General features: G+C 60.6%; 49 protein-coding genes and 1 pseudogene (1 of these 50 running past the window's edge). 19 read left to right on the forward strand and 31 right to left on the reverse strand.

What is annotated here, in order from left to right:
- Positions 1-40: 40 nt before the first annotated feature.
- The 6 genes from AB4099_RS29575 to AB4099_RS29600 all read right to left on the reverse strand — a co-directional run bounded on the left by AB4099_RS29575 (position 41) and on the right by AB4099_RS29600 (position 6,370).
- Positions 41-910, reverse strand: coding sequence for a hypothetical protein (locus AB4099_RS29575; RefSeq protein ID WP_441480721.1), 870 nt, complete (start codon positions 908-910; stop codon positions 41-43).
- Entirely contained in the window at positions 907-1,653 is a 747-nt protein-coding gene (locus tag AB4099_RS29580; protein ID WP_441480722.1) for a PDDEXK family nuclease, read from the reverse strand. The genes AB4099_RS29575 and AB4099_RS29580 overlap by 4 nt, the downstream gene beginning before the upstream one ends.
- A 1,014-nt stretch (positions 1,654-2,667) precedes the next feature.
- Entirely contained in the window at positions 2,668-3,000 is a 333-nt protein-coding gene (locus tag AB4099_RS29585; protein ID WP_441480723.1) for a DUF6634 family protein, read from the reverse strand.
- A 78-nt stretch (positions 3,001-3,078) separates the two neighbouring features.
- Positions 3,079-3,876, reverse strand: coding sequence for a metallophosphoesterase (locus AB4099_RS29590; protein WP_441480724.1), 798 nt, complete (start codon positions 3,874-3,876; stop codon positions 3,079-3,081).
- A 245-nt stretch (positions 3,877-4,121) separates the two neighbouring features.
- Positions 4,122-6,029, reverse strand: coding sequence for an AAA family ATPase (locus AB4099_RS29595; protein WP_441480725.1), 1,908 nt, complete (start codon positions 6,027-6,029; stop codon positions 4,122-4,124).
- 104 nt (positions 6,030-6,133) lie between these two features.
- Positions 6,134-6,370, reverse strand: coding sequence for a DUF6634 family protein (locus AB4099_RS29600; protein WP_441480785.1), 237 nt, complete (start codon positions 6,368-6,370; stop codon positions 6,134-6,136).
- On the opposite strand from AB4099_RS29600, the gene AB4099_RS29605 reads away from it, so the two are divergent.
- Positions 6,257-6,502 (forward strand): hypothetical protein, encoded by a 246-nt coding sequence (locus AB4099_RS29605; RefSeq protein WP_441480791.1) that lies wholly within the window; start codon positions 6,257-6,259, stop codon positions 6,500-6,502. The genes AB4099_RS29600 and AB4099_RS29605 overlap by 114 nt on opposite strands.
- Here the strand turns inward: AB4099_RS29605 and AB4099_RS29610 are convergent.
- The 4 genes and pseudogenes from AB4099_RS29610 to AB4099_RS29625 all read right to left on the reverse strand — a co-directional run bounded on the left by AB4099_RS29610 (position 6,496) and on the right by AB4099_RS29625 (position 9,485).
- Positions 6,496-7,155 (reverse strand): hypothetical protein, encoded by a 660-nt coding sequence (locus AB4099_RS29610; RefSeq protein WP_441480726.1) that lies wholly within the window; start codon positions 7,153-7,155, stop codon positions 6,496-6,498. The two genes, AB4099_RS29605 and AB4099_RS29610, sit on opposite strands and share 7 nt — an antisense overlap.
- 218 nt (positions 7,156-7,373) lie before the next feature.
- Positions 7,374-7,700, reverse strand: coding sequence for a helix-turn-helix domain-containing protein (locus tag AB4099_RS29615; protein ID WP_441480727.1), 327 nt, complete (start codon positions 7,698-7,700; stop codon positions 7,374-7,376).
- 579 nt (positions 7,701-8,279) lie between these two features.
- Positions 8,280-8,516: pseudogene (locus AB4099_RS29620) on the reverse strand (DDE-type integrase/transposase/recombinase); the annotation flags it as partial.
- 63 nt (positions 8,517-8,579) lie between these two features.
- Complete coding sequence (locus tag AB4099_RS29625) at positions 8,580-9,485, reverse strand: LysR family transcriptional regulator (RefSeq protein ID WP_441480728.1); 906 nt, start codon at positions 9,483-9,485, stop codon at positions 8,580-8,582.
- A 173-nt stretch (positions 9,486-9,658) separates the two neighbouring features.
- On the opposite strand from AB4099_RS29625, the gene AB4099_RS29630 reads away from it, so the two are divergent.
- The 4 genes from AB4099_RS29630 to AB4099_RS29645 all read left to right on the forward strand — a co-directional run bounded on the left by AB4099_RS29630 (position 9,659) and on the right by AB4099_RS29645 (position 13,894).
- Positions 9,659-10,645, forward strand: coding sequence for an alpha/beta hydrolase (locus AB4099_RS29630; RefSeq protein ID WP_441480729.1), 987 nt, complete (start codon positions 9,659-9,661; stop codon positions 10,643-10,645).
- A 33-nt stretch (positions 10,646-10,678) separates the two neighbouring features.
- Positions 10,679-12,016, forward strand: coding sequence for an MFS transporter (locus AB4099_RS29635; RefSeq protein ID WP_441480730.1), 1,338 nt, complete (start codon positions 10,679-10,681; stop codon positions 12,014-12,016).
- 151 nt (positions 12,017-12,167) lie between these two features.
- Positions 12,168-12,908 carry an SDR family NAD(P)-dependent oxidoreductase gene (locus AB4099_RS29640; RefSeq protein WP_441480731.1) on the forward strand — a complete coding sequence of 247 codons (741 nt, stop codon included), beginning with the start codon at positions 12,168-12,170 and terminating at the stop codon, positions 12,906-12,908.
- A 173-nt stretch (positions 12,909-13,081) separates the two neighbouring features.
- Entirely contained in the window at positions 13,082-13,894 is an 813-nt protein-coding gene (locus tag AB4099_RS29645; protein ID WP_441480786.1) for an SDR family NAD(P)-dependent oxidoreductase, read from the forward strand.
- Positions 13,895-14,054: 160 nt separating this feature from the next.
- Here AB4099_RS29645 and AB4099_RS29650 read toward each other — a convergent pair whose 3' ends face one another.
- A complete protein-coding gene (locus tag AB4099_RS29650; protein WP_441480787.1) occupies positions 14,055-14,399 on the reverse strand; it encodes a winged helix-turn-helix transcriptional regulator in 345 nt (114 codons plus the stop codon).
- Between the two features lie 143 nt (positions 14,400-14,542).
- On the opposite strand from AB4099_RS29650, the gene AB4099_RS29655 reads away from it, so the two are divergent.
- From AB4099_RS29655 to AB4099_RS29670, 4 genes are all read left to right on the forward strand, one after another.
- Entirely contained in the window at positions 14,543-15,589 is a 1,047-nt protein-coding gene (locus AB4099_RS29655) for an LLM class flavin-dependent oxidoreductase (protein ID WP_441480788.1), read from the forward strand.
- Between the two features lie 11 nt (positions 15,590-15,600).
- The gene (locus tag AB4099_RS29660; RefSeq protein ID WP_441480732.1) at positions 15,601-16,257 is read left to right on the forward strand and encodes an NADPH-dependent F420 reductase; all 657 of its coding nucleotides are present in this window, start codon (positions 15,601-15,603) and stop codon (positions 16,255-16,257) included.
- A gap of 264 nt (positions 16,258-16,521) precedes the next feature.
- A complete protein-coding gene (locus tag AB4099_RS29665; RefSeq protein ID WP_441480733.1) occupies positions 16,522-17,970 on the forward strand; it encodes an alginate export family protein in 1,449 nt (482 codons plus the stop codon).
- Positions 17,971-18,054: 84 nt separating this feature from the next.
- Positions 18,055-19,188, forward strand: a complete 1,134-nt coding sequence (locus tag AB4099_RS29670) for a patatin-like phospholipase family protein (RefSeq protein ID WP_441480734.1) — start codon at positions 18,055-18,057, stop codon at positions 19,186-19,188.
- Positions 19,189-19,207: 19 nt separating this feature from the next.
- Here AB4099_RS29670 and nhaA read toward each other — a convergent pair whose 3' ends face one another.
- The gene (nhaA, locus tag AB4099_RS29675) at positions 19,208-21,049 is read right to left on the reverse strand and encodes a Na+/H+ antiporter NhaA (protein WP_441480735.1); all 1,842 of its coding nucleotides are present in this window, start codon (positions 21,047-21,049) and stop codon (positions 19,208-19,210) included.
- 163 nt (positions 21,050-21,212) lie between these two features.
- On the opposite strand from nhaA, the gene AB4099_RS29680 reads away from it, so the two are divergent.
- Complete coding sequence (locus tag AB4099_RS29680) at positions 21,213-21,767, forward strand: NADPH-dependent FMN reductase (RefSeq protein ID WP_441480736.1); 555 nt, start codon at positions 21,213-21,215, stop codon at positions 21,765-21,767.
- A 162-nt stretch (positions 21,768-21,929) separates the two neighbouring features.
- Here the strand turns inward: AB4099_RS29680 and AB4099_RS29685 are convergent, their stop codons facing one another.
- The 8 genes from AB4099_RS29685 to AB4099_RS29720 all read right to left on the reverse strand — a co-directional run bounded on the left by AB4099_RS29685 (position 21,930) and on the right by AB4099_RS29720 (position 29,380).
- Positions 21,930-22,928, reverse strand: coding sequence for a quinone oxidoreductase family protein (locus AB4099_RS29685; protein ID WP_441480737.1), 999 nt, complete (start codon positions 22,926-22,928; stop codon positions 21,930-21,932).
- Positions 22,929-22,995: 67 nt separating this feature from the next.
- Positions 22,996-23,910 (reverse strand): VOC family protein, encoded by a 915-nt coding sequence (locus AB4099_RS29690; protein ID WP_441480738.1) that lies wholly within the window; start codon positions 23,908-23,910, stop codon positions 22,996-22,998.
- 54 nt (positions 23,911-23,964) lie between these two features.
- Positions 23,965-24,774 (reverse strand): SDR family NAD(P)-dependent oxidoreductase, encoded by an 810-nt coding sequence (locus AB4099_RS29695; RefSeq protein WP_441480739.1) that lies wholly within the window; start codon positions 24,772-24,774, stop codon positions 23,965-23,967.
- Between the two features lie 43 nt (positions 24,775-24,817).
- The gene (locus AB4099_RS29700; protein WP_441480740.1) at positions 24,818-25,537 is read right to left on the reverse strand and encodes an ABC transporter ATP-binding protein; all 720 of its coding nucleotides are present in this window, start codon (positions 25,535-25,537) and stop codon (positions 24,818-24,820) included.
- Positions 25,538-25,540: 3 nt separating this feature from the next.
- Positions 25,541-26,344, reverse strand: coding sequence for an ABC transporter ATP-binding protein (locus AB4099_RS29705; protein ID WP_441480741.1), 804 nt, complete (start codon positions 26,342-26,344; stop codon positions 25,541-25,543).
- A complete protein-coding gene (locus tag AB4099_RS29710) occupies positions 26,344-27,291 on the reverse strand; it encodes a branched-chain amino acid ABC transporter permease (protein ID WP_441480742.1) in 948 nt (315 codons plus the stop codon). Before AB4099_RS29710 ends, AB4099_RS29705 begins: the two co-directional genes overlap by 1 nt.
- 4 nt (positions 27,292-27,295) lie before the next feature.
- Complete coding sequence (locus AB4099_RS29715; RefSeq protein WP_441480743.1) at positions 27,296-28,183, reverse strand: branched-chain amino acid ABC transporter permease; 888 nt, start codon at positions 28,181-28,183, stop codon at positions 27,296-27,298.
- Positions 28,184-28,234: 51 nt separating this feature from the next.
- Entirely contained in the window at positions 28,235-29,380 is a 1,146-nt protein-coding gene (locus AB4099_RS29720) for an ABC transporter substrate-binding protein (protein WP_441480744.1), read from the reverse strand.
- 245 nt (positions 29,381-29,625) lie between these two features.
- On the opposite strand from AB4099_RS29720, the gene AB4099_RS29725 reads away from it, so the two are divergent.
- The 7 genes from AB4099_RS29725 (at position 29,626) to AB4099_RS29755 (ending at position 35,269) form a co-directional block, all read left to right on the forward strand.
- On the forward strand, positions 29,626-30,285 hold the full coding sequence (locus AB4099_RS29725) for an FCD domain-containing protein (RefSeq protein WP_441480789.1): 660 nt from the start codon (positions 29,626-29,628) through the stop codon (positions 30,283-30,285).
- An 87-nt stretch (positions 30,286-30,372) separates the two neighbouring features.
- Positions 30,373-31,230 carry a fumarylacetoacetate hydrolase family protein gene (locus AB4099_RS29730; protein ID WP_441480745.1) on the forward strand — a complete coding sequence of 286 codons (858 nt, stop codon included), beginning with the start codon at positions 30,373-30,375 and terminating at the stop codon, positions 31,228-31,230.
- Between the two features lie 79 nt (positions 31,231-31,309).
- Entirely contained in the window at positions 31,310-32,233 is a 924-nt protein-coding gene (locus AB4099_RS29735) for a VOC family protein (RefSeq protein WP_441480746.1), read from the forward strand.
- Positions 32,234-32,303: 70 nt separating this feature from the next.
- Positions 32,304-33,047, forward strand: a complete 744-nt coding sequence (locus AB4099_RS29740) for an SDR family NAD(P)-dependent oxidoreductase (protein WP_441480747.1) — start codon at positions 32,304-32,306, stop codon at positions 33,045-33,047.
- 43 nt (positions 33,048-33,090) lie between these two features.
- Positions 33,091-33,465, forward strand: a complete 375-nt coding sequence (locus AB4099_RS29745) for a nuclear transport factor 2 family protein (protein WP_441480748.1) — start codon at positions 33,091-33,093, stop codon at positions 33,463-33,465.
- A gap of 173 nt (positions 33,466-33,638) precedes the next feature.
- Complete coding sequence (locus tag AB4099_RS29750; RefSeq protein ID WP_441480749.1) at positions 33,639-34,094, forward strand: RidA family protein; 456 nt, start codon at positions 33,639-33,641, stop codon at positions 34,092-34,094.
- A gap of 248 nt (positions 34,095-34,342) precedes the next feature.
- Positions 34,343-35,269 carry a LysR family transcriptional regulator gene (locus tag AB4099_RS29755; protein ID WP_441480750.1) on the forward strand — a complete coding sequence of 309 codons (927 nt, stop codon included), beginning with the start codon at positions 34,343-34,345 and terminating at the stop codon, positions 35,267-35,269.
- A 927-nt stretch (positions 35,270-36,196) separates the two neighbouring features.
- On the opposite strand, the gene AB4099_RS29760 is transcribed toward AB4099_RS29755, so the two are convergent.
- The 4 genes from AB4099_RS29760 to AB4099_RS29775 form a co-directional block, all read right to left on the reverse strand.
- On the reverse strand, positions 36,197-37,681 hold the full coding sequence (locus tag AB4099_RS29760; RefSeq protein WP_441480751.1) for a DUF1254 domain-containing protein: 1,485 nt from the start codon (positions 37,679-37,681) through the stop codon (positions 36,197-36,199).
- 237 nt (positions 37,682-37,918) lie between these two features.
- A complete protein-coding gene (locus AB4099_RS29765) occupies positions 37,919-38,359 on the reverse strand; it encodes a DoxX family protein (RefSeq protein ID WP_441480752.1) in 441 nt (146 codons plus the stop codon).
- Positions 38,360-38,515: 156 nt separating this feature from the next.
- Complete coding sequence (locus AB4099_RS29770) at positions 38,516-38,812, reverse strand: putative quinol monooxygenase (RefSeq protein WP_441480753.1); 297 nt, start codon at positions 38,810-38,812, stop codon at positions 38,516-38,518.
- Positions 38,813-39,014: 202 nt separating this feature from the next.
- On the reverse strand, positions 39,015-39,656 hold the full coding sequence (locus AB4099_RS29775) for a hydrolase (protein ID WP_441480754.1): 642 nt from the start codon (positions 39,654-39,656) through the stop codon (positions 39,015-39,017).
- A 282-nt stretch (positions 39,657-39,938) separates the two neighbouring features.
- On the opposite strand from AB4099_RS29775, the gene AB4099_RS29780 reads away from it, so the two are divergent.
- Positions 39,939-40,556: a pirin family protein gene (locus AB4099_RS29780; RefSeq protein WP_441480755.1), complete on the forward strand. Its 618-nt coding sequence runs from the start codon at positions 39,939-39,941 to the stop codon at positions 40,554-40,556.
- Positions 40,557-40,578: 22 nt separating this feature from the next.
- Here AB4099_RS29780 and AB4099_RS29785 read toward each other — a convergent pair whose 3' ends face one another.
- From AB4099_RS29785 to AB4099_RS29800, 4 genes are all read right to left on the reverse strand, one after another.
- Entirely contained in the window at positions 40,579-41,529 is a 951-nt protein-coding gene (locus tag AB4099_RS29785; RefSeq protein WP_441480756.1) for a glutathione S-transferase family protein, read from the reverse strand.
- 256 nt (positions 41,530-41,785) lie between these two features.
- Positions 41,786-42,385 carry an NAD(P)H:quinone oxidoreductase gene (gene wrbA, locus AB4099_RS29790; protein WP_441480757.1) on the reverse strand — a complete coding sequence of 200 codons (600 nt, stop codon included), beginning with the start codon at positions 42,383-42,385 and terminating at the stop codon, positions 41,786-41,788.
- Positions 42,386-42,491: 106 nt separating this feature from the next.
- On the reverse strand, positions 42,492-43,172 hold the full coding sequence (locus AB4099_RS29795; protein WP_441480758.1) for a hydrolase: 681 nt from the start codon (positions 43,170-43,172) through the stop codon (positions 42,492-42,494).
- A 100-nt stretch (positions 43,173-43,272) separates the two neighbouring features.
- Complete coding sequence (locus tag AB4099_RS29800) at positions 43,273-44,139, reverse strand: pirin family protein (protein WP_441480759.1); 867 nt, start codon at positions 44,137-44,139, stop codon at positions 43,273-43,275.
- A 121-nt stretch (positions 44,140-44,260) separates the two neighbouring features.
- Here AB4099_RS29800 and AB4099_RS29805 point away from each other — a divergent pair, with 121 nt between their 5' ends.
- Positions 44,261-45,166, forward strand: a complete 906-nt coding sequence (locus tag AB4099_RS29805; RefSeq protein ID WP_441480760.1) for a LysR family transcriptional regulator — start codon at positions 44,261-44,263, stop codon at positions 45,164-45,166.
- 472 nt (positions 45,167-45,638) lie between these two features.
- On the opposite strand, the gene AB4099_RS29810 is transcribed toward AB4099_RS29805, so the two are convergent.
- The 3 genes from AB4099_RS29810 to AB4099_RS29820 form a co-directional block, all read right to left on the reverse strand.
- A complete protein-coding gene (locus tag AB4099_RS29810; protein ID WP_441480761.1) occupies positions 45,639-47,273 on the reverse strand; it encodes an AAA family ATPase in 1,635 nt (544 codons plus the stop codon).
- Between the two features lie 5 nt (positions 47,274-47,278).
- Positions 47,279-56,122: an RNaseH domain-containing protein gene (locus AB4099_RS29815; RefSeq protein ID WP_441480762.1), complete on the reverse strand. Its 8,844-nt coding sequence runs from the start codon at positions 56,120-56,122 to the stop codon at positions 47,279-47,281.
- 438 nt (positions 56,123-56,560) lie between these two features.
- Positions 56,561-57,671, reverse strand: partial view of a hypothetical protein gene (locus AB4099_RS29820; RefSeq protein WP_441480763.1) — the 3' portion only. It continues 2,291 nt past the right edge of the window; 1,111 of the gene's 3,402 nt are visible here — the last part of the coding sequence; the start codon falls outside the window, past its right edge; the stop codon is at positions 56,561-56,563.

Here is a 57,671-nt window from a genome sequence, read left to right on the forward strand (position 1 = left end):
AAATCCATCCACGACAATCATCACGAACGACCCAGGCAAATCACCTCGCACCTGCCGGCTTCAAATCGGAATGGGGTGCCGGAATGAAATCGGAACAGGGTGCCGAATTCATATCGGAATTGCCCGCCGAATTCGTCGGAATCCGCACTTCTGAAGCTCTCACGCCGTTGAGTGACGTAACGGCCTTGTCCAGTTGATCGTAATGGAACGCTTTGGGCTTCCGGGCCTGACTGGCAAAATTGCGAGCATGCTCGCTCAGCAGCTCAATTATTTCCGACGGGTGCCTTTCAGTGTGATTGCCGCGATGCCGATAGTTGTCCCGAAGACTTTCAATCTCCCACCCGCATGAATCCAGAATCGCTAGCCACCGTTGCAGGGTTCTGTAAGTCGGGACGTCGCGAAGCCCGGAACTCCGCCCCGAGCGTCCCTTTCTCGGCCTGCCATCCTTTCGAGGCTTCAGGCCTTTCTTTTTCTTCGGAGCAACCCCGACTTTCGCGCAGTCCAGCTTAATCACATCTGGAGTAATTCGCGCGATGGCTTCTTCCATGCCCTCGTTGCTGCGCAGGGCTTTGCCATCATTCACCATCGCTTGAAAGCGATTGCAGTATTCCCATTTCCAGAGAATACTAGGCTGCTCTTCGCGCGGAATCATTCCAAAATTCTCAACACCGCTCCGTTGACGCGCCCTGACCTTTCCATGGTTGAAATAATCGCGCTCATAACGGTAGTTGCGCGAACGTTCGAGTTTGGCCAACTCCTCGTGGGTGAACCACTCGACCAGTTCAGAATCGTCCACGCGCCGCAGATATTGCCCACGGTCATCGGTGCTGATGGACGTATAGGCGATTGCGCCTATCGTAATGCGATCGTAGCGACCATAGGCGATCCGAGGAGGCGGGGCGATGTTCATGATGCGAGCCTCGTGTTGGCGCCGGTATAGCGAACCCAGGACTGACGCCCGATCCGACCGGGGCTCAGAAGTTCGAAACTGCCATCGCCGATTGCGCGCGCGACGGTATAGAACCCTTGGTCATGATGAGTGAGCCTCGCCAGATTGATCAGGCCATCGATCGTCGTCGCGCCACTAAGCTGGCTCGCGGCGGCATGAAGGACACGATCTAGGGCTGGGTCGGGATCACGCCTAGAGTGATGGATCAGCGTGGCATTTGCGACCTTGCAAGGTGACAGCTCCACCTCGGTCAGCAGTAGTACGCCGGTCGCAAATTTAGGGTCCATTTGCGACGCGATGTGTGTCAGAAGTTCCTTAGTTTTTGCTTTTTTAGCGATCTCATGAGGTTTCACGGCGACCGCAATCCGGCCACCCGAGCGTTGGGTCATCAAGAGATCAAAGGTGTGATGACGCTCGGCGCCCGCATAGTCACGATATGCCACGCGGGCGGGCTGTTCGTGCAAGGTAAGGCAGTCAGGGCGCGCCATCAGCACATAGGCTGCCTGCCCCTCAAGGCCGCTGAACGGCAGCATGAGACGGCGATCCCATGGAGTCACAATCGCTGGGCGCTCCGCGCCGCGCGGGATTGGACTCGGGCGCAATGTTGCTGTCGACGGCGCTACCTCCCGCCAGGGCAGTGCAGGCTCATCGGGATAACTCATCTGTTCGAACGTCTGCGCGGTGGCATTCTGGAAACCAGGCATGGCTCTACCCTCGTCATGCCGGCCTAGTCTGCGTTGACAGGGTAAGATGTCATGCGCAGATAGGTCGTGCCTGACCTAGATACTTCCGGAAATGGCAATCAGAGCACCCCGCTTTGCTGAGTTGGGCGCCTTAATTCACGATTCTTTTAGGTCATGTCTCTGCCTCCTTAAGAGAGTATCTCTATTCAGGGCAACGTATTATCGATTCAGAAGTATAATTGTATTGTTTATATGTATTTATGATAGTCATATTCTGAGAGTCATCACTGATATTTCGGAGTAATATCGGTGATTCTTTCATATTGTCCACTTTCTGTATCTTTCTTGATTTATCCGCGATATAGACGATGTTGCGTGTATAATTCATAGCTCAATCTTGTACTAAGAAGGTTGAAACTTAAGTTCGTTTGGTATATATCGCAGATTGAGGCGTGATTATTCAGCGCGTCTCAAGGACTGAGCGCGGCTAAACAAGGTTTGAAGATTTAATTCTTCAGAGCTTCGTCACTGGGGTCCTCCTGGCTTTGTCTGTGGCGAAGCGTACTTGACGCGAAAAGCATCGCTCCGTGGCCTGATGAGGCCGACGCAGCGTCAGGGCTGGCACCCTGGCGCTGCGTTCCTTTTGCCGCCTCACAGGTAGAAACTCCATGCGAGAAGGCGATTGAAGAATACGATATCTGATTCATCTGATTCGCACTATAATCGATCAGCATAAATTTCAGAATTTTTTTTTCAGCAAGCAATGTGTCGTCTATGGCAGAGAATTAATTGATCAATATCGCAATCCAACCTTGGTAAGACTACAATCAATAAGTCAGATCCTCTATCGCGAAGGAGCGATATCGCAATCCTTGCTCTTTCCTGCGAGCGCTTTTGGATAGGGCAATGGAAATATTCTCTGGGCCGACCGCCTAATCCATCTGAGGCCTTCAAGAATTTTGACGCGTGAGCCGATAATGGAAGGAATAGGGCCAACCGCAGAGGCGTGCCTCGCTGTCTGTCGAATGACAGAAATCATGGGCTGCCCGTATATGTTTCAATTGGGCGCGCGTCGGCGACAGGCAGTCCGCATTTTCCACGGCGATACCAGCGGCTCACCGTGCGCGCGATCGTCCTATCTTCGCTGAGCCAAAGGACCTGACTGGTCGCGATGATCTTGTCGCCGAGAGTAAGATGGCCGACCGATTGTCCCAGGAGTGCCGTTAGGTCGGTTGCGCGGTCCATGACCGGCAACCACTCGTCCAACTGCACTGCATGCGCCAGGTCACTTTCACTTGGGCACCATCCGTTTTTCAGTCGAAGCAGGTCTGCATGGGCTGATTTAGGTCCTTCAGCGAGGGGTGGCATCGCCTGCCTCCAATCCCTGATTTAAGGGCGTCCGGTCTGTCTAGCGCGCGCGAAATGCCTTCACTGGGTCTGCCGCGGTTAGGTTGGCTTGCCGACATCAACGATCAGGCAGGGGTTGAAGCTCGGGTTTTCGCGACCACCGCCGCGGAGTGGATACCCAGCTTGATTGCTCACGACTCTGGTCAGCCCGACGCGATAATCATGCGAGCCATGATCATGTCCGTGGATCCAGAGTTCCGGCTGATATCGCTCGATAAGAGCGGAAAGATCGGACGTAAACGCGGGCGACAAAGGATCGCCGCGGTATCGTGGTTGGATTGAGCCGGGGTGCGGTGCGTGATGGGTAACCATGACTGTTGCACCCGAAAACGGCTGCGCGAGTTGTCGCGTGATGAAGGCCAATTCGCTCCTGTGAGCTGCTTCAGCGTCTTCGGGTGTGAAGAGGCGCTTTCCTTCATTTTCCGAGATTTGGATCAGCCCGTGATCGTTCATTGCGCGCCGGGCCACGCGTCGCGAGCCAGCTGGATTTCCATAGAGATCATAGTCAGTCCATAGCGTCGCGCCGATGAAGCGGGTTCCACCCAGAACGACGCAGCCGGGCGCGAGCATGTGAATCCCGTATCGTTCGGCCATTGCGATACCATCGCTCAGCGCAGCGTTGATTTCTGAGCCATAAAGCTCGTGATTGCCCACCACGAAAACTGCGGGACGCCCCCTTAGTGGGCCTCGTCGTTGCTGCTCGATCCATTGTATGGCTTGGACAATTGGCCGACCGATATCACCTGCGAATACTGCAACGTCGAAATCGTCCAGCTTTTCTGGAAGCGAGAACGAGCCGAATTCCAAATGAATATCCGAAAGTACAAGAAGACGCATTACAGTACTCCCTTTTGATAGAAATAATGAGGGGCTTGTTGGCAGATCTCTCGATGCCAGTGACTATGGGGGGCGGTCTGATGACGAGATACTTGTCGAGGCCTTGGCAACGCGCTGCCGGCTGCGCGTGAGAATCAGAATGAAATCTTGCTGCGGGCTTGCCATGCCATCTGAAGCTGTGGCTGGTTCGGGCGCTTCTACGCAAGGCTGGGGCCGCCGCAGCCGCGTCTTTGGTGACGGTTCGGCTAAGCGAACTGGTCGCTCTTTGAGGAAGCTGTCCTGACCAGGTTCATGACGAAATCTCCGGTCACGACTGACTGCGCGACGAGGGCGTCGGCCACAGCTTCTATTGTTCTTCGGTTGGCTCGGACAAAAGCGATCGCTCGCTTATGGAGTCTGCGAAGGTCTCGTTCGACGACGCTCCTCAGGTGTGGGTGTTCTGCGAGAGTCCTGCTGGCGCTGGTTTCAAATAAGTGGGTGAGTTTGCCCCGCAAACCTGATCCAGCGTGAAGCAGGATGACTAATCGCGTTGCGGCCTCAAGATCCGATATGCCTCCGGCGGAAATGTCCCCGACCAAGACCTCCTCGGCTGCTCGCCCGGCAAGCTGGCAGATGATTTCGGCTTCAACGTCCTCAAGGCGTACCATGCCGTCAGGGCCAGTACTCGACATGCTCCGCCCCTCGGACTTTGCGTCGGAAACCAGGGAGACATACTGAAGCGTTTTGCTCGTCAGCAGGATTGTTGCGACGGCGTGGCCGGCTTCATGTCGGGCAATACGACCCAAGACTGGTGCCGATCGGCTGTCCGCTGGCAGGAGTGCGCGTCGAAGGTCGCTTAGTGCGAGGCTTCGCCCGTCTTGCCGCGCAAAAGCGCGTGCCGATTTGACCGCTGACACGATATCCGCACCGGTCCGACCGAGCGCCAAGTACGCCAGCGGGGCTAGGTTGGCCTTTAAAAGATCTCGCCCGAGTTGTTGCCGGAGGATGTGGGCAATGTCGGCGGGAGAGGGCGGGCCGATCCTGATAACCTTTTCCAACCGGCCCGAGCGGATCAGGGCGCCGTCCAATTTGTCGGCGTAGTTCGTAGCGCCGACCACCACCACGTGCGCGTCAGCCAGTGCATCGAGTGCTGTCAGAAATCGCGCGACGACGGGTGTCCAGAACTCGCGGGCGCGGCCATGCATCGTTGCGCGATCTGGCAGGGCGTCGAGTTCGTCGAGAAGAAGGACGGACGGTGCCGAAGACCGGGCCTCCCTAAATGTTTGATCGAGCGAGCGGATGACATCGCCGAGATGGCCCTCGCCGGTGGAAAAGAGCGCGGCAATGGACGACGATACCAAAGGGACCTCGAGGCTCCTTGCGAGTGCCTTGGCGAATGTGGTCTTCCCGAGTCCTGGATCAGAGGCGAGGACTACGCGGGACTGAAGCGCGCCGAAGGCGATCTTGTCGGCTCGAAAATCGGCAAATCCGTTGATCAGATCTGTTGCCCAGGCACGAGCTGCACCGTAGCCGCACAGTTCCTCAATTCTGGGGATCCCCGCGTTCGTATACTCGGCCATTTTACTTTGGCGAGCCGCTGCCAGTCGTTCACGACAACTGCGGGCAGTGCTGCCGCGTCTGATCGCCGAGACGATGTCATCGTGATCGAGGCCGGCGGCTACGTCTTCCGGAAGCGATATGATGCCACGGCCGGTTACGGCTGCTATTACCGCGGCAATCGTTGCGCGGGCTGGCGGGGGAACGGCGATCCAGGCATCGGCCGCCTGGACCAGACCGGACGGCAAATGGGCCCGCGGATCTGGCGAAACTCCAAGTAGCGCTCTGCCACAACTCAGCGCCTCAACTGCGTCGCGACTTCTATAGCTTGGCTTATGGTTCTTGTTGGAGCCATCGTGGACGTATTGGGTCGACCATCCGCGGAGCTCGGCGGCCGCCGCCGCAATCGTTTCACACCACGATGCCGAAGGTGTTTCGATGACGAGAGCAAAGCCTGGCTCTCGCGTCATTCGCTGCCGCAGTTGCGGCGATATGCTTTCTGCCAACATGTGCCGGCCAAGCGCCTTCAATGTCGAAGGGCGATCAACCGGTCTCTTCTTTTTAGTCTGGCGCTCACCCTGAGCGGGTTTCCGATTGGCTTCTTCATCGAAACGCATGGCGAAACTCTCCGATAGAACCGGACCCGGGTAAAAATCCTTCTGGGGTAGGGAGCCGAGCTGTTGCCGGTCTTGGTGTGCCCGGAGCCGACGCTCACGGGCCGCTACGCATCGAATTTGCGCGCATTTGCTAGGTTGTAGAACCGCGAGAGCGTTCTGGCCCATAGGCCCGCAGGATCTAAGGCGACAACCGCAGAGGTCACAATCGGCCCGCCACGGAGGAGTGGATGCGTGTCGACAAGCCCGGCGAGGCAGGCGACCGGGCGGGGGGTGAGCTGTGCCTCATAGAGCGTGGGGGCATCGACCAGGTCGGCCCGCGTTGGGCCGTGCCCGCGGCTGATTTGATGAAGATCGCGCAAGAGATCTTCGATTCTGTTGATGTCAAAGACGAGTGGGCACGGGTTGCGGGGCTGTTTCATTTGCTTGCCTTTCGACCAACTGAAAATTGTGGATCTAGATGTCGGGATCACTGACCGCTCGGGCGGATCACCGAGTGCAGAGTCAGAGGTGCGTTGACGTCGAGATAGATCTCGCCGTGCACCGCAAGCGAGAGAACGGCCTCCACTGGTCGAGGTGAAGTTACGAACTCCGCGCAATCACAGAGATCGAGAGCTCCGGTCCGGTCGAGTTCGCGCAGGAGGGACAGGCGATCACCGTGGCTTATGAACTCAAATCTGCAATCGCAGATCGTCTCGACAGTTCGCCGGCGTGGATCGCGAGTAAGCCAGTCTGGCTCGCGGACTAGTAGCCATCGCCCGACTGACGCCATTTGATGTTCAAGGCTCTGCAATGCACGGGCCGTTGTTGTGTCCAAATGCTGCTCAGAGGTGCAAATCAAGATAGCATAGCGTCCGGAGAAGTGCTGAAATTGAAGCAAGGGTAGATCGTATAGCTCTTCTGGGACTGAATGTTCTGCCAAGTGCGACAAGTCTATTCTTGAATAGCTAACGATCCTTGGATCTGCTTCGAGATGCTTCAATAGAAGCGCTTCGTTGAATGTAGCGACAGGGAAGCGGCCGCCGGTCTTTGCGCTGTCGAAATGTTCGTCGTGATAACCTGGGATGACTTGCGAATAGACGCGCGGCTGCAATTCGGGGCGCTGCCCCGATGAACTAAACATGGCCATAGGGAGCTCCTGGGCGGGCAATGCGCTGACCTGGGAGGGCAGGGCGGTGGTGCAGGCTGAGGAATGATTGGATTATGAGGCGCATAATGTGCGCCTTCAACCATAAAGTTTTAACCAAACGATTTACTGAAAAGTATGGTTAACGCGCTGGCGAACCTCCGTTGGGAGGGAGGCCGCCCACATTGCAAGTTTGCGGGAAATGCCGTGAGGCGACATGTTCATGCTGACTGACGCGCCCACATCTCGATCGCGCTCAGCACGACTGCTCTCGACCAGCCTGACGCCGTAGCCGAGGCGAGCAGTGCCTCCAATCCAGGAGACAGTTTCAGCAGCGCTTCATCCGCCTGCTGGCAATTGCCGGGTGCATTGCCGGGAGGTTGGACGTTCGCCGCCAGAGCGGTGGCAAGTAGTCGGCCGATATACTCGGGAGGGCCCTTTTTTTCCCAATTCTGCGCGGTTCTCCGCGCTACGCCAAAGGCCTTGCAAAACCCCATTTGAGTGAGGCCCAGCGCCTTGCGAGTTGCACGGAATTCGGCTGCGTCCATCTGCGCCTTTTCGGAGGCTGACTGTGGTTCGTCAGCCGAGTTTGCGACTCGTCCCAGTGCAAATGATGCCCGTGGAATCATTCTCTGGAAAGGATCGGAAGCGCGCGGTGATGGATTCTGTTTTGCGAATTGATGGATACGGCTTCGACGATCCATTTTCGTATTTCTAGATTATGGATTGACGGTTTCCCCGTTTCGTTGGCGCCCATGCCATCGAACGCGGGCTGAAGCCGATCATCTTTGAGAGCGGCCCCACCATTGGCCATGCCGTGAGGCAGTGGGAGCACGTGCCAATGTTCTCACCGTGGGAGTTCAACAGCGATGCCGCGGCCGGCCGTCTGCTCGCGGCCGCCGGCTCGAAGCGCCCATCGCCGGAGGTCTATCCAACTGGCGGCAATCTCATGACGTAGTATCTGATACCGTTGGCCGAGCAGACGGCGTTGCGTGACGCGATCCGGCTTAATGCCAGCGTCCTCGCGATCTCGCGTCAGGCTTCGACAAGGTGGTCGCGAACTCGCCCCATTGGCCGCGCGCTATCTCAACGGCGCGGGTGAGAATAGCGTCGTGGCCGACGTGGTGATCCGTCCATGTAAGGATCGCGTTGCTGGTGACCTCGCTGCCGTTGTCGCTGACGGTCATCTTCGGTCTGCCGCGCTCGCCGATCACCCGATCGAGTTCGCGTGCGACTGGAAGGCCAGACAGCGTGGTATCGGCGATCAGCGCCAGGTTCTCACGCGTGCAGTCATCGATGATCCGGAAGCCGTGGCCATCCGTGAAGTGGTCGGAGACGAATTCGAATGACCAGCGCGCGTTCGGCCCAAGGCGGGCAACGTCACTCCGCTTCGGCGCACAACATTGGGGCCACTTCACGCATTGGCATCAAGACGCCATCGTGCCATGACGTTTCGCTATCCGCACGAGGGTCGCATTCAGATCCTGAACGATCGGCCGGATGTCGTTGCGGCGCCACACCAGTGCCGATGGTGTCGGCGGAAGGTCAATCTCGACAAAGCTGATACCCGGTGTCGCATAGTAGGCGGCTGCGCGTTTGGTCAGCATGACAAGTCCCTGTCCTGCGCCGGCTGCGGAGATCGCTTCGCGAATGGTGCGAACAATGGGCCCGTGAGCAATCGGCTTCCCCTGCGGGGTGTGCTTGGGGAAATGAAAATTATCCCATTCCTCTGGCATGGACCCCGGCGTCGTGCGCACAAGCCGTTCCTCTGACAGCCGTTCGGGATCCAGCAATGCAAACTGTGTGAACGGGTGCTCGTGCGGTACACACAGCATCCGTTGATCGCGCATCACAATGGGGCCGCTGAGCAAGGCATCCGTGCCTAGGGGGAGGCGGCAGAAGCCCGCATCCACCGTACCGTCGATCACCGCTGAGAAGTGGTTGAAATAGGTTAGCTCGACGAACTCCAGCTCCACATCGCGGTTCTTTGCGCTGAACTCAGCGATCAGCGGTGCATGGAGTTCATAGAAGCCCCCTCCGAGAAAGCCGATCTTGATCTGGCGCATCTTGCCCGCGGCTTGGCGCTTGCAGTCCAGATAGGTGGCGCGCAGCGCAATGATGGCGGGCTCGCTGCCGCGCTTGAGGTTCTCCCCCAGCTGCGTCAGCGCGACCCGGCGGCTGGTCCGGTCGAAGACCGGCGCACCGATCGCGCGTTCCAGAGATTTGATCGTTTCGGACACAGATGACTGGCTCATCGAGAGCCGTTCGGCAGCGCGACCGAAGTGCAGTTCCTGGGCTACAGCGAGAAAGCACTCAAGTTGGCGCAGCTCCATCACTCTTCCCCATCGCCGATCGGTGGGCGCCGCAGCGCGCAACCTGTCTGTTTCGTGCTTCCGACCGCAAGTGCCGCGTTCCGACCTGATCAACTGGCGAGCGATCCGGCTCAATCAATCGGAATTACCGATTGATGTCCAGGGAAATCTAGCTTGATCGGATGTCCTTGGCCGTGAAGATTGGCTTCCAATCTGCAAACAAGGTGCAGTTCATTGGGGTATGGCGCATGCAGGCAAGCACTGAACGCGACGGCATCAAACTCGATGGATCGTCCGAGCCGATTGAATTTCGGCTGGACGGGGATCTGATCCGCGGCACGTTCTACCTGCCGCACCGGGCAGCGAAGGAGCTGCCGGTCGTGGTCTTGGCGCATGGCTGGGGAATGGTCGCTGGCGGAGACCTGGAGGACTACGCCGCAGCCATCGTCAATGCGGGTCTGGCCGCCCTGACCTTCGACTTCCGCAATCTTGGCAAAAGCGAAGGCTTCCCGCGCCAGGAAATCGACCCGTACCGGCAGGTCGAGGACTTTCGCGCAGCGATCTCCTATGTGCGCACGCGCCCCGAGATCGACCGCGACCGCGTCGGTATCTGGGGATCGAGTTACAGCGGCGGTCATGTGCTCTATGTCGCGGCTGTCGACAAGCGGGTGAAGTGCGTCGTCAGCCAGGTGCCGACCATTAGCGGCTTCAAGGCGGCGCAACGCCGGGCGAGTGGCGAAAAGGCCTCTCGATTGCGCGCGGCATTGGAGGCGGATCGCGAAGCGCGGTTTGCGGGTGCGGCGCCGGCTACAATCCGGACCGTCGACAAGGATCCGACGGCCGCTGTGGCGTACCCCGAGGCGGATTCCTACGAGTACATGAGCAGCGAAGCTGCTCGCTGCGACGGCTGGGTGAACGAAATCACGCTTCGTTCGCTCGAACTGGCGCGCACTTACGAGCCGGGCGTCTACATCAAGCGCATTGCGCCGGCGCCCTTGCTGATGATCGCGGCCACGGATGACGCGCTGACACCGACCGATTTGCAGCAGGATGCGTTCAACGAGGCCCATCATCCGAAACGGCTGATGCTGGTGCCGGGCGGGCACTACGCGGTGTACCGCGAGCATTTCGACAAAACCAGCGCCGCAGCCGCGCAGTGGTTCTCTGAGCATCTTCTGTAAGAACGATAACGAATATCTAGGGAGGTCTTCATAATGACAATAATAGACGATCGCACTCAGCGGTTGAAATCGCTCAAGGCTGTATCTATCGGTAATGCGCTTGAGTGGTTTGATTGGACGCTATACGGAATTTTTTCCGTATACCTCGCCATGAATCTCTTCGACAATGCCGACAAAGCTTCGGCCTTGCTCGCCACTCTGGCCGTTTTTGCCGGCGGGTTCATCGCCAGGCCTGTTGGTGGCTGGGTGTTCGGGACGATTGGTGACCGCTACGGTCGAAAGCTCACGCTCATCATGACGATGAGCCTGCTGGCTTTGACCAGTCTCGCCATTGCCTTAATCCCGACCTACCAACAGATTGGCGTCGGAGCATCCATTCTCCTGTTCCTGTGCCGCTTGCTTCAGGGTTTGGCGCATGGTGGCGAATCCGGTGTGGCCTTCACCTATGTCGCGGAGATTGCCCCGAAGGAGCGCCGCGGCTTCTGGTCGAGCAGCGTCTTCGTCAGTGTGACCATCGGCGTGATGGCGGCGACGGCCTTGGCCGCGTTCCTGACCAGCACCCTTGGCAAGGCGGCCATGGAGAGCTGGGGCTGGCGCGCCGGTTTTGCCGTAGGCGCACTGCTGGGTGTCTACGCGCTGTTTCTGCGGCGAAGCGCAACGGAATCTGCGGTCTTCGAAGAGAGCGCTGCGGCGGAAGCCGCACATAGCAAGACCGAGATCACCGGAAAGCAGGCCGCTCGGATCGCGCTCAACATCGTCATGCTCGGCGCTGCGTCCAATGCCGCCTACTACACCTGGGTGACATTTGCACCGGCGACGGCGATCGCCACTCACGGAATGGACCCTTCAGGCGCCTATTTTGCCAGCCTGCTGGCGCAGATTGCCTGTGTCCTGTGGCTGCCTGTCTGCGGGCTGCTGTCCGACCGTTTCGGACGCAAGCCGATGGTGATGGCGTGGGGGCTGTCGGTGGTGGTCTTCAGCATCCCGATCGCCAAGATCGTCACCAGCGAGCCGTGGACGCTGTTCGTTGCACAGTTGATGGGTCTTGGCTCATGGGCCCTTCTCGCCGCGATCTTCCCAGCATTGCTGGCTGAACAGGTGCCGACACAGGCGCGCGCACGCGGCGTCGGGTTTGTCTCGTCGCTCTCGGTCGCGATCTTCGGCGGCACGGCTCCCTATCTCAATACATGGCTCAACTCGATCGGCCTCGGCCATGTCTATGTCGGGTATGTCATGGTCTTGGGGCTCGTCGCCTGTCTTGCGTCACTCATGATCCGTGAAACCGCTGGCGTCGACCTCAACGACATCGCAGCCCCGGCCATGGGCAACGGCCTGTCGCGATCGAGCCGTCTGATGCCGGACAACGTCTGAAAACAGAGATGAAGCCGCGCGATCCCGAGATCAATCGGGACGCGCCCAAACAGGCAGTGCCGCAAGAGGCCGCACGCGTCGGATCGAGAAATCACCGATGCGCGCCGCCATCGGCACGCAGATGCAGACTTGAAAGCAGGATCGCTTACCGATGAAGAACGCTCAGTTTTCCGACCTTTCCGGCAAGGTCGCGGTCGTCACAGGCGCCAATGGCGGAATCGGCCGGGCCACCGCCGGAGCCTTGGCAGCTCAGGGGGTCCGCGTTGTCGTCACTGATATCCAGGCACCGGACACGCTCCCGGAAAATGCCGAGTTCCGGAAGCTGGACGTGACGGATGTGAATGCCCTTCGCGATCTGGCTGACGACGTCGCTGTTCGTCATGGCAGCCTTGATATCTGGGTCAACAACGCAGGAATGCTGAATCGGCGCGCCTCCCTCGAACTGGAGCTCGACGACTGGCTCAAGACCATTGCGATCAATCTTCAGGGTTCGTTTTTTGGCGCGCAGGCCGCCGCCCGGACCATGGCGAAGCAAGGCAGTGGCTCGATCATCAACTTGTCGAGCTACGCGGGCATCAAGGCTCGCCCGAACTGCGCTGACTATGCATCGGCCAAGGCCGGGGTCGCGCATCTGACCCAATGCCTGGCGCTCGAATGGGGCCATCTAGGCATCCGCGTCAACGCAGTCGCGCCTGGCTTCATCGACACGCCGATGAGCAGCTGGATGCATGGCGATCCGGCAACCTATCAGGCTTATCTGGCGAAAATCCCCGCAGGCAGGCTCGGCCAGCCGCAGGATATCGCCAACACGGTTCTCTATCTGTCGTCCGATGTCTCATCCTATGTCACGGGGCATGTCATCGCGACAGACGGCGGAGCCTCAAAGTCCTGATCGGCCAACATTGCAGCCGCGATAATGTGGTGTCGCTCGCCGGCGGCGAGTGATCGCAGGAGTGCCGACAAGGTCGGCAATACATGCCGCGGCATCGATCCGCTACTTGGCGGCTATCCTTGCAACTACGGTCAGGTCGTCTTCGACGGCGCAGGGCCCGAAGGAAACATGCAATGCAAGACTATTGGATCGGAAAATCCGCTGTCGTGACCGGCGGCGCCCGGGGCCAGGGCGCTGCAGAGGTCATTCGCCTGCTGCGCGCCGGGGCGATTGTCTACGCCGTGGACGTGCTGGCGAGAACCGATGAAAGCTGGAATGAACTCCGCGCGGCAACAGCCGAGTGGCAAGATCGCCTCTTCATCGTTCAGGCTGATGTGGCCGAGGCCGGATGCTGGGCCGAACTGGCGGCCTATATCGAGGCGGACGGGGTGGAGCTCTACGGGCTTGTGAACAATGCCGGCATTACGTTGCGCAAGACCGTGACACAGACAACCCCGCAAGAGTGGGATCGATTGCTCGGCATCAACCTCAATGGTCCGTTCCTCGCCATCCGGGCCCTCGCACCCTTGATGCGGCCAGGCGGATCGATCGTGAACATCTCATCGACAGCCGGGCTGATCGGCTATTTCAGTGCAGCCTATTGCGCCAGCAAATGGGGCCTGCGCGGGTTGACCCGTGCCGCAGCCTTGGAATTGGCGGATCGCGGCATCCGCGTCAATTCGATTTGTCCCGGGCTGGTCGAAACGCCAATGGTTATGCGCCCGAACGCTGAGCATGACGCCAACCGTGCCAAGCAATTCTATGAAGGCAACCGCGATGCTACCCCGCTGTCACGTGGTGCCGATCCGGATGAGATTGCGGCAGCGGTGTTGTTCCTGCTTGGGCCGGACGCATCGTTCATCACCGGCGCTGACCTGCCGGTGGATGGCGGCATGACCGGAGGCGGCATCTACTGGCGTATCGGCAAGGCGACGGGAAACCTCTGAGACATGTGCCCCGCTGCCTGGTTTCTCCGTGACGGCCGTCGCTGGGAATGGCAGGTGCTCGGCCTGAAGGAAGGCGCGCGGTGACCACCGGCGCCGCTGCTGCAAAGGAGTTCGTCGCCAATCCCGACCTCGCCCTGTAGCGGCGAGTGAAGGGGCGCCCTCAGTCGGCTACACCGTGTCCGTCGAAGAGTACTTGCGCCTTTGCGATGCGCTGCTCGTGCTCGATTGCCCATCGCCCCAGCTCCTCAACCGGCTGTCGCAGGGAATGGCCCAACTCGGTTAGTTCATAGTCGACGCGGGGCGGCATTGTGGGAGTGACCGTTCTCCTGACCAAGCCGTCCCTTTCCATTCCCTTGAGGGTCAATGTCAGCATGCGTTGTGAAATCGAGCCAATGGCGCGCTTGATTTCGTTGAAGCGGCGAGGACCGTCGCGCAGCCCCATCACGATCAACACACTCCATTTGTCGCCGACCCGGGCCAGGATTTGACGAACGGGTTTGCACATATCCAGCAATCCGCTGTGCTCAGGTAACACCAGTGTGCCTCCTTGCGCCGTCCGGTGTGGTCACAATATTAGGCCAGGTTACGAAAATATACCGGCGGAAACGTGAAGCCACAAGGTCCGCGTCCGACGAAGGAGCGACGATTATGGAGCTAGGAATCTACAGCTTCGGGGATGTGCAGCGGGATCCTGCAACGGGCGAGCTCGGCTCGACGGCTGACGCAATGCGCAATCTCCTGGAAGCCATCAAACTCGCCGATGAAGTCGGATTGGATTTCTTCGGGATCGGCGAACATCACACCCGCGAGATGCCGGCTTCTGCTGCCACGGTTGTGCTCGGGGCGGCGGCAAGTGCGACCAAGACCATCAAACTCGGCAGCGCTGTGACCGTTCTCAGCACGGACGATCCCGTGCGCGTTTATCAGCAGTTCGCGACGCTCGACGCATTGTCGAACGGTCGCGCGGAAATCACAGCTGGACGGGGATCGTCGACGGAGTCGTTTCCGCTCTTCGGGCATAGCCTGAACGATTATGACGAGCTCTTCGCCGAGAAGCTCGAACTGCTGCTCCAGATCAACGAGAGCGAAGCCATCACGTGGACCGGCAAACATCGCCCGGCGCTGGAGGAAGCGTTGGTCGTGCCTCGCCCCGACAGCGGTTTTCTGCCGATCTGGCTGGCCACGGGCGGCAATCCGCAATCCTCTGTGCGTGCCGGCCTGCTCGGGTTGCCCATTTCCTACGCCATCATCGGCGGCCAGGCGGCACGCTTCGCGCCGTTGGCGGAACTCTACCGACGCGCCGCCGCGCAGGCCCAAATACCTAGTGCGCAGCTCAAGATTTCGGTCGCCAGCCCGGGTTTCGTTGGCGATGACCCAGTCCAGGCCAAGGAGAAATTCTGGACCCACTGGCACGCCGTCATGGAATCGCTCGGCAGGATTCGCGGGTTCGCCCCTCCGCCGCGCAACCACTATGACAAGGAGGCCAGCGGCGCGGGGGCACTCTTTGTAGGCGATCCGGAGGAAGTCGCTGAGCGCATCGTCGAACTGCACAAGCATCTCGGCCATATGCGCCAGTTCTTTCAGATGGACGTTGGGCATCTCCCGCAGAAGGACTTCTTGCGTTCGATCGAGTTGCTCGGCACGCGGGTCAAGCCGCTGGTCGATGCCGAACTCGGCAATAAGCAGCCAGGCTAGGGTGAGGTGCCATGCAGGGTAGCGACATAAAGACCATTGGCATCGTTGGAGCTGGACGTGTCGGCACGGCGCTCGCGCGCCGTGCCGTTGCTGCGGGCTATGACGTCCGAATTGCGACGTCCAAGCCTCCGGCAGAGATTGCTCTGCTTCTGGAAATCATGGTGCCAGGAGCCCATCCTGCGACGGTCGAAGCCGTAGCGGCGGCGGCAGACATCGTCATTCTGGCGCTTCCGCTGTCGAAATATCGCGATCTGGAGCCCAAAATGTTCGCGGGCAAGATCGTCATCGACGTCATGAATTACTGGGCCCCCACGGACGGCGTGATTCCGGAATTCGAAGGGAGCAAATCCAGCAGCGAGATCGTTCAGGATTATCTGCCCAAGGCGCGATTGGTGCGCAGCTTCAATCACATAGGTTATCATGAGATCGAAGAGGAGGCGCGCCCCTCCGGTCATCCCGGTCGGCGTTCGCTGGCGCTTGCGGGCAACGATGCGGACGCGCGCCGTCTCGTGGCAGGGTTTATCGACCGCATCGGATTCGATCCGGTCGAGGCCGGTGACCTCGTGAGGAGTCGGAGCTTCGCCACCGGCACACCCGTCTTCGGCGCCATCCTCGGTCACGACGAGATGAGGCAGCGCCTGCAGGATCTGGCGGAATCGACAGGCTGAAGTTGTGCTGCCCAAGGGCTTGGTCCCACACCCGCGATGTGCGGGCCAAGGTGAATGCTAGCTCGACTTCCACGGGGCCGGACCTGCCAGGTCGAAAGCTACCTGAAAGCCCAGGACGTCGAGAAGAACCACGAGCAACTCGACTCGCAGCGCGGTTGATGAGGGGCCAGGTGCGACCCTTGCCGCATCCGGCATTTCACGTAGAGTCGCTCGGCTCAGGTTGTTCATGCCGGTGTCGGCTGAAGAAGCGGCGGCGGGGGCTCCATGCGGAATGTGACCAGGCCGGACAACGCGCAGATGGGCCGCTCTCTGGCAATATGGGCGGGCCTGCTTTTGCTGGGAGCGGCCTTACCTGCGCAGGCCGACCCAGCCGAGGCACCAAAGTTCACGCCTCCAGGCTACAAGCTTTTTCGCTATGACGAGGACTATCGCTACCTGCGGGATCCGGCGAACCGGACGGACCTGTGGGACCCCGTCAAGTATATTCCGCTGGGAGGGGTTGATTCGTCTTGGTACCTCGGCTTCGGGGGCGAACTCAGGGCCCGGTATGAATACTACTCGAACCCCAATCTCGGATTACAGGGGCAGAAGCCGAACGGGTACCTGCTTCCGCGCGTGCTGTTACACGCCGATCTGCACGCAGGCGAGTATCTTCGCGCGTTCGTACAGTTCGGGAGCCATCTCGCGCCGTGGAAGGATTTCCCAGCTCCGCCCTATCTCGACCGCGCGGACCTGCAACAAGCATTTATCGATCTGCGATTGCCCCTTGGCGATAACGTCGAACGCAATCCATTCCTGCGCATCGGGCGCCAGGAAATGGCGTTCGGATCGCAGCGTCTGGTCTCGATCCGCGACGCTCCCAACGTTCGGCGCAATTTCGATGGCTTCAGGTTGAGCGCAACGCTCGAAGGCACAAGTCTCGATGCGTTCGTGACACGACCGGTGCTGCAGCGGCGGGACAGCTTTGACGATGCGTCAAACCATGCCCAGGCCTTCTGGGGCCTCTATGCGACGGTGCCGCTAAATATTGTGACTGGCGGCCGTCTCGACCTGTATTATCTGGGTTTCGAGAACGAGCGGGCGCGGTACGCGAATGCGGCGGGGGAGGAACGTCGCCACACACTGGGCTCCCGTTTCTTCGGCGCAGCGGCGGGTTGGGATTGGGATTGGGAAATCCTTGGCCAGGTCGGAACCATTGGCCAGCAGGATATTCGGGCATGGGGTCTGTCGACGGACACCGGGTACACGCTGGATCTGGCCGGTGGGAAATTCAGACTTGGGTTGAAAGCCGATATCGGTAGCGGCGACAAGAATGCCACTGACGGCACACTTGGCACATTGAACCCACTTTTTCCGAAATTGGCCTACTTCAACCAGGCCGCGCTGCTGGGACCTTCGAATGTGATGGATCTGCAGCCGACGCTCAGCTTCAAACCGACATCTAATCTGACTTTCAGTGTCGGCTACGATTTCCTTTGGCGCAACACGACGGCCGACGCAGTCTACACTGGTGCAGGAGCTCCGATCGCCGGAACTGCGGGCCGTCCGGGGCGATTTACCGGGCGCCAACTTACGGTCGATGCGTCCTGGCAACTCAATCGCCACATCCAACTGGATGCGGGTTATGTCCATCTTGATGCCGCAAGTTCGTTGCGCCGGGCTGGGGGGCACGACGTAGATTTCACCTACCTTTCAGCTGCCTACAAGTTCTAGGCGTTCAATGCGTTGAAAACGTCACTACTCGGATATGTCTGGGTTCTCAGTGCTGTGGCGCTCTCGTCGGGATGCGTCGGAGGCATGCCGCGATCTGCGGTGCCCGCTCCGCTCGCGCCGGCGGCCGTCGTCGAGGGCGTAAAGCTTGCGCGTTTCTGGGGTGACAAGCCGGGCGCAGACATTAGGGCCGCCGTCGCCCTTCAGTACGAACAGACACGGCGTGCCGTGCTATCGGGAAAACGCCCCGCACAGGCTCTCCAGCGCGCAGATTTCCTTGCGATCTCGGGCGGCGGTGCCGACGGAGCGTTCTCGGCCGGCTTCCTGAGCGGCTGGAGCAGGCGAGGGGGCCGACCGGCGTTCGAAGTGGTGACAGGTGTCAGCACGGGCGCGCTGGCAGCCCCGTTCGCCTTTCTCGGCCCAAGGCACGATCGGGAATTGGCTGAGGTGTTTACGGCCTATGGCGATCGCGACATCTATGTCGACCGTGGGGTCGTGGGGCTGGTCAGCAACGGCCTTTACGATAATGCACCTTTGCGCCGACTGATCGCGCGGTACATGAGCGACGAGTTGATTGATGCGATTGCGCACGAATATGGCATTGGCCGCAGACTGCTCATTCAAACCACCAACATCGATGCGCAGCGACCGGTGATCTGGGACCTGACTGCGATCGCTGCAAGCAATCGTCCGGACCGGCGTGATCGGATGATCGATATCCTGCTCGCGTCGGCCGCGCTCCCAGCCATATTCCCGCCCGTGCGCCTCGACGTGCTTGCCGACGGGGTGCCGCACCAGGAACTACATGTGGATGGGGCGACCGTCTCACAGGTGTTTTTTGCCCCGCCGGACCTGCGCCTTTCGGATTATGAGAAGCGGTACTTCGGCCAACCGCGCGCTCGCACGTTATACCTCATTCGCAATGGCCGCTTGGGGCCCGAATACGCAGAGACGCAGGAGACGACGATTGGCGTCGCACGGCGAGCCATAGAAACGCTCGTCAAGTATCAAACAGTCGCCGACCTGACCCGCTTACAGTCCCAGGCGAGAGCGGCGAACGGAACGATCTACTTTGCAGCAATCCCACCAAGCTTTGGTCTGATGCCGAGATCCGAATTCGATCAAGCGTATATGCGACAACTGTTCAAAGTTGGCCGGGACGAAGGGGAAGCGGGCCGGTGGCAATCCCAGGCGCCCCGGACTCCGGCATCCGCCCACTAGGTTTCTGCGGCAGTCGCCGCTAATTCGGTTGGACGCTGAGCTTCTGAGCGGCTGTCCAAAGCACGGCCGCCCCTAGCAGGGCCGATGCAATCGAGGCCGCGAAGACGGCGATCTTGGCGGCGGCGAAATCGCCGGGATCGAGAAAGGCCTCGCCAGCGATGAAGAGCGACATCGTGAAGCCGATACCTGCGAGCGCGCTCGCGCCGGCGAGCTGAAGCCAGGAATACTCCGCGGGTTTAGTCGCAATACCGACGCGGACAGCCAGCGCTGCCGCTCCTAGCATTCCAAGCGGCTTGCCGAGCACGAGCCCCGCGGCGATCGCAAGCACCAGCATGCCGCGTCCGTCGAGGACGTCGGTCGAGATGACAACACCGGCATTCGCCAGCGCGAACAGAGGCAGCACCAGATAGCTCGAACGGGCCCCAGCGTGCCGCAGCAGCCTGTCGGCGGGTGATTCAAGGCGGTCGTGGATCGCATCGAGTGCGCGCAGCGCCGGGGTGGATGGCCCATGGCGCAGTACTTCGGCGCCATGGGCGGCTTCCGCGAGCATAATCGAATTAGCCTGTGCCGTCAGGGCAGCGAGATTGGCTGGGGGGCGGGTCGGAATAAAGAGAGCCAGCACGACGCCGGCCAGCGTCGCATGCAGGCCCCCAGCATAGATGCAGGCCCAGAGAGCGACGCCGACAAGCGCGTAAGGGGTGACGCGATAGACATGAGCGCGGTTGAGGGCCGCAAGCCCGCCGGTCAAAGCCAGCGCGGCTATCAGGTAACCAAAGTGGAGTTCGCCCGAGTAGAAAAACGCGACGACGATGATCGCCCCGATATCGTCGACGATGGCGGCAGCGGTAAGGAAGATGCGCAGCGCGATCGGGACCCGCGCGCCCATCATGGCGATGATCGCAATGGCGAAGGCAGTGTCGGTCGCCATCGGCACGCCCCAGCCATGCGACCAGGGGCCGCCCGGCAGGACAAGGACGTACAAGGCGGCCGGAACCACCATGCCGCCGATCGCGCCGGCGATCGGCAGGGCAGCGGAGCGACGGCCGGCGAGATGGCCGACAGTGAACTCGCGCTTGATCTCCAGACCGACGACCAGAAAGAAGACTGTGAGCAGGCCGTCATTCACCCAATGCTGGATCGACATGCCGAAGCGGGCCTCTCCGAAGGAGAGCGCCGCCTCGCGATGCCAGAAGGCCTCGAAAGCCGGTCCCAGCGGCGAGTTCGTCAGGGCGATCGCGAGGATCGTCGCCAGCAGCAGCAGGATTCCGGCCGAGGGGCCCCAGCTCGCGAAGTCGAGCGCGGTGGCGCGGAAACGGTGGCCGAGGGTCCCCAGCATCGCATCGAGAAAGGAACTCTCGTCCCAGGGACCGTCATAGCGGCGCTCGTTGATGAAGAATGTCGGCGTGAACCGCACGCCGCTGGCATGCGAGCTGATGATGTCGGCCTCGACGCGGGCAGCGGAGCGCTGTGCTTCCAGCGCCTCGCGTTCGGGATTCAACTCGGAGAGACCGAGATCGCGGGCGACCGCCTCGAGATCGTCCTCCGTCAGTACCTGCGAGCGGGTCATCAGCTTGACATGGGCGGTCCAGAACTGCTCGGCGGTCTGTGCACGCTCAACGAGTTCGGCGGCGCGCAGCGCGATATCGCTGTCGGTCAGCGGCCGATGACGGAAGACGTATCTCAGGCGCTCGCCGAGCTGGTCGCGGACTTCGGCGATGCGCTCATTGGCGGCCCGGCAATACGGGCAGGCATAGCTGCCATATTCGACCAGTGTGATCTGCGCGCGACCGGGGCCAAGGATATGATCGACTGAATCGTCGACCGAGCGGTCGAGCCGGTTGGCATCCGCGGTTTGCGACACTCCCAGCGCCCCCTGCCTCTCTCTGCGGATGCCGTGCAGAACCGTCTGCGTCGGCTTCCAGCCAAGTGGTTTCCGACACATGGTAGCCGTAGCAAAGGGCTTGCGTCAGCATTGGGTTGGGCGGTGCCGCCGAATGCCGGATCACGGGGACGAGGGATCAGCGATGACACGACTTCTGGGAATCTCCGGCAGTTTGAGGAAAGCTTCGTTCAACACCGGGCTCCTTCGTGCCGCGATCGACCTGGCGCCAGAAGGCGTGACGCTGGCGGCAGGCAGCATCCACGGAATTCCCCTCTACAACGGCGATGATGAAAGGGAGCTGGGTATCCCGCCTGCGGTGCAGGCGCTCAAGCAGCAGCTCGCCGAAGCGGACGGCCTGTTGCTGTTCACGCCTGAGTACAACAACTCGTTGCCGGGCGTGTTCAAGAACGCGATCGACTGGTTGACCCGGCCGGGTTCGGATATCGAACGGCTGTTCGGCGGCAAGCCGGTCGCCGTGCTCGGCGCATCGCCGGGCGGCTTCGGGACCGTACTCGCGCAGGGTGCCTGGCTGCCAGTGTTGCGCACGTTGGGGACGAAACCATGGTTCGGCGGCCGCATGCTGGTAGCGCGCGCGCAGACCGTATTCGACCCGGAAGGTCGGCTGACAGATGAGGCAACACGCCAGAAGCTGGCGCAATTCGTTCGCGGCTTCGCAGCATTCACCGCCAAGCCGTAGTTTCAACCTGCGCGGCACGGATGCTGCGCGGTGGACATTTGCCGCACGGTATCAGCACCATCCATGCTTCTGCGTGGGCTGGTGCGATCGAAGGAAGAGGTGGTTCGGTCCACACGCTGGCGCCACTTAGTCGATGTCCCCCAGCCTGGTACCCGTGCGGACTTACCGCGGCAGGAGTACCTGCTTCGTCGATGTGCCGCCCCTTTCGACGGCCACGTAAGCATCGATCGCATTGTCCAGAGACCAAGTTTCGACGGGAGGCGGCTGCAAATGGCCGAGCTCGAACCCAACCCGCATTGCGTCCATCATTGCCGCGATTTGAGGACCCGTGAGTTTCATGGTGTCGACGCCGATCAGGTGCTGGAGGTTGTGGTAGAAATCGACGAGATCAAGTTCGACGCGGCGCTTGCCTCCACTCGCAATAGCAACCTGGCGACCGCCGACGCGCAACGACTTGATGCAAGGTTCGAACAACGCCCCACCCACCGTATCGAAAACCACATCCACGCCCTTGCCGTCGGTCAGCGCTTTAACCTCGGTCGGCAGGTCCTTCTCTCGAAGGTCGATGAACATGTCTGCGCCCGAGGGCCTGTCGATGATATCTGCGCCAATAACGCGCGCGCCCTTCCAATGAGCGATCTGGGTCACGGCCCGGCCGACCGCACCTGCGACGCCGGTGACAAGCACGACCTCGCCGGCCTGGATGTTTGCACCATCGACCAGCCCGGACCACGCGGCGAGATAGGGAACTCCGATCGCCGCAGCCTGCTTCATTGAAAGATGGGACGGCTTCTCGGACAACGCGTCGGCGGCCACGACGAGATACTGCGAGTGAGCGCCATCGCGGGTGACGCCAAGTCCCGCTCCGCTGCCCCACACTTCCTTGCCCTCCCAGCCGCCGCCGGAAACGACGACGCCGGCATAATCCCGCCCCGGAACACGCGGAAGTGACGCTCCGAACCAGCCGGCGACATTCTTTACATCGCTCGGATTTATGGCCGCCGCGTGCAGTTCGACGAGAACTTCACCCGGCCCCGGTTTGGGGAGGGGAGCGTCTTGAAGGGCTAGGACCGAGGGTGGTCCGTAAGCCTCGAACCTGAGGGCCTTCATGGTTCGCATCGACATTCTCCAGAAAGTACTGTGCACGGCGCTTGGCGGCATGGGTGCGTCTCAGGGTCACTAACGGCCCGCTGACTTCAGTCTGCTGCGGGCCGATTGCGAGACCGGTTCATGCCACGTTGGCGGTGTCGGCCTGCTTCGCGAAGCCCAGCGCCGGATCGATGAAAGTCGCCGGCGGCGGCGAGCCCCAGAGATTGATCCAACGGTCCGCGAGCGACGGCGAAATCGTCCAGCTGCGTGGTTCGTAGAGAAGGTCGTTGTCGATGCGGTCCATGCCGACCGACATTTCGACAACGCAGCCATTGGGATCGACATAGTACTGGAAGACGTTGCCGCCGGCGCCGTGCCGCCCAGGCCCCCACAGCAGCGAGCGGTTCTTTAGGACCAGCCCGTCTGCGATGCCGGCAAGATCCTCAAGCGCATGAAAATCGAAGGCATAGTGATGCAGTTCGCCATCGCCCGGGCAAAGCGCAACGGTGTGGTGATAACCATCCGCCGCCCGAAACCAGCGGAATTCGTCGCCGCCGGTGCGATCCGAGAGCTCCATGCCGAGCAGCTTGACCAACAGATCACTGAAGGCGAGCCGGTCGGGAACCTTGAGATTGACGTGCTCGATGCGTTTGGCACGCGCACCAGGTCCAATATGGCGCTGTGCCTGATCGCGCGCGACCGGCGTGTGGACCTCGAAGATCGGCCCCCAGGGCGTCGCGAACCGTATGGCACGCTCGATGCCGTCATGCAGCGGCCTGTCATCCAGGATCTCCAGTCCTTCCGAGCGCACCCGCCGTCCGATCTCGTCGACCGCCGCGGCATCGGACGCTTCAAGCCCGATCGCCAGCGTGGCGCGGCTTCCGCCCCGGGTCAGCGCGACTTCCCAACGGCGCTCGTTCGAAGAGAGGAAGACGGTGTCGCCGCGCCGACCAGTGATCTTGAGGCCGACGAGGTCGGCGAGATCCCGCGCTGAACCGTCCGGATCGGGCGTGGTGAAGGCGACGAAGCCCATCTGACGAATGAGGTGGCTCATGGTGTTTCTCCTGAGAATATCTGCTGCCGGGTTTTTAGGGCGCGTGCCCGAGCCTCAGCGTGCGTTGACGCTGAAGCCACCATCGATGTTCAGCTTGGCGCCATTGATGTAGCGGGCGCGGTCGGATGCGATGAACAGCGCCAGATCGGCGACCTCATCGACCTCGGCCCAGCGCTCCATGAAGATGCCGCGCTCGCGGCAGAAGTCGGCGAGGAACTGCTCGCGGGTCTTGCCTTGCTGCTTTGCCAGGCCGTCCGCCCATTCCTCGCGGAACTCGGTACCGACCAGTCCCGGCACGATGGCGTTCACCGTGATGCGTTCATTCCAGAGATCCTGGGCGAGATAGCCAGTCGTGTGGATCAGCGCGGAATTGTTCAAGCCATGCAGCATGGCAGGCCGCCAGACCGCAATGCCTGACGAACCGGTGATGTTGATGACGCGGCCAGTGCCATCGCGTGCCATCATCGGAAGGAACTCGCGAATGACGCGCAGCGCGCCAAGCGTCTTGACCTCGATGAGTTCGCGCCACTCGTCATCGTTCCACAGAACCTGCCTGTCATTGCGCGTGACAGGGGCGCCAGCGTTGTTGATCAGGATGTTGAGAGTTGAAAACCCTGGCTCCGCCCGCAGGGCCTGCGCAGCCGCGGCAACAGATTCCGCTTGCGTGATGTCAGCCGAGACCGTGACGACGGACACACCTGTTTCCTCGCGGATTTGCCTTGCGGCCTCGTCCAGACCTTCGCGACCGCGCGCGAGCAACGCCACATTGACGCCTTCTCGCGCCAGCGCCCGTGCAATGCCCTTGCCGATGCCTTTGCTGGCTCCGCACACCAAAGCGGTACGCCCTGAAAGCCCCAGTTCCATGAGATGTTTCCTTGACTTGATGTCGTGAAGTTCTGCAGCGCTCTCAGCCGTGCAGGTAGGCCTTGATGAGACTGTCGTCCTCGAGGACGGCTTGCCATTCGCCGCGCTTGATCTCCTGCGCGACCCGGCCGACGGAGAGTACATAGGCCCGGTCCGTCATCTCGGCGGCGATGGTGATGCTCTGCTCGACCAGCAGGATCGCCATGCCCTGGGTCCGGAGGTTGTTGAGAACGCCGAGGATTTCCTTGACGATTTTCGGGGCGAGCCCCGTCGTGAGTTCGTCGAGGATCAGGAGGTCGGGCTGAAGGAGCAGGGCGCGGGCAATGGCGACCATCTGCTGCTGCCCGCCAGAGAGCAGCCCGACTGAGGTATGGTAGCGCTCCTTCACTGCGGGAAAGAGCGTCAGCACCTCCTCGAGGCTGAAGCGGGGAACGCCTGCTGAAGCCTTTCCGCCTGCGCTTTCGGCCAAGCGCAGATTGTCGCGGACAGTCAGCTCCACGAACAAGTTTCTGTTTTCGAGCACAACCGCGATGCCGCGCTCCGCCCGTCGGTGCGGCGGCAGGTTCGTCAGATCGGCGCCGTCCTTGAGAACGCGACCGGCCATCGGCTTCACCAGACCGCAGAGAGTTCGCACGAGCGTCGTCTTGCCGGCCCCGTTGGGCCCGACGATGGCGACCGCCTCGTCCTTGCCGATTGACATGTCGATACCGTGCAGCACGGGCAAGGCGCCGTAGCCGGCTTGTAGAGATTGGATCTGCAGCATCGCTCAGCCTCCCAGATAGGCTTCGCGCACGCGGGGATGGGCCCGGATCGCGGCCATCGGCCCGGATGCGATGATCTCGCCGAAATAGAGGGCGTGCACGGTGTCCGCGATTGTCATCAGCCCCATGTCGTGGCTGACGAGGAGGATGGTCATGCCCTCGCTGTTGAGCATCGCGATCCAGCCGCGCAGTTGCTCGATCTCCTCGGTGTTGAGGCCCGAGGAAGGCTCATCGAGCAGCATGAGCCGGGGCGCTCCGACATAGGCGCGGGCAAGCTCCACGACACGGCGCAGACCGGCCGGGAGGCGCCCGGTTTGCTCGTCCAGAAGCCTGTCCAGCCCGAACTTGCGGCACGCCTGCTCGGCGGTATTGCGGAGTTGATCGAGCTCGCGCCGGGCGGCGGGAGTACGCAGCATGCTCGCGATGATGCCGCTGCGACCTTGCTGGTGCAGGCCGACCATCACGTTTTCCAGCACCGACATGCGCTCGAACACCTTCGGCGTCTGGAAGGTGCGCATCAGGCCGTGACGAGTGCGCGCCTGGATACTGTCGGCTGCGATGTCGCGCCCGGACAGCAGAACCCGGCCAGCCTTGGGGCGTAAAAAGCCTGAAACGATGTTGAAGCAGGTGCTCTTTCCCGACCCGTTCGGGCCGATCAAGCCGACGATGCGGCCTTGCGGAACGGCAAAATTGACATCGGTCAGCACTTTGAAGCCGCCGAAGCTATGGGCGATGCCTGACAGCTCCAGCGTCGCCGGCAATTGCGCCTGATCCGCGGTGAAGGGCTTCAGATCGACGACAGCAGTCATCAGGCGACCCTCCGTTTCAGGAGCCCTACGAGGCGATAGGCTCCTCCCATCAGCCCCTCAGGCAGGAGGGTGACGACCAGCACGAGCGCCAGGCCGAACAGAACCTGGTGAATGTCGCCGAGACCGCTCAGGAGTTCGGGAACGAAGGTGACGAACAACGCGCCGGCAATGATCCCCCAGACCGATGTCGAGCCGGCGACCACCGGGATCAAGAGGAATGCGATCGAGCGTTCCACGGTGAAGCTCTGCACGCTGATGTAAGACACGTAGTGCGCGAAGAGTGATCCGGCGAGCGAGCCAAGGATGGCGCAAATGACGAACATCGCCGTCTTGAGAATGTGCATGTCGACGCCCAGGACCTCGGCCGCTGGAGCGGCGTCGCGCATGGCGCGCATCGCGAGGCCTGGGCGCCCACGGACGAGATTGTCGGCGAGGAGCAACACGAGGATCGCGACCGGCCAGACCAGGTAGTAGATCCGCTCAGGCGTATCGAAGGCGAAGCCGAATATGCTCAGCTTGGGAATACCCCCGATGCCGAGCGTGCCGCCGGTCAGCCAGTCCCATTCGAAGAACAGAACATTGCCGATCAGGCTAAGGGCGAGCGTGGCGAGGGCCAGGAAGAATCCGGTCAGGCGCAGGATCGGCCATCCGACCGCGACGGCGATCAGGGCGCTGACCACCATACCGGCAAGGAAGCCGGCCGAGCTCGGCAAGCCGAGTTGCACCGTGACATAGGCCGAGCTGTATGCGCCGATGCCGTAGAAGAGTGCTTGCGCCAGATTGACGATCCCGCATTGACCGAGCAGCAGCCCGACACCAAGACCGCCAATCGTGAAGAGCCCGGCGAACACGAAGAGATCGATCAGATGTCGCGACAGCAACTGCGGCGCGAGAGCCCAGGCCAGGACAAAAAGAAGAAGGAGCAGGGGGGTACGAAGGTTGGCCATAGCGCTAGCCTCCGATCCGTCCGACACGACCCAGCAGGCCGTTCGGCATGACGATCATGATGACGATCATCATCGCCAGCGCGATCACGTCCTTGTAGCCGGACGGAAAGCCGACGACGGCGAGGGATTCGAGCAGCCCGAGCGTGACGCCGCCGAGTACCGCTCCGAGCGGGTTGCTCAATCCACCAAGGATCGCGGCCGCGAAACCCTTGAGCGTCAGCGCAATGCCCATGTGGTAGTTCACCGCGATCAATGGAGCGACAAGGATGCCTGCGATTGCCCCGACCGTGCCGCCGAGCAGGAAGGTCAGGGAGCGCATCCGCTGAACATTGATGCCGTTCGTGGCAGCGCCGTCGGGATCCATGGACGCTGCCATCATCGACAGGCCAAGCAGCGTCCTGCCGTAGAAGAGGCGCAGTGCAACGACGACGATGATCGCGGCTCCGATCAACCAGAGCGCCTGGATCTGCAGAAAGGCATCGAGGATCTCGATGACGCCTTCCTCGCCCCAGCTCGGCAGCAGATAGGAGTTACGGCCTGCAAGGTAGAGCACGGCCGCGGACAGCGTGACCGCAAGGCCGATGGTGAGCAGCAGGAAGCTTTCCTCTCCGGCTCTCTGGCGCATCATAGGCTGCACAAACAGACGGTCGATGATGAGGCCCACCGAGGCACCTGAGACGACGCCCAGAAGGATCGACAGGCCATAGGGCAGGCCGGCGGGCTCCAGTGCGAAGACGGTGACCATCGCGCCGATCACGGCGAATTCGCCCTGCATCGCGTTGATGATCTGGGTGCCCTTGAAGATCACGGCGAGGCCTATGCCGATCAGCGCATAGACGAAGCCGTTGGTGATCCCGGACAGGATCGCCTGCATGACGAGACTGGCTGACATGATGAGAGGTCCGGTAGGGAAGGCAGGCGCTCGGCACCTGCTCCTCCACGGTCACTTTGCGGCGGAGTAATCGAGGCGTGTGAACTTGCCCTTGACCAGCTTCGAGTAGTTGAAGCTGGCGAGCGTCAGCCCGCCCATATCCGGGGCAGAAAAGTCGAATTTCGCCATGACGCCCTGGTAGGGACGGCGCATGGCGCTGCAGAGGGCTTCGTTCGTGGCATCGGGCCCGGCTGTCTTGAGCGCCTGCGCCAGCGACATCACGGCATCCCAGCCCGCGGCCTCGAAATGCTTCGGCAGCCGGCCGTGTTCCTTCTGGAACAGGTCCACGAACTCGCGCTGATGTGGCAGCGGGTCTTCGGCGATCAGGAACTCGGCGTGGATGATGTTGTCGGCCGCATCGCCCATGGCCTTGACGTAGTCATAGGTCGCGGTGCCGTGGACGGAGATGATCGGCGCCGTGAGCCTCACCTGCCGCGCATTGCGGAAGGGCATCGGAGACGTCGATATGACGATGACGGCATCCGGCGCGCTCGCCCTCACCTTGGCGGCCTGCGTCGTCAGATCGGTGGCAGCGATCTCGAATTTCTCGACCTGGGACCAGGTGACGCCGAATTCGCCGGCGAGATCCTTCATGCTGTTCCAGACGACCTGGCCGTAGCCGGAATCATGCAGGACGCCGATCTTCGTCGCCTTCATGTCGCGCGCATAGGAGAGCAGCGCTCGCGCGTTCAACTCTTGTGACGGCGTGATGTGGAACAGGCAGGTCCGCTCGCGTTCGACGGCGGGCCCCAGCCCTGAGAAGGCGATCTGTGTCAGCTTCAGCGGCGCTGTGATGCCGCCGACGGCCACGGTCTGCGCAATACCGGAGGTGCCGATCAGTGCCTTCACCTTCTGCGAATGCACCAGGGCGTTGACCTTGCTGACGGCGACATCCGGGCTGGATGCGTCGTCCTCGACCAGGATTTCGATCGGCCGACCATTCACGCCGCCGCGTGCATTTAGGACCTTTTGGGCCATGAGAATGCCTTCCCGCTCGGGAAGTCCGACTCCAGCGAGCCCGCCCGTGGCGGACACCACGGCACCGATTTTGATCGGTTCACCGGGGGCGGCTGCTTGGGCGAGTGCGCTCAAGGGGCAGAGGGACAGCAAAGCGGCAGGCGCGAGTGCCATCAGCGCAGAATGGTTCTTCTGGGTCACGGCTAGTTTCTCCCTTCAAGTCGGACGCTGTACGCATTTCTCGATTGAGGGGGAGGCTAGGCGAATTTCCGCTTATGTCAAACATTTTCGAATATAAAAGATATCATGTGATATCTTGAGGACTTGTGCTACAATCCCAGCACGATGTCGATATTCATGACGTGGAGGCAATCTTGAACGTGGTCCGCCCAACCCAGCGCGAGTTCCCTCGCGCGGCGAACGAAGAACCCAAGGGGCGTACGCGGATGTCGGGCATCTATGACCTCCTGCGGCGCGACATTCTCGAATGTCGATTGAAGCCCGGCGCGCGCCTGCGTTTCGAGGAGTTGCGGGCCCATTATGAGATTGGCCTCAGCCCGTTGCGGGAGGCTCTGATGAAGCTGGCCTCCGATGGGCTTGTGGTCCTAGAGGAACACAAGGGCTTTCGCGTCGCGCCGGTTTCGAGGATGGACCTTCTCGATATCACCTTTATGCGCAAGGAACTCGATGCGATGGGGATGAGATTGTCGATCGAGAAGGGTGATGATGCCTGGGAAGCGACAATTCTCGGCTCTCTCCATGAACTCAGCAAGAAGCCGAAACTCGGGCCGGACGGACTGGTCGATGCCGAATGGGAGAAGCGGCACCGAGCCTTCCATCATACCTTAGTGTCCGCCTGCGGCTCGCCCTGGCTGCTTCACTTCCGCGAACAACTTTACGATCAGGCCGATCGATATCGACGCCTGTCCGTTCAGTATCTGCGCGAACCACGCGACCATCTCGCCGAGCATCGTGAGATTGCAGACGCCGCGCTCGCCCGCGATGCCGATGCAGCAGTCTTCCTCATTCGCCGACATCTGGATCGCACCGTACAGATCCTGCTCGCGGCCGACGGGGTACTTTCGCCAGAGGCGATGCCAGAATAATTATCGAGGGCGCGTAAGATATTCGAAAATATGTTGACCTCCTGATTTTGAGTGTTACCGTCTCGGCATCCAATCAAGGAGATGGCGATGCGGTACGTGAGTTATGTCTCGGGTCAGCAGGCGGGCTTGGCCGTGCGTGACGGCGCCGAACTTTTCGATCTCGGCTCCATCGATCTTGGAAAAGTCCTCGCGGATGGGTCCGATGCGCTTGCCGCGCTGGCGCAAGCGCCGCGTGGCAAGCGCCTGGATCAGACTGGTCTTCGCTTTCGTCCGCCGATCGCCCGCCCGCCCAAGATCGTTTGCGTCGGGCTGAACTACGTCGATCATGCGGCCGAGAGTCCCTACAAGGATGTTCCGAGCTACCCGGCGGTGTTCCCGCGCTTCGCGTCCAGCCTGATCGGGCATGGCGAGGACATCGTGCGGCCTCTCGTTTCGCCTCAGCTCGATTTCGAGGGCGAGCTCGTCGCGGTGATCGGGAAGGGCGGTCGGCACATCACGCGTGAAGCGGCGCTTGACCACGTCGCCGGCTACTCGATTTTCAACGACGGCTCGATCCGCGATTACCAGTTCAAGTCGCCGCAATGGACGGTAGGCAAGAATTTCGACGACACCGGCGCGTTCGGCCCCGACTTCGTCACGGCCGACGAGTTGCCGCCGGGTGGCAAGGGGCTGAAGATCGAGACGCGCCTCAATGGCGTCGTCGTTCAGTCGGCAAACACGAACGACCTTGTCTTCCCGCTCGCGGACCTGATCTTCTATCTCAGCGAGGCGATCACGCTGGAGCCCGGCGATTTGATCATCACGGGTACGCCGGCCGGTGTCGGTTTCGCCCGCAAGCCGCAGCTCTTCATGAAGAGTGGCGATATCTGTGAGGTCGAGATCGAAGGTCTCGGCGTGCTCCGCAATCCGGTACGCGATGAGGTCGCCGTGGCCAGCGCAGCCTAGGCGCATCACTGGCCGCCGCCCAAACCCAACCAAGAACAAAAACAACGCAAGAATGGAATGAACGAGGGAGCTTGAGCTCATGAAACCGCTGGTCACCCGCCAGAGCTACATGGCTTTGAATGTTGAAGACCTGGATGCAAGCGTAAAGGACGCCGAAAGCGTCCTGGGGTTGCGCGTCGTCGACTATCATGAAGGAAGAGCCGTTCTGACGGCGACAGGGCGCCGCGCGGAGCTCATGTTGCACCAAGCGTCTGGCAATGCGGCGCGGACGGTGGGCCTCGAGGCAATCGATGGTGATGCAGTCGAGGCAGCGGCCTCGCGGGTTTCGACGATCGGCCTTAACGTGTTGTCCCGCCAGCCGTCGCTGCCCTGCATTGAGCGCTCGGTCACGTTCGCGACGAGCGACGGGCAGGTGTTCGAGGTGCATACGCCGATGCCGGCCGACCAGCCTCGGCGTTACGCCGGAGCCGGCATCCATCCGCGCGGTATCTGCCACGTCAATCTGACCTCTCCTGATCCCTGGCGGATCTATGGCGAGCTGAGCGAGGCGATTGGCCTGAAGCTATCCGAGCGCACGACCGGTTGCGAACTCGTCTGGATGCGGGCTGCCGACGGGCGCCACCATACCGTTGGCGTGGTCAAGGGCCCTCGGCCGGGCATCCACCATTATGCCTGGGAGTTCGCCCAGTTCAGCGACTTCATGCGGCTCGGCGACGTGCTCGACGCGTTGGACCGGGTCGTCTCATGGGGGCCGGGCCGCCATGGCGCCGGCGACAACCTCTTCGCCTACTATGTCGACCGGTCCGGCTTCATGGTCGAGTGCTCGTCGGAGATGGAGACCATCGTCAACGATAGCGGCTACGAACCCAAGGTCACCGACATCGATCCGGACTTGACCAATATCAAGGTCGTGAATCGCTGGGGCGCGCCGCCGCCGCGTCCATGGATTCAACACCACAGCGATTTCGCTGCCTTTGCCGAACACGGCTCAACCCGCGGCTGAAGCATAGGGCGTTACTGCGGCCGATGAGTCCGCTTCGGCCGCATCGGCCATCCTGAGCGGGGAGAGAGACATGCTGCTTTCCGGAAAAGTCATCGTCGTCACCGGAGCAGAATCAGGCATCGGCCGGGCCACGGCCGATGCCTGTGCGGAGCAGGGGGCAAACCTCGTTCTCGCGGGGCTCGACAAGGGCAAGCTCGCGGAGGTGGCGACGGCGCTTTCGGGCGCCGGGCGTGAGGCCCTGGCGGTGCCCACCGATATCAGGGAGGCGGCGGCAGTTGGCCGATTGTTTGCGACAGCGGTCGGCCACTTCGGGCGGATCGATGGTGCGGTCGCAAATGCCGGTATCATCGGAGCGCGCAAACCGGCCGCGGAACTCTCCTTGGACGACTGGCGACAGGTCATGGACGTCAACCTCACTGGGACCTTCCTGACGGTTCTGGAGGCAGCGCGGATACTTATTGGCCAGGGTGGAGGCGGCTCCATCGTCGCGACCGGATCGTCGACGGCCCTGCGGCCGGTATCCGGCCTTTTGCCCTATGTCGCCAGCAAGGGCGGTGTTCATGCCCTGATGCAATCGCTCGCACTTGAGCTCGCGCCCTATCGCATCAGGGTCAACACGCTCGTGCCAGGGACGACGGCGACCGACGCGACCCGCGCTATGCCAGGATATCTCGATCAGGTGGCCAAGAGCCTTCCGATGGGGGAGGTCGTCGATGCACAGGAGCTCGGGCGCTATGTCGCCTTTGCGCTCAGCGACCAGCTTCCGCACCTGACCGGAACGCATCTTAAAATCGATGCCGGGCGGACGATCTGAATCCCAAAACCGCCATTCCCAAAAGACCTATGAGGAAAAGCTCATGACCGACACGGCGATCAGTGCGATCGAGCAACTGGAGAAGCGACGTTATGATGCGATGCTGCAGGCTGATCTCGCCGCGCTCGGAGACCTACTCTCCGACAATCTCGTCTACACGCACTCGAACGCGGCGCGCGACGACAAGGCGAGCTATCTGCAGAAAGTTGGCGAGAAGTTCTTCGACTATCACGCGATTTCCAATGAAGATCAGGAGATCAAGGTCTACGGGAACGTTGCGTTGGTCACCGGGGTCATGAAGGCAGATGTCACGGTCAACGGGACCGCGAAGACCCTCAACAACCGATACCTCGCCGTGTGGCTCCAGGAGGGCGAGGATTGGCGCTTCGTAGCCTATGCGCCGACGCCGATATCTTAATGCTTCCCGGCCGGTCGCACACCGATCAGGGCCTGGGGATTCCCCAGTTTTTGCCGCAGTTGTGAGTGGTGAACCCACGCCAAGCACGCCGGCGCGAAGCAGCGGCACGAGCCACACTGTGGCGCGCTGGCACATGGCATCAGAAACAGAATCCATACTCAGGGAGATTGGTCATGGCCAGCAGACCCTACCGCAACTCGCCGACTAATCCGGCAATCGGCGAGATACAGACGAACCCGGCTCGCGTCGCCGATATGCCCTATGCGCCGGCCATTCGGATAGAGGCACCCAAGGGGCTGCTGATAGTTTCGGGGGCGACGCCTTCGCCGCTCTATCACAAACACCCGCATGATTGGTCGGAGCACAACCATCCTAACGATATCCGTGAGCAGACGCGCCTAGCGATGCAGACGATCGGCTCCGTACTGGAGGATCAGGATCTGACCTGGACGGACGTTATTAAGGTTTCGAAGTATCTGACCGACATGCGCGAGATCGAGCTGGTGAGCCTCACGATAAAGGAGTTCGTGGCCGACTGGTCGCCGGCGAGCACCACCCTATGCGTAAACTCTCTATCCACGCCGGGCGCGCGTATCGAGATCGAGGTGATGGCGGCGCTTCGCGGTTGAAGGGATCGCCATGACAATGGGGCTGATACCGGGGAAATCGTGCGCATCGGTGACGGGCGGCGTGAAGGCGGGCGTTACGGGCAACGGTATGAAAAACCCCTCAACAATCATTATCGGGCGGTTCTGCTTCGGACCTTAAGCGATTGGCGCTTCGCCGCTCACGCCGGTGCCATGACGGTCACGGCAGCCGCACCGAAATGGCGCCGCAGCCATTTCGCAAAGCACCTGTAGTTCTCTATAATCGAACAATGGCCTGGCGCTTCGATGATGTTGTGACTTTCCTGAAGGTCGTGGAAGCGGGGGGAATCACGGCCGCGGCGACCGAGCTGAAGCTGTCGAAATCCGTGGTCAGCAAACGCATCAGCGATCTCGAAGAGGCGCTCGGCGTCGCGCTTCTCCATCGGTCGACGCGTAGCGTCACGCCCACCAAACAGGGCTCATCGTTCTACGATCACATGCGCGACGCTCTGCGCACCATTGATGAAGCTGTCGAGGTGGTGACCGACCGCACGGGCCCGTTGAAGGGGCGCCTGCGCGTGACCGCGCCGATGAGCTTCGCAACGCTGCATCTTGGCCCGATGCTCGCTGACTTCGCGCGATCACACCCTGGCATCGAGTTTGCGATCGATCTCGACGATCGCATGCTCGACCTGGTCACGGGCGGCTATGACCTGGCAATCCGCATCGGGCGGTTGCCGGATTCCTCTCTCATTGCCCGCAAGCTCTGCCAGAGCCGGCGCATTGTCTGCTGCAGCCCCGAATATGCGCGAGAGAGGTCGCTGCCGAAATCCATCGAAGAGATCTCGGCTCATAGCTGCATCGACTATGCGAATGCCCATGCCAGTCGGCTCTGGCAGTTTCTCCCGGTTTCACCCGATATGCGTCCGCGCGCAGTGGTGACACATAGTCATCTCGTCACCAATAATGGCGAGGTCATGCGCGATCTGGCCATCGCAGGGCTTGGCCTGGCGGTCTTGCCTTTGTTCATTGCTGCCGATGCAATTCGCGCGGGCCGGCTGATCCAAGTGCTCCCGGATGATGAGCCGCTGCCGGATACGATCTACGCCGTCTACCCGCCGACGCGCCATCTCTCGTATCGTGTTCGGACGCTTGTCGACTACCTAAGCAAGCGGCTGGCGAACGGTGTGCCCTGGGCAACCTCTTCAGCGAACTGATACTCCGTTCCCGGCCATCGTAGTGGGTAGAATCTAACGCAAGCCCACGACCTGTTCCCGGCTCGCGGAAGGTCGCCAAGGCCTTGCCCAATAGCGGACGTTCCGAAGGTCGCAGGAGGGTGGGTAGCAGACATTTGGCGGTAGCCGGTTTACTCAACCGAAAAGGGTCGTTGGACCGGAGGTCGGTCGTGCTTCGAATTTGCCTAATAGTGTCGCTTGCTATGGCCGTCCTTGATGCAAAGGCGAGTGGCGCCATCCCCTTTGAAGGGCAGGTCGAAGGAACGAGCGAAACACTATCGGGGCATCTGGAGCTAAGACAGGAAGGCTGGCCGACTGATCAATTTAGGTTTCGGTCAAATGCCGGTATCGATTGCGTGGGGCCGGTGGTCCAGAAAGCCGGCGTGCTCCATGAGGCGGTCTTACAATGCTCTGACGGGCGATCTGGCTTTATCAAGCTCCGCATTTACGGAGAGAACCCCGTCACCGAGGCCACTCTCGGCAGCCGCAAGCTGTTGCTCTCGATGCCCAATCATCCACATCATCGCTCGCGGTAAAAGAACGAGCGTCGTCTATGGGTCGGAAGATACGTATGTCGCGTTGGCGCAAATCGCTCTCCATAGCTGTAGGACTGCTGATCATTACCATCGTTGGCTATTTTCTCTTTTTCGCCGCCCTGGTTCGATGAATGAGCACATCAGCCGGTGCATGGATCAGTCGGCTTCGCAGTACATCGCAGACAGCGATCAACGCCGTCGCGAGTGCGGCAGCGAATGACTGCAATGGGTCCGAGACCGGTGATTAGGTGTTCTCCCGAAAGCTGACATCGGCGAGCTTGCCTCGCCGTGGTCTGAGAAGGGTGGGATTACGGACGATCGGGATTGCCGGATCGTGCGTCTGCTTGGTCCCCTTTTGGGAGGCACCGCAGGCTCACTTTACAGCGGCGATATCCTCCAGTTTCCACGTCTTGTCGAAATAGGCCTCTGCCGGGCTGTAGAACCTGAAGATCGGGAACCAGCCGCGCCCTGGGACCGTCTTGATCCAGTTTCCCTTCTCCTTCGGTTCATCCGGTCCAAAGGTGATGTCGAGCGATCCATCCGGGTTTATCACGGGTTTGCTGTAGCTGCTGACTGAGGGGAACGGCTGGCCGTTCTGCAACTCGGACCTGCTGAGTGCGTCATAGACGAGGACCGACCAAAAGTTGCCGGCGGGGATCTTGGGCGGCACGTGAAGCTTGTAGGTCTTCGCCCCGTCCAGGAAGGCGCCGTCGGCGTCGCGATAGGTCCACAGATACTGCGAGCCCTGACCGACGTTCTTTGCCATCATCGCCGGCGAATTGCCGGCTGCCATGTAGTAGACATTGTTTCTGGCGTCGATCTGGGGCGCCCCGTCTCGCGTGAAGGTGTACGTCATACCCTCCGGAACGCCCTGCCATTTGCGGTCAGGATAATAGAAAATGCCCGGCGCCGGCGACGCATAGGTATTCGCCCGCGCCATCGCTCCGCCGGTTCGCGCGGCTTCGGCCAATAGGGCCCTGGATTTCTCGTCGGGCTTGAAGGGCTTGCCCTTCTCGATGCCGATGGCCTGCATCATCGAGCGCTCCAACGGTCCGAAGCTCTCCAGCGGTTCCTCCTCGACGAGCATCGCAAGCAGCTCGAAAAAACGGAAATTGTCCGGAAACAGCGTGTCGATGTCTTTGCCCGAGCCGTTCATGAAGGCCATCGGCGGCGCAGACGACGCCTTGGCGAGCGGATAGATCCTGGTCTGCTTCATCAGGCCGACGGCCTGGTCCGTCTTGCCGTCAGCCTGGAAGCCCCTGATTGCAAAGGTGACGGAATAGGTCGGTGAACGGGAGACGAAATAGCCCTCGGGGACGGGGCCGGTGTAACCGGGGGGCAGAACCAGGAATTTCCCGCCTTGCCCCTTATCGGCGCCGAGCGGACCGATATCGGCCAGATATCGCTGCAAGCCGTCTTGCAGGAAACCGAGCATGTGAGGCGGCGCCTCGACGACGGTCGGACCATCGTCATTCAGGGCAAGATGGCCGATCGCGTACACGGTCTCGGTGTTGGCGGTCAGCAGCACCGTCTTCGCGTCCATCAGGTTTTCCCAGATGACGAGCTGCTGTGGTGTCTTGGCGCCGAAGGCCCGCAGCCCCTCGCGCAGGGCAATCTCGCTGACGGGCATCAACTGAGTGAGATAGACCTCGGTCGCGCGGTTGAGCTTTTGAAGGTCGAGAAGCCGCTGGGCGGTGTCACCGACAGGATAGCCATTCTTGAACTCGAAATCGCCGGAGCGCGTCCTGAGCGTTTCGGTGTTCAACCAGCCATGAGGCTCGGATTGCTGCGCGGAGGCAGGGGTAACTCCCAAGGCAAAAGCGGCGGTGACCGCAATCAGGCTCAGAGGATGTCGCATCTAGCTCTCCCGTGACCAACAGAGATCGAGGAAGAGACTAGCGTTGGGTAAGGATGTGGGGAAGGAGGAATGGCCGCTAACCATCCCATTCCGGACACGACCGATGCTGCACGCAATGTCTGAGATGGGTCGATTTTGCCCCTACGACCTCGGTCGGGAAGCTGCCGTTCGACGGCGGCAACGATAAGGCGGCCACCGCCGGAATCCCCTCTGGACTCAAGTATCAAATTTTCAGCACTAGAATTCCCGGCCGAGCCAGCGATCGAGCGACAGCCGGCCACCGCCATGCACCGACATCAGGGCGAAAGTCCCGAGCCAGACCACGGTCAGGTGATAGCCCGTGCCGCGCGGGATCATGACCATTACGACGATCACTACGAGCTGGATGAACAGCATGAAAGCGAGCGGCCTGGTGAGAAGGCCGATCGCGATGGCGAGACCTCCGAGCAATTCCAGACCGCTGGTGAAATAGGCGAGCGGCACGGCCGGCTCCAGACCGAGCCGTTGAAACAGTTCGATGTCGCGGGTCATGCCGTCACCGAACAGCTTGGTCCAGCCGAATGTCGCCATGATCAGCCCGGACGTCACACGCATCGCCGCGTAGGCAAGCGGTTCAAGCGCAGCATGGAGCGGAGTGAGGAAGGGGATGAGGAAGCGCCGCTCCTCGGGATTTGTCATGCAGTGGATCCAAGTTGCGAAGTAAAGGCGTCCGGCCGGGCGGCGGGATCCCGCGATCCTGCCCGTCGATCAATCAAGTTGCGTTTCGAGGAATGGGTGAGGGCCCTGGAAGTTGCTTTCGCGGCGCAGCGTGCCGCGAAAGCAGGGGAGCTGTCTTCACGCAATGCGGTCCAGGAAGCATGCGATTTCGGTTCGTTCGACGTTGGCGGCGCCGTGCTCGTGGAAATAGCGGATATGGTCGCCTTCGTTGTGGTGCTTGTCCCGCGCCTCCCTGCTCGCCCAATGCTCCACAAAGACGAACCGGCGCGGCTCGCTCTGATCAGCGAAAAGCTCGTACCGCAGATTGCCCTCTTCCCGGCGTGATGGCTCGACGACATTGATCAGGTCACGGCGAAGGTCCGCTTCCTTGCCATCCTTCGCGTAGAGAGCAACAACAATGAAAAGCTCGCTCATTTGACAGGTCCTCCTCAGTGAGTCGTTCAACCTAAAAAGGAGCCCTTCGGCTCTGATCTGAGGGCTGCTTCCTCGTGCGATCCAAGATGCACTCCAGGATCCATCTGCGCGCTCCTCACGGCAACGTAGGAACGCGCGTCATGCATCCTGGACTGAGGCCGTCCCGGCTGTATCAGAATGCCGCGGAAGGCTTGGTTCCGAGCTATTCGGTCCGGTCGTAGCCGAACTGGATGCCGGCCGTGCCGCCGGTCTCGATGAACAGGTTCATGAAGGCCGGAACAGTCTCCTTGCGAGCCCAGTCGCGCTGCAGTTCACAGAAGAGCTGCGGTACGCTGATCATCTTGCCGCCGGCCTGCTCGATTCGGCGCAGTGCCGCCTCATGCGCGGCGACCGAGGTGCCGCCGACCGCGTCGGCGACGACATAGACTTCAAAACCCTCGGCGAGTGCGTCGATTGCCGGGAAGGTCAAGCACGCCTCCGTCCAGAGCGCGGTCATGATCAGCTTCTTGCGTCCCGTCTTTTCGACAGCCTGACGAAATTCGACATCCTCCCAGGAATTGATCGTAGTGCGGTCGATGGTCGGGATACCCTTCAGCGCCTTCTGGACTTGTGGGATCGGGGGTTTGTTGAGACCGCTCTTCACATTCACCGTCGAGTGGACGATCGGCAGTCCATAGACAACGGCCGCCTTCGCGGCGCCGGCGATGTTGTTGATCATCAGCTGGCGGTCCATCGAGGCTATCGAGTTCACCTGGACGGGTTGATAGTCGATGATGATGAAGGCCGAGTTTTGCGGTGTCAGCAAATGATCCTTGCGGGGGTCACGAATGGCTTCGCTTGTCATGATGTCATCCTCGCTGTTGCAGCGGCGCGCTGACCGGGCGCCTCGGCGGCGACGCGATCGCGCCAAAGCCCGGAAGTTGTCGGTCCTGATCCGACCGGGCAGGTCAGCCTAGCACTGTGCTCACGAGGCAGAAGTGATTTGCCCGCGAACTCTGTGTTCTTCCTCATCGAACAATATCGGGGCGCCGGCCCTAACCATGATCGGGGGAGGAGCTCATAATGCAGCGTATAGACACATGGCGCGGCCGGGCGCAGCCGGCCCACACGCGCAAGGGAGACGCCGATGAGCTGGCTACCGACGGAAGACCCCGTCACGGGCGATCGAAAATCCTGCGATGCACTCGAACTTGTCGTCGTTCCGCGCGTGCGCGACCTCGGCGGCTTCAACGTCCGGCGTGCGCTGCCACATGGAAGGCGCCAGATGGTCGGCCCTTTCATCTTCTTCGATCATTTCGGGCCGGTGCAGTTCATCGCCGGTCATGGCATGGATGTCAGGCCTCACCCTCATATCGGCCTGGCAACAGTGTCCTACCTGTTCGATGGACGCATCATGCACCGGGATAGCGAAGGTAATGTGCAGGAGATCAGCCCGGGCGCGATGAACCTGATGACGGCGGGACGCGGCATTTCCCATTTCAGCGGCGAGATCGATATCGCGGGCGACCTGTTCGAGGGCCCGCGCCTGTTGATCTTCAAGCCGGGCGACCGGATCACGGTCCGCGCGACCCAGCCGACGACGATGATGTTCCTGGGTGGCGCTGCGCTCGAAGGTCCCCGTTACATCTGGTGGAACTTCGTGTCGTCGAGCAAGGAGCGCATCGAGCAGGCCAAGGAAGATTGGAAGCAGGGGCGTTTCGGTCACGTTCCCGACGAGAGCGAGTTCATCCCTCTGCCGGAATGATCGTCTTCCAAATGCATGGCGGTCAGAAGGTGAGTTGCGGCCCCACCGGAACGATACCGCTGGGGTTCAAGGTGCGGTGGCTCTGATAGTAGTGGCGCTTGATATGGCCGAGATTGATGGTCGCGGCGACACCATCGACCTCCAACAGGCTGCGCAAATAGGCGGAAATGTGCGGATGATCGGCAATCCGCCGAATGTTGCATTTGAAATGGCCGACATAGACGGGATCGAAGCGGATCAGCGTCGTGAATAGCCGCCAGTCGGCTTCGGTGATCGCGTCCCCCGTTAGGAACCGCCGCGACGATAGGCGCTCTTCGAGCCAGCCCAGCGTCTCGAACAAGGGACCGACGGCCTCTTCATAGGCTTCCTGTGTCGTCGCGAAACCGGCCCGGTACACGCCATTATTGACGGTCGCATAGATACGAGCGTTCAAGTCGTCGATCTCGGTCCTGAGCCGTTCGGGATAATAGTCCCCGGCCTTTGCTCCGATCCCATCAAAGGCGGAGTTGAACATGCGAATGATCTCAGACGATTCGTTGTTGACGATCGTGCCGGTCTGCTTGTCCCAGAGAACGGGCACGGTGACGCGTCCCGAATAATGCGGGTCGGCCTTGGTATAGACCTCGTGCAGAAACCGGGCTCCACCGATTGGGTCTGCAACCACGCCTTCGCCTGCCGCGAAACTCCACCCCTGCTCGGCCATCAGCCAATGCACGACGGAGACGTCGATGAGCGGCGCCAGCCCCTTCAGACTTCTAAAAATCAGGGTTCGGTGCGCCCAGGGACACGCCAGTGAGACATAGAGATGATAGCGCCCTGCCTCGGCCCGGTAGCCGCCGATTCCAGTCGGGCCCGGCCCGCCGTCGGCCGTCACCCAGTTTCGGAAGGCGCTATCCTGCCGCACGAAACGCCCGCCACTAGCCGACGTGTCGTACCATTGATCGTGCCAGCGACCGTCCACGAGCAATCCCATTGTCGTTCCCTTCCGGTGTCCGCGGTAGCAAAGGCTAGACCCTACAAGGCATCATTGGCACGTTGGCCGATGTCGTTGAACCGGATCGTCAGTTCCCGAAGGCCGAGTCCAGTTGAGAAGGTCGGCCGACTTCACCGGCTCGACGTTAAATACAGGTACCTGGAAGAACCGCCCTGCCGCCATGGGTTGAGATGAAGGTGATAGCTGGGCCAGGCCGGGGCCGCGCGAGAGCGCTGACCCACGGCTGTCGGTGTCGCTATGAAGCTGCGAGCTTTCTCGCAATCTCTGCGACATGGCGTCCCTGGTAGCGCGCGCCCGCCAGTTCATTCCCGGTCGGCTGACGCGATCCATCGCCGGCGATCGTGCTGGCGCCGTAGGGCGAGCCGCCAGTGATCTCACCCATTTCCATCTGCCCGTTGAATGCGTAGGGCAGACCAACGATCACCATGCCGTGGTGAAGCAACACGATATGGGTCGACAGAATCGTGCTTTCCTGGCCGCCGTGCTGGGTATTCGTGGATGTGAAGACACTGCCCACCTTGCCGACCAGTTTCCCCTGGAACCAGAGACCGCCCGTCTGGTCGAGAAAATTCTTCATCTGTGCCGGCATATTGCCGAAGCGGGTGGGGACGCCGAGGATGATGGCGTCATACTCAGAAAGCTCATCAACGGTCGCAATTGGCGCCGCCTGGTCCAGCTTGAACCCAGAGCTCTTCGCAATCTCCTCCGGGACCAGTTCCGGCACGCGTTTGACGACGGCGTCTGAGCCCGCCTCGCGAACGCCTTGTGCGACGGCCTGGGCCATCGTCTCGATGTGACCGTAGCTTGAGTAGTAAAGAACGAGAACTTTTGTCACGATGATGGGCTCTGATACTTGAGAAAGCTTGTAGAAGCGGAGCAGGGGCTGCTCCGCTGGTTTTGTTGGGGTAACAAGGCGCGAGCGAAGCGCTCTCTGCCGCGCGTCAGCCGCGCTGCGAGTCGAGCTGCTCGTGGTTCTTCTCGACCTCCTGCGCCTTCATGTAGCTCTCGATCAGGAGCTGATAGGGCGGGAAGACCTTCGTGTAGACCTCGGCCCACTGCTGGGCGTCGTCACGATGCCAGGTCTTCTGCAGTTCCGAGGCGACTGCGGCGGTGTCCATCGGGACGACGCCCGCCTGAACGACACGGGCAAGCGTGATCTCCTGCGCCATCTTCGAATAGGTGCCGGAGGCATCGACGACGGCGAAGACCTTGTAGCCGTCGGCGACCGCGCTGATGCTGGGGAAGGCCATGCAGACGCTGGTGATGGTGCCGGCAATGATCAGCGTCTTGCGCCCGGTCGCCTTCACCGCCGCGACGAAGTCCGGGTTGTCCCAGGCGTTGATCTCGCCCCGGCGCGCCACATACTTCGCATGCGGTGCATTCTGGTGGATCTCCGGAATCAGCGGGCCATTCGGACCCTGCGGCACGGAGGCCGTGGTGATCACCGGCATCTTGCTCAGTGTCGCCATCTTGGCGAGTGCAGCGGCATGGTTTCGCAGTGTCGTCATCGGCATGTCCGCGACGGTCTGGAACAGCCCGCTCTGATGGTCGATCAGCAGCATGACGGCGTCATTGGCATCGATGACCGGCCGCTGGCCGTTGAAGTTGGCTGGAGCACTCATGGTATTCTCCATTCTCTGGATTATCGGGCATCCGCCCGCAGGGAGCTCGCGCGTTTGGCGGGAGCGGGGATTCGGACCGGCAAAACCGGTCCGAAAGGGGTTAGGCCGGGATTTCGCCAAACTTGCCGCTCTGGAAATCGGACATCGCCTGGCGAATTTCCTCGCGTGTGTTCATGACGAAGGGGCCATGCATCGCGACCGGCTCGTCGATCGGTGCTCCGCTGACGATGAGGACAGACGCGTCAGTCTCGGCTTCGAGGGTCAACTCGCCGCCATTGCGGTCCAGAAGTGCAAATTGGGCTTCACGGACCTTGTCCGCACCGTTGATCAGGACATTGCCGCGCAGCACGGCCACGCCGAGGGTATGGCCTTCCGGCAGAACTAGCGAGGTCGTTCCGTCTCGCTTGAGGCGCAGGTCCCAGATATCGATCGGTGTGAAGGTGCGCGCCGGCCCGGGATGCCCCTGATAGGTGCCCGCGATCACCCGTAGCACGCCCGCATCATCGGGCAGCGTCACCGCGGGTATCTCCCTGTCGAGCAGCGTCTGGTAGCCGGGAGCTGCGTTCTTGTCTTTGGCCGGGAGATTGACCCAAAGCTGGACCATTTCGAGCGTTCCACCCTTGCGGGTGAAGGCATGCGAGTGGAACTCCTCATGCAAGATGCCGGATGCAGCCGTCATCCACTGCACATCGCCCGGTCCGATCAGGCCACCATTCCCAGTGGAGTCGCGGTGCTCGACCTCGCCTTGATAGACGATGGTGACCGTCTCAAAACCGCGATGCGGATGGGTCCCGACGCCCCGCGGACGCTCGGCGGGCGTGAAGTCCGCCGGCCCAGCATAGTCGAGCATCAGGAAAGGGCTCACATGCTCGCCCTGTGCCGCATGCGAAAACAATGATCGAACCGGAAAACCGTCGCCAACCCAGTGTGAATGTGGACTGCTAAAGACGCCGAGAACCTTTCTCATCGCTGCTGCTCCGTTGCTTCAGCCTGTAAGGGCTGGCTTGAAAAGCAAATTAAACGCGCGACAAACTTGGTGGTAGTTGGCGAGTTTGCGCTACTATGTCCTGAAAATAGGACAATGCACCATGCACGACCTCAATGACCTTCGCTTCTTTGTCGATGTGGTGGAGCAGAACGGATTCGCCGCAGCAGCGCGCAAGCTTGGCATACCGCGCTCACGGCTCAGCCGGCGCATTGGCCTCCTTGAGCAGCATCTCGGCGTACGCCTAGTGCAGCGTTCGACGCGACGGTTTGCAGTCACGGAAATTGGTCGCGAGTACTACCATCATTGCGTGGCAATGATGGTCGAGGCTGAGGCTGCTCAGCAGGTGATCGATCGGGTGCGCGCGGAGCCGCAGGGCATCGTTAGAATGAGTTGCCCATCCTCAGTGATCTACTTCCAATTGGGCGACATGGTTGCGCGCTTCATGGCAGCCTACCCCAAGGTGCAGGTGCTGTTGGAGAGCACGAACCGGCGTGTCGACGTCATCCGCGAGGGCTTCGATCTTGCCATTCGCGTCCGCTTTCCGCCGCTGGAAGACAGCGACATGGTGATCCGAAAGCTGGCAGAGAGCACCCAGCGTCTCGTTGGCAGCCCGGCATTGTTGGAGCAGTTCGCTCGCCCCATCGTGCCGGCCGACCTGACCACGTTGCCGAGTTTGGCCTGGGAACCCACCCAGCACGAACACGCATGGCGCCTCGAGGGCCCGAGCGGCGCAACAGCGGCAATTCGGCACGCCCCGCGTTTCATCACCGAGGACATGATGGCATTGCGATTGGCCGCCCTGCGCGGCGTCGGAATTTGCCAGTTCCCAATGATGGTAGTTCGAGAAGATCTCCAAGCGGGGAGCTTGGTCGAGCTTCTTCCCGACTGGGTGCCGAGAGCCGGCATCATCCATGCGGCGCTGCCGTCGCGACGAGGGATGCTACCGTCGGTCCGGGCCCTGCTTGATTTTCTCGCTTCGGAATATGCTCTGCTTAATCGGCCATAAACGCGTCGGCCGATCCAGAGGGGTTCGTTGAACTCCAATTGAACAAAGACAAGATAAGTTTCGCAGCGATGTTGATGATCTCTTCAGGTCCGAAACGGGGCTGATCGTCACTTTATATCGAGCTTCACGCGAACACGTCGCGCCACGATTCTCGCCTTGGAACAGTCCAGAGACTACAAAGAGCCACCTCGATTATGCCGTTCAGCGGAGCTGATCTCGCCACTATCCAGGCGCGCAAGTTCTCGCTCGCTGAAGGCTATAGCGTCTGTAGAACTTGTCGTCGACGCCTGAGTAGGCGTCGATCCACTGCCGCTTGCCTGGGTAGTAGAGGCGCCCCGGTATGACCTCGGCGGGTTGTGCGCGCCTGCCTCTAGCCGTACGCGAAGTCCCGGGAGGCGCCATTGGTGAGATATGCGTTGGGCGATCGCCGGCAACGCCCGCACGCGCAACCTGCTGGCCATATCTGAACTACCTACGATCGAAGCGCAGTAGCCCTCAAATCCCTGACAGTGACGTTGTCCCTCCCGTCGCCAGACAAGATGTCGGCCAATTCCCTGGCAAATATCTCAGCATGACCGGACAGTAAGCCTGGCCGTTCGAGGCGCCAGCCGGCAGACGCCTGCTTTTCTTCCATGGACCGATCTATGATCACGTACTCAACCGACATATCGGGGGGCATCAGGCTGGCGTTGAGCAAGCGGTCCTCCCGCTTGATATTTGTGGCATCGATTACGGCGCTCTTTCCAGCTCCGAGGCGAACCGACGCTTCGTATCTCAACGTGGCGAACACCTCGGCTTGATCACCCGTCATCATCAGTCCGCCAAACAACCGCTCGCGTATGGAATCGGAGGATACGATTTCGTTTGGATCGTGATTCCGAACTGCCCAATGAGATTTTCCTGCCCCGCTCGGTCCCACCAATAGCACCAATCTCTGCCCGCAGCGGGGCCAATCCCAAGCATGCGCCCTCTCCGGGAATTTACTGGCGAGTTCTTCCCACAGTTCGGAAGCCGCCCGTATCCGGCGGGCGTCGCCCGGTTCCGCATGGGCCATCTGCCGGCGCAGGTGTTTGCAGATGCCAAGGAGCGTGGCCTCATCCCTCGGGAGATCGTGCCTTAGAACTTCATTGATATCGTGAAGTTCGAGGGCATCCGGATGCTCATAGACAATCTGCCGAGCGTGGAACGTTTTCACGAGCGGCAGATCAGCATAGATGCGCCGCTCGTATTTAGCGGCGAAGGCGCGCCTGATTCTATCAAGGAACGGGAATACGGTACGTACATGCGCTCGCCATATGCGCTCATCTAATTTGATGGCAGCTTTCCCCCGCAGGCACAGCGTGTGGGGAAATGTCATTCCGTCCCATCTATCGACCAGCCCGTTCGACCAAGACGGCGTCTTTCCGGCAACGATATCGTCGACGGACAGCAAGTGTTCGCGCGGATCTATCTGGTCTTCTACGGGAAGGCGTGAAAGCGACCTCACCATGGACGGATCCCAGCCCGAGAGTTCCACCACGACAGACACGGCCGTTCTCGCCAATAAATCGTCGTCGGGCCAAGCACATTCGCGCTCGGCAAAAATCTCCGTATCGATGCGCGAAACCACGCCTTGCCAGGTCAGGGTTGAGCCGAAGGCCGAACGATACTCGCCCATCGGGAAGCTGGGCGGCAAGGCAACAAGAACGCATGGCGCAAGCAGGCTCTGAGCACGGCTCCGTTCCGCTTTCAGCAAGGTCAGGAAAATGGCCCAAGCGTCCCAATCGTCATGCCCAATGCCGTCGACCAAGAAGACTTGGCCGGCGAGCTCGGCGGATTTGACGAAGTCCTCAACGGTGCGAATACGCGCCACGACGCCAGCTGAAGCCGCGAGCAGGGTGGCTGCTGAACGGCCACGCAATCCAACCTGGGCGTCCACGCGGGCAACCGGTCCTCCGAGGCGATGTTCTGTCCTGCTCGCAAGTGCGTCTAGCAGACCTGCCGGTCTTGGATCCGGAAGTGCGAGACCAATGACTCCAGCAGACGAACCGATAACGAGGTCCGCCGCCTTATCGACGAACCGGCTTGGCCCGGGCATATCCCACCAATCGACGCGGCGCCAATCCATGGGGATCACTCCGCAGCCTGAGCGGCGCTGCCGATCGATTTCAGCGCACCCAACAGCAGCGGATTCAGTACGTAGCGCCGGATTTCCTCATTTGTTCCGGGAGCGAAGGGCTCGGCGGTCATGAGCCCTAACAACGAGCCGAAATCGATGATCTTGGCGCTCGTGAGATCGCTGGCCTCCGGTATCCCGGGCAGCACGCCTTCAGTAAGATAATAGGGTGTGATCCCACCATCTTCGAGCCATTTGGGGATGGCTTCGAACACCAGGCGCATTGGGCCAACCAAGCCGAGGTCGGCAAGAAGGGAACGGTCCCCGAGCAACTTCTCGCTTTGCCGCTCAATGCGGTTCTTGAACCTATCCCCTCGATCAACAACGGCCGCGCCGATAGCTTGCGTCATCGTGCGGTTGAATCCGCCCGTCAATCTTTGGACTTCGTTGCGATAAGCAGCGGGCACGTCCATCCGTCCCAGATGGTGTTCCATCATTGCGGTCGACCATAGCTGCAATGGCATAACTTTGACCTGCGATGATGGGAACGCCGATTTGGGAACCGATATCCAATTCAGGGCATGATCTGGCCCCCCGACGAACGCAACTGATAGTTTGCCCTCCCGAACGTTACGGGAGCGGAGCAGTGTCGCTACCCAGTTCTGATTCCAGTCTGAGCGCGAATCGACGACGAATAGGACGCGGCTGGCGTCCGAGCGCATGGTGCGAAATTCCTCCAGCAGAGCCTCCACGCTTGTCCATGATTTCGCGACGACTTCAGCGCGACGGCTGGATGAGGTGCGAGCCTCGAAGTCCTTCATCGCGGCCGCGACGATGCCGATGTCCGAAAGGGCGTTGCCAAAGATGAGGCTGATTGGAGCATGAGAGGGGATCGCCTCACCGGACAGAAGGTCATGCTCTTGTCCAAGGGTCAGCGGGCAACTGTGGCCGTTTGCGACCTTGAAAAGAGCAGGCAGGCGAAGCTCACGACGCATCGTCCTTGGCTCGAATGGCAGCTGTGCCGGTCGATCTATAAACTCCATAAGTCGGGAGGTGATCTTGGTCTCGTTACCAAGCAGCCGCAGAATGGCCTTCGAGCGCAAAGACCACATTTCATCCGAGCCTCGCCGCAAAACGCCGAGTCCTTCCATTTCATCGAGTAGATCCTCAACGATCGAAAGGCGGTGATTCTGAGTGAAGGCTGCGGGCCAGGCTCGCGAAGCCGCCTCCATAACCTCGACAGGCGACATGCCCTCCCCAACGCGCCCTTCCTCAGTATCGCGCAAGGATCTTTCGGCCATAATATTAGCAATTAAATCGTATCGATCGTCGATCTTGAGCGTATGATCGAACATTTCACCAATTTCGTTAGAAATGCGCTCGTTTTCCAAAGCCCTCTTCACGTGTTCATCGGTAATTTGGAGCAGGGCTTTATGTGTCTGTTCGACTTCTTTGGTTAAGGCTTCTAACAATCCTTTGCAGAATGTCTGGACAAGTACCGGATAGTAGTTGCAGTGGCTGAGAATTCGCCACACGTCCTCTCGATTCTGGAATTCATAGCCGAGGGCCGCGAACGGCCGAGTCACGAGAAGCTCAGCATCGCGAAGCTCCTCGTTCATTAACGGTCCGATCCGCTGGGGGTCCGACGCGATCTGTTTCAGAGGAGGGTTCTCGGTGTGAACAAGTCGAGTAACGTTATGCAACCCGGCGAGCACGAACTTGAAGCGTCGGCCTGTCGCATCCATCAACCCTTGCAGCGGAATGAACTCTCGAAAACCGTCCTCGGCATCGGCTTTGATGAACCGGTCAGCCTCGTCGAACAGCACGAGTATCCTGCGCCGACTGTCTCCATCAAGCCAGCGGGTCGCTCCGACGCGGAAGTCTGAAGCGCTCGATACCGGCTCTCGGAAAACATCTGGTAACTCCCGCGAAGCATACGTCCAGATCTCGCTCGGCATCGCATGGTTGCCGATAGCTAGGATGTTGACGTAGGCGACAGCATTCCCGGCAGCGGGTGCGTGCTCTTTAGTCTTAACCTGTTGCAGTAGTGCCGATTTGCCCAGGCGTCGGCCGCCATAAACTATGCACGATCCGGAAGGCTCCACCACCTTCCGATATTCCGTTTCGCGACCGAAGAATATCTCCGGAGGCACCGGCTGGTTACCGTAGTCGCGATATGGGGAGGCAAAGGAGAAAGGCTGCGCACATTCAATGAGTGTGAGAGATCGGAATTCGGCCTGCGACAGCGCAAAGAGTACGATTGCTTCATCTATTACGAGCACCTTTCGCTGCGCTTTGATCGAGTCGTATGCGAGTTGGCGGCGCCGGTCGCGAGAGACCGGTTCCGTCACCAGCAAGATCACTCCTTGAGCGCCGGCGTTGGCACAGAGGGGCGCGAGTTCGACTTCCGTCGGCATCCGAGCCAGCACGACAACGCGGTAATTGCCTCCAGTCAACGATCCGAATTCCGGGAGTAGAACGCCTTCGGCGTCCTGCTCGATGCGCAAGCGCATCTCCGCCGCATACACTTTTCGGCGTGTGTTCGACATGGACGCGTCGATCTTCTCCAACACCGACCGAAGCCCTGCGCGGTCAAGAAAGGAGCCAAGGAAAGCCATGACGGATTGAATGTCGGGAGCACTCGCTTGAACCCGCCGTGTAAGCTCTTGCCATTCGTCGTGCATCCGCAACGCGTCCTCACGGCGTGCCGCGGGGATGCGCGAGAACAATAGCGGGCCGAAATCAGTACCAGTCTCGATAGCTGTCCTAATCCGAGACCGGTCAACGTCCGCAGACGCTAGATGGGCAGGCACAACAGGGAAGAATTCCTTGAACTTTGGATTGGGAGAGGTACTAGCCGGGATGCCCCGGCCATCAACGATGAAGTCGAGGTACTCACCGGCCGTCAGAAGATCGTCCTTTTCGATCAACTGACGCACCCGAATGGCGTCTTCCGGCAATACTTTTCCGACTGTTACAATGCTCGCCAGTCGTGCGAGAAGATGTCCTCTGGGTTTGTCGAGCAGGTGGCCTACGCGAAAAACCACGTCGTCCAGGATGGCTTGTGCGGCCGCGAAATCCTGAATCGTCTCCTGCTCTTCCATTTCCCCGCGAGCGTCAGGATCCCTAAACGCAGGAATATTCGCGAGCTCAATTCGATCGAGAAACGAGATCAGATCCTGGCCGTCGTCCGCGCCGACAAGAGCGCCTAGTCGCTGCACCCGCTCAACCGAGCGGCGTGCCTCGCCGAGATCGAGGCCGAGTTGATCCTTTCGGGTCTGGGTGTTCGCGTGCAGAAGCAGGCGAACGTTCTCTCTCACGCCTTCGTCGATACCGCGAAATGCCGCTTGATCTAGAAGCATCCACGCGGCCACGTAACGATCTTCGTCCAAGCAACGTCGAACCATGTCCTCGAAAAAGCCTGGTAAAGGCTCACGTGGGACAGGTTCAGCCTGCAACAATCGCACAACAACGGTATCCGCCTCGTAGGGGGCGGGCAGCCACGAACTGCCAAAACGCAGGCCGGATACCCATGGCAGCGAGCCATGAACGGCGATGAGATGGTCGTAGGGCCCAATCTGTGGCAATTTCCCATCCAGCGCATCCCGCAACCGATGCAGCATCCGCTCCGCAAATGTCGCAGCCTCAATCACAAGCTTTGGCGATCCCTCGGGCAGTGACGTGAGGGCCGGCAGTGCCCGTTCGAGCCCGTGAATGATCGAGGAGCGAAGATTTTGCACGAGTGATCTTTGCCCGGCCACGTTCATGGCCGGAGTTGCGTCCTTTGCTTGCACGTAGGTTAGGCAAAGACCGGCGAGTTCGAGGATGTTCGCGACAAGTCGCTCCCTTGCTTCCCCGTCGACGCCCTGCAGGCGTCGGTTATTCGTCGCGGCCTCGGCTTCATTGAGAAGTTCAATAATCGCGGCGCGATCATTATAATCCTCGCCAAATTGTTTCGCAGCGGCCAAACCCTGATTTCCGTTGGCCGTCACCGCCTCTTGTAGGCGGCCCAATGCACCATCCCCTCGGACTAAGGCCGTCCGGATCTTGGTACCAAGCTGGAAGCGGAATTGAAGGCGACCGATCACTTCGATCTTCGCCAGGACATCGCCGCGGCACTCGTCGGCGTATCGATCACCCGCCGCTTGGACGTTGACAGCCCGAAACATGGCGGGGGTCAAGGTAAGGCGTGAACGCGACCCCTCTACGAGAGCATCACGGAGAGGATACAAACTCACGTCTAGTTGGGGCGAAATGGTTCCCAAGCTTGAAAGTATCTGCGCGGCTGCGGTGCTTGGATGAAAGAGGACCAGGGAGGAAACGACGCCGAACATCGCCAGGCGACGTGCCTGTCGTACTTCTTCCGAAAGATCATTCCGGCCCCCTTCGTGCGGTGGCGCAGAGTGATCGACGGCGACAAGAGCCCGTTCAAGCGTTGCCGCAAGCAACTGGTTCCCCTGCATCGCTGTGTGGTTGATATACGGCGTCATGGCGATGAGACGTAGTTCGTCAACATCGAAGGCGAATTCATGCGAAGGGAATGATGCGCCTGCAGCCCGTACGAGGTGGTACGCCAGCCCCGGCTCGAACGCTTCCATCAAGCTAATCGTCTTCCTTTCGATCCGTTCGATCAAAGGATCGAGAGGAACCGAAGGATTGTCCTCGGTCGTTGATGTGTCCGGCTTTAGCTTTAGTGTGTCGAAAATCTCGGGGGCCGGATCTTCAGTCGTCGACTCGTCGATAAATTCCAACGAAGCGTCGTCAATGCCAGCGCCTTGCGTCTCCTCAACTTGATCGAATTCGAGAGCGATGACCTCCTCGATGAAGGTAGCTGGTTTGTCGGCCGGAGCGTCAGGCGTTGAGGCTTGGTCGGCTGCGACTGAAATGACCAGCGGCGACGTTGGTTCTTGAGGCCTTGTGACAGCAAGATCGAGCCGGTCGAAATAGGTAGCAAGTTCCGACACCAGGGCCGCACGGACCGAATTTCCTTCGGACCTCCGATCTCGGGCTTCATCGAGCCTGTCCAGATCGCCCGTTTTCATCAAGTCTTTAGCTGACTTGAGGAGTAGCTCTGCGTGCGCATGCAGAGCGACCATCCTTTTTAGTTCCGCCTGCAGCAGAGCTTCAGCATCCACCGGCAGTTGAAGAGGCGAACGTCTCGATGCCTGGTCGCCAACACGCCAGTCGGAGAATGCCAAGTCCAGATCAGAAGCTAATCTGATCGCTGCCGCTATGATGGCTGTTCCATCAACGAACTTCGGTCGGCTCGCCTCCCAGTCACGTTGAGCGATCCGAGCCTCCACAAAGGCGCGTCGCAATTCTCGGAGAACGTCGGCGTTCGGTTCTTCGCCGGCACGCGACGAATTTTCAGCGATGCGGCGGATGGCGTCCTGCCACCGCACCTCGGGTGATCGAAGCTGGACGATGTTCTCCTCGAATTTGGGAGATTCAACGCTGATTTTGTCTTCGATGGGAAGCGGAGCTGCGACCTGTGGCCTCTCCGCATGGGCGGCCGTCACGCTCTTCTCGGGAACAAGTTTGGGCTTCGGCTTCGGTGGGGCCGACGGTGAGGCTCGGAGATGCACGATATCCCGATTCCAGTCGAAGTCGCCTTGCATGTGTTCTTCGACAGCGCGCAGGAATGGAATGACCTCGCCGAGATGTTCCTGGTCCTTCTCGGCGATTTTCAGGTAGTCAGGCTGGTGGCCCGCGCCGAGTGAAACGAGATACAGAACGGCTGCCGCCATGTCGGCGTGGCCTTTACTGCACAGCAATCCAAGTGATTTTTCATTATACCGAACGCCAACTGCAGACTTGTAGCCGAGTAACGTTTTAAGTCGCGAGTTAACGAGATTTTTGAATGGGTTGAATAGCAAGTAATCAGGGCGCTTGCGAGGGGGCAACGTCCGAATAGCTGCTCTGGTCAACGCTCGCAGAAAATTGGGATACCGAAAGCCTTCGATGAGTAGTGCGCAAAATTCGTCATATGATGGTTTGCGCTCAGGCCAACCATCGAAACCGGACAGTTCCTCGATCTCTCCGCGCCATTCGTGGATCATGCGCAACAGCGAGTTCGGGGCAGATAGCTTGTTTTCGAGCCAGTCTGTCGTGACGAAAGCGGGAACCGGTAGCACCGGAGCCTTCGGGAACTCGGACCAGAGGCCACGATTCTGATCCAGCAATTCCGCACTCAATTCGATGTCTCCTCGCTCGCCTTTTGATAGTTCTAGGGGGTGATCCGACACCTCAACTATTGACACATGCCGCTGGGTCGGCCCGGTGGGGGTAATCACCGGCAGTGACGGCGCCTCGTCCGAAGGTCCATCGGGAAGTACCCCATCGACCTCCACTTCGCTCTCGGGTGTGGGTTGTTCCGGATCGTCGTCTGGCGGGTCCCCGTCCTCACTTTCGTCGTCGTCGAGATCCGCATCATCAAGTGCGAACCGGGTCATGTAGTCGCGCGCCTTCGCTTCAAAGGAAAGGGGGGCGGGCAATGTCGTTGGAGCTGCGGTATGACCGTAGCCGTGCCGGAGGCTCGCGATCACGTAGGCGAGCCGGTCAGCATCATCCTCAGGCTGAAGGAGTGCCACGGTAACGTCGATCGGACGGGGCAAACGGTAGCTTTCGGACGAGATGTCGACCTCGCGCTCGCAGAGTATGGACTCGCCGTCCAATTCCAGCGGGACAGCCACCTTGAGCTTTTTGGCCGGCATCATGGCGGGTAGAGGACGATAAACGCTCAAGCCGCGCGGGAACGACATCTGGAAGTACCCGTGGGTCATCCAGTAGTGATTCCCCTTACTGGACGGCCCTCCCACCACCTTGACTGTTCGCTCGACGATGGTCGGACAATATCGCTCGTGAGCGCCGCTGGCGCCGACAGATCCATCGGTGGCGACGCGTTCGTAATAGCGGGTCTTGGCCTCGATTAGTCGGCCCGCCCTTCCACTCCTCACACGCACGAGACGGGCGCCGGTCCACGTTGTTGCTACGTCGATCTGCTCAGTGCCGATCCGTAGGCCTTCCGATATTCCCCTGTCCGTCAGCGATGGCCAAAGGGAGGCCGCAGATGTGGAATCAACGAGGACGAGGGGGCGATCGCCCGCAGCAACCGCGTCATCGACCACGCCTTTCACGAAAGATTGGAACGAGATGCTTTCTATCTCGCGACCGTCTCCAAGTGTCGCGTTGACTTCGGGGCTTGCGATCGACTTCAGCGCCTCGAATAAAGGTATCCAGGAACCCGACCAGCGCATGGCGCCCTGGTACCAGCCAACGCGAGCGGTCGTCTCACCACTGGCAGCGTCAATTCGGGTTGCCAGGCAGAGGCGCCCCCCTTGTGCTCCAGATCTGGTTCGCGATTGAGTGACGACCGAAATCCCGATGACAGCCTTGGGCCTCGTGGCTGCGTTCGGAAATCCACCTGATAAGACGCTGCCGATCTCCGTAACCAGGCCAGAATGTCCGAATAAGAGATCGTACACGGCTGCCTGCACTCGATGCAGGTAGTTCGCGAAATCCCGCGAGCGAAGTGTGGGTGGTCGCAGATACTGAACGTTGGCGTTGGCGTGGGAGGCGAGTGCGTAACGCCCAGCCAATTTATTGACAGGATCGTCCTTGCGCGTTCCGTACCAGTCGGATGCTTGGACGATGACATGATTGGCCGCGCCTTCGCGCGCGAGTGTTTCAGCGAGCGGGCGCCACCGTCCTACCCGTTCGGTGAACCGTTCACGAGCGGCGGCTTTGGGCGTATCGAGGTCCGATCTCGGACCATGCACCTTCTGTGGGAGGGCATGCTCGAGGACATCGACTGATTTGCCGAAGAGCGCGTCGACGCACATTCGTAATGTCGTTCGCTCCTGACCGGTGGGAGCGACGAGGACCAGGCGAGGAACAATGTCGCCGAAGGCCCGGATAACACGTTGACGGTTGAACTCCCGAACGAGTTCCAGCTCGGCTCGCGCCTTCTCCGCCTTAGTGTATTCGAGCTTCGGCGGAAGTTCGCCTGAGGAGAGAACTTCCCACGCTTCGCGAAAGCTGTCCTCGCCGACATCGTTTCGGCCGAGCTGCAGACCGATGTCCGCCAGGAGTGCCTCGATCGCTAGCGCCCTATGACGTTCTTCTGCGCGTTTGGGCACCTTTCTAATTTCGGGCGTTGATTCACACTCAAGCGGCCCGAAACCATCCCCCTTCAACAGCTCCGCGACTTTATCGATAAGATCGGACTGGTCCCGGGTTGACGCCCCGGTACCACCGCCATTGCGTCCTGAAGAAGCCGAGCGAGGAAGCCCGACGAACACGCCGCCAGCCCCCTGGCGAGCCACCATGTCGGGCAATGCGGCCGTCAGGTCGGCTCGGATTGCCAAAGCCTGGATCATGTACTCCGGGGAGAAGGGCTCGGCTATCTTTCCGCCAACCACATCTGCCGAGAACTCCACTGCGATGCGCGCGCCGGAGTTCCGTGCAAGAATATAACCGCGAGCTTTAGATTGCATTCGAAGTCGGCTGGCCGAGGGCATCTCGGTCAGCCAACGGCGGCGTCTAGCCGATACGACGAGGATGGGACGATCCAAGTAGGGCGCGGTTTCGACCGAAATGTAGGCGCACATCGAGAACGGGGCACCGTCCTTGCCGGTGGTTGGCCAAGTCATGAACTCGACCGAGTTGTCCCGAGAGCGGCCTCTCACAATTCGATAGACGGGTCCGAGGCCTTCGAAGAGTTCGTTACCTTCGAGACGCCGGGAGACGACTTGCAAGATTGCCTGCGCGGTGTCGCTGAACGGCGCACCCGACGCGATTCCTGCTGATAGGTCGAGGTTAGACTCCTCGGGAGGCTCGAAGGCCCCACCGGACGAGGCCAAGTCCGCGCGCCGTCAACGAGCGCTTCATCAACGTCAACCATCTCCGCCCAAGGACGCAAAACCATCGGTACCCAGGCGGCCAAGGCACCAGAGGCTCGTGAAGCGAGATCCGGATGGCCGCCTTCGGAATGGAGGACCGCACCGAAGCCTTCGCGCTTCCAGGGCGCACCCAAGTCCGGGGCCAGAAGCACGGCTTCGGGGATCTTGGTCAGCAGCGCGGCACGTAGTGAGGCATAGGGCAGCGACTTTCCTTCGGGACGTTCCGATTGCCTTGCCTGGTCGGCTATCGCACGCAACCGGCTCGCCATAACGGCCGTCCAACGCAACTTTGTCGTAGGAATGGCTTCCCCGGCCTTACCGGAGACTGACAGTGCGCAAACGGCGAGCCGTAGAGACGGTCGTTGCTCTTTGTCGATGCGATAGAATATCGGGGCGCTATCAATGCTCGTCGTCACGGTCTCGTCCATCGGGGAAATTTACGTTCGCACAGCGCTCAAGGGGATGCAGAAAGGGCTCGTAAAGGGCCCGATAGACCTCGCGATCGATCGGATCGTCAGTGCCAAGCCGATCCCGCAAGATGTCTCTCATCATGACAAGCATGCTGGTGCCACGCCCGTCGCGTTTGCCCGCGGCTGACATCGGTGCCCAGGCAGCATCCGCAAAGATCACGCGCGCTTTGCATCCATTCCGCATCGCTCGCCCGATTGTTTGCAGCACGTCGACCATGATGTCGGCCGTGAAGGGCTTAGCCAACGCGCCAAGACGGCTTGCTTGAATCGGGAATCGCAGAAGGCGGCGTGTCGTGCGCACGAGCTCAGCGCGAGCTGTGCGCCATGCGGTAGACAGGTCGTCGAGCGAGGCTCCTGCAGCATGCGCCGCACGATCGAACGCCAACGTCCGTGCGCCGGTGATGCCCGCCACGAGATCGAGGCTCTCGCTCGCCGGATGCGGGCGCGCCAAGAAAACAAGCGTGCCGATTAACGCGTCTCGGCGACGCTCTCCCATCTCGAATACGATGTTCACGCCGCGCGCGAGCGCCTTCATGGGGAAGACGATCACGTCCCAACTTTCGGGCCGAGCTCCTAATCGCTCCACCTGGGATGCCGTGACCCAGTCGCCAGCGTTGTTGGCCGGTACGACGTCAATCACACCAATGACCCGATCGGCCAAGTCAGGGCGGGTCCGCCTGAGATGGTCTTTTACCAAGGCGACCTGCGCATAACTATTGACGACGAGCCCGACCTTCCTTCCCCCGTCGAAGTCCCGGGTCATCTCGATCGCTAAGGGGTTCTCGCTCCGAAAATAGTAGTCGATCATCTTACGGAGAACACGATCGCGCTGATGCACGGGCGTTCCGCTGAACCTCAGGTGCCGTCCCGGATCGTCGGTATCGGGAATGGGAGAGAACGCATAGAGGCTGTCGCGCCAGCCTGTATCTTCGCTCGCCCGGCGAAGGATCAGATCGGGGCCAGCGGGAATGTGGTAACTCGGGCTCTCAGCCAGATAGGACGTGGCGCTTGCGAGAAGCACTGCCGGTCCCGTCGTCTGC

It is taken from the genome of Allobosea sp. 2KB_26, from assembly GCF_052115715.1.
In the GTDB taxonomy this organism is placed as follows: domain Bacteria; phylum Pseudomonadota; class Alphaproteobacteria; order Rhizobiales; family Beijerinckiaceae; genus Allobosea.

What these genes read in the sequence shown, in the direction of transcription:
- AB4099_RS29610 (WP_441480726.1), bottom strand. Translation starts at nt 7,155, where the DNA reads ATGGCCATGTTTAGTTCATCGGGGCAGCGCCCCGAATTGCAGCCGCGC.
- AB4099_RS29730 (WP_441480745.1), top strand. Translation starts at nt 30,373, where the DNA reads ATGCGGTACGTGAGTTATGTCTCGGGTCAGCAGGCGGGCTTGGCCGTG.
- AB4099_RS29595 (WP_441480725.1), bottom strand. Translation starts at nt 6,029, where the DNA reads ATGCGTTTCGATGAAGAAGCCAATCGGAAACCCGCTCAGGGTGAGCGC.
- AB4099_RS29745 (WP_441480748.1), top strand. Translation starts at nt 33,091, where the DNA reads ATGACCGACACGGCGATCAGTGCGATCGAGCAACTGGAGAAGCGACGT.
- AB4099_RS29765 (WP_441480752.1), bottom strand. Translation starts at nt 38,359, where the DNA reads ATGACAAATCCCGAGGAGCGGCGCTTCCTCATCCCCTTCCTCACTCCG.
- AB4099_RS29770 (WP_441480753.1), bottom strand. Translation starts at nt 38,812, where the DNA reads ATGAGCGAGCTTTTCATTGTTGTTGCTCTCTACGCGAAGGATGGCAAG.
- AB4099_RS29705 (WP_441480741.1), bottom strand. Translation starts at nt 26,344, where the DNA reads ATGACTGCTGTCGTCGATCTGAAGCCCTTCACCGCGGATCAGGCGCAA.
- AB4099_RS29590 (WP_441480724.1), bottom strand. Translation starts at nt 3,876, where the DNA reads ATGCGTCTTCTTGTACTTTCGGATATTCATTTGGAATTCGGCTCGTTC.
- AB4099_RS29805 (WP_441480760.1), top strand. Translation starts at nt 44,261, where the DNA reads ATGCACGACCTCAATGACCTTCGCTTCTTTGTCGATGTGGTGGAGCAG.
- AB4099_RS29780 (WP_441480755.1), top strand. Translation starts at nt 39,939, where the DNA reads ATGAGCTGGCTACCGACGGAAGACCCCGTCACGGGCGATCGAAAATCC.
- AB4099_RS29680 (WP_441480736.1), top strand. Translation starts at nt 21,213, where the DNA reads ATGACACGACTTCTGGGAATCTCCGGCAGTTTGAGGAAAGCTTCGTTC.
- AB4099_RS29800 (WP_441480759.1), bottom strand. Translation starts at nt 44,139, where the DNA reads ATGAGAAAGGTTCTCGGCGTCTTTAGCAGTCCACATTCACACTGGGTT.
- AB4099_RS29650 (WP_441480787.1), bottom strand. Translation starts at nt 14,399, where the DNA reads ATGTGCAAACCCGTTCGTCAAATCCTGGCCCGGGTCGGCGACAAATGG.
- AB4099_RS29795 (WP_441480758.1), bottom strand. Translation starts at nt 43,172, where the DNA reads ATGAGTGCTCCAGCCAACTTCAACGGCCAGCGGCCGGTCATCGATGCC.
- AB4099_RS29635 (WP_441480730.1), top strand. Translation starts at nt 10,679, where the DNA reads ATGACAATAATAGACGATCGCACTCAGCGGTTGAAATCGCTCAAGGCT.
- AB4099_RS29695 (WP_441480739.1), bottom strand. Translation starts at nt 24,774, where the DNA reads ATGGAACTGGGGCTTTCAGGGCGTACCGCTTTGGTGTGCGGAGCCAGC.
- AB4099_RS29755 (WP_441480750.1), top strand. Translation starts at nt 34,343, where the DNA reads ATGGCCTGGCGCTTCGATGATGTTGTGACTTTCCTGAAGGTCGTGGAA.
- AB4099_RS29625 (WP_441480728.1), bottom strand. Translation starts at nt 9,485, where the DNA reads ATGGAGCTGCGCCAACTTGAGTGCTTTCTCGCTGTAGCCCAGGAACTG.
- AB4099_RS29690 (WP_441480738.1), bottom strand. Translation starts at nt 23,910, where the DNA reads ATGAGCCACCTCATTCGTCAGATGGGCTTCGTCGCCTTCACCACGCCC.
- AB4099_RS29735 (WP_441480746.1), top strand. Translation starts at nt 31,310, where the DNA reads ATGAAACCGCTGGTCACCCGCCAGAGCTACATGGCTTTGAATGTTGAA.
- AB4099_RS29715 (WP_441480743.1), bottom strand. Translation starts at nt 28,183, where the DNA reads ATGTCAGCCAGTCTCGTCATGCAGGCGATCCTGTCCGGGATCACCAAC.
- AB4099_RS29685 (WP_441480737.1), bottom strand. Translation starts at nt 22,928, where the DNA reads ATGCCGCCAAGCGCCGTGCACAGTACTTTCTGGAGAATGTCGATGCGA.
- AB4099_RS29580 (WP_441480722.1), bottom strand. Translation starts at nt 1,653, where the DNA reads ATGCCTGGTTTCCAGAATGCCACCGCGCAGACGTTCGAACAGATGAGT.
- AB4099_RS29785 (WP_441480756.1), bottom strand. Translation starts at nt 41,529, where the DNA reads ATGGGATTGCTCGTGGACGGTCGCTGGCACGATCAATGGTACGACACG.
- AB4099_RS29660 (WP_441480732.1), top strand. Translation starts at nt 15,601, where the DNA reads ATGCAGGGTAGCGACATAAAGACCATTGGCATCGTTGGAGCTGGACGT.
- AB4099_RS29725 (WP_441480789.1), top strand. Translation starts at nt 29,626, where the DNA reads ATGTCGGGCATCTATGACCTCCTGCGGCGCGACATTCTCGAATGTCGA.
- AB4099_RS29775 (WP_441480754.1), bottom strand. Translation starts at nt 39,656, where the DNA reads ATGACAAGCGAAGCCATTCGTGACCCCCGCAAGGATCATTTGCTGACA.
- AB4099_RS29710 (WP_441480742.1), bottom strand. Translation starts at nt 27,291, where the DNA reads ATGGCCAACCTTCGTACCCCCCTGCTCCTTCTTCTTTTTGTCCTGGCC.
- AB4099_RS29640 (WP_441480731.1), top strand. Translation starts at nt 12,168, where the DNA reads ATGAAGAACGCTCAGTTTTCCGACCTTTCCGGCAAGGTCGCGGTCGTC.
- AB4099_RS29810 (WP_441480761.1), bottom strand. Translation starts at nt 47,273, where the DNA reads ATGGATTGGCGCCGCGTCGATTGGTGGGATATGCCCGGGCCAAGCCGG.
- AB4099_RS29670 (WP_441480734.1), top strand. Translation starts at nt 18,055, where the DNA reads ATGCCGCGATCTGCGGTGCCCGCTCCGCTCGCGCCGGCGGCCGTCGTC.
- AB4099_RS29700 (WP_441480740.1), bottom strand. Translation starts at nt 25,537, where the DNA reads ATGCTGCAGATCCAATCTCTACAAGCCGGCTACGGCGCCTTGCCCGTG.
- AB4099_RS29665 (WP_441480733.1), top strand. Translation starts at nt 16,522, where the DNA reads ATGCGGAATGTGACCAGGCCGGACAACGCGCAGATGGGCCGCTCTCTG.
- AB4099_RS29655 (WP_441480788.1), top strand. Translation starts at nt 14,543, where the DNA reads ATGGAGCTAGGAATCTACAGCTTCGGGGATGTGCAGCGGGATCCTGCA.
- AB4099_RS29750 (WP_441480749.1), top strand. Translation starts at nt 33,639, where the DNA reads ATGGCCAGCAGACCCTACCGCAACTCGCCGACTAATCCGGCAATCGGC.
- AB4099_RS29645 (WP_441480786.1), top strand. Translation starts at nt 13,082, where the DNA reads ATGCAAGACTATTGGATCGGAAAATCCGCTGTCGTGACCGGCGGCGCC.
- AB4099_RS29575 (WP_441480721.1), bottom strand. Translation starts at nt 910, where the DNA reads ATGAACATCGCCCCGCCTCCTCGGATCGCCTATGGTCGCTACGATCGC.
- AB4099_RS29760 (WP_441480751.1), bottom strand. Translation starts at nt 37,681, where the DNA reads ATGCGACATCCTCTGAGCCTGATTGCGGTCACCGCCGCTTTTGCCTTG.
- AB4099_RS29585 (WP_441480723.1), bottom strand. Translation starts at nt 3,000, where the DNA reads ATGCCACCCCTCGCTGAAGGACCTAAATCAGCCCATGCAGACCTGCTT.
- AB4099_RS29615 (WP_441480727.1), bottom strand. Translation starts at nt 7,700, where the DNA reads ATGGACGCAGCCGAATTCCGTGCAACTCGCAAGGCGCTGGGCCTCACT.
- AB4099_RS29605 (WP_441480791.1), top strand. Translation starts at nt 6,257, where the DNA reads ATGCGTGTCGACAAGCCCGGCGAGGCAGGCGACCGGGCGGGGGGTGAG.
- AB4099_RS29740 (WP_441480747.1), top strand. Translation starts at nt 32,304, where the DNA reads ATGCTGCTTTCCGGAAAAGTCATCGTCGTCACCGGAGCAGAATCAGGC.